General features: G+C 70.6%; 52 protein-coding genes and 1 pseudogene (1 of these 53 only partly in view). 27 read left to right on the forward strand and 26 right to left on the reverse strand.

What is annotated here, in order from left to right; genetic code table 11:
- The 10 genes and pseudogenes from AB0H88_RS42020 to AB0H88_RS42065 all read left to right on the forward strand — a co-directional run.
- Window positions 1-729: lectin (locus AB0H88_RS42020; protein ID WP_357654197.1), on the forward strand; the 729-nt coding region annotated here is incomplete at its 5' end.
- Between the two features lie 107 nt (window positions 730-836).
- A complete protein-coding gene (locus AB0H88_RS42025; protein WP_357654198.1) occupies window positions 837-2,297 on the forward strand; it encodes an endo-1,4-beta-xylanase in 1,461 nt (486 codons plus the stop codon).
- A gap of 143 nt (window positions 2,298-2,440) precedes the next feature.
- Window positions 2,441-2,596 (forward strand): annotated as a pseudogene (locus tag AB0H88_RS42030) (sugar phosphate isomerase/epimerase); the annotation flags it as partial.
- Window positions 2,597-2,625: 29 nt separating this feature from the next.
- Window positions 2,626-3,831 carry an inositol-3-phosphate synthase gene (locus tag AB0H88_RS42035; protein WP_357654199.1) on the forward strand — a complete coding sequence of 402 codons (1,206 nt, stop codon included), beginning with the start codon at window positions 2,626-2,628 and terminating at the stop codon, window positions 3,829-3,831.
- A gap of 5 nt (window positions 3,832-3,836) precedes the next feature.
- Window positions 3,837-4,742, forward strand: coding sequence for an SCO3242 family prenyltransferase (locus AB0H88_RS42040; RefSeq protein WP_357654200.1), 906 nt, complete (start codon window positions 3,837-3,839; stop codon window positions 4,740-4,742).
- A complete protein-coding gene (locus AB0H88_RS42045) occupies window positions 4,739-5,653 on the forward strand; it encodes a sugar phosphate isomerase/epimerase family protein (RefSeq protein WP_357654201.1) in 915 nt (304 codons plus the stop codon). The genes AB0H88_RS42040 and AB0H88_RS42045 overlap by 4 nt, the downstream gene beginning before the upstream one ends.
- Complete coding sequence (locus AB0H88_RS42050; RefSeq protein WP_357654202.1) at window positions 5,653-6,261, forward strand: EboA domain-containing protein; 609 nt, start codon at window positions 5,653-5,655, stop codon at window positions 6,259-6,261. The genes AB0H88_RS42045 and AB0H88_RS42050 overlap by 1 nt, the downstream gene beginning before the upstream one ends.
- On the forward strand, window positions 6,261-7,112 hold the full coding sequence (locus AB0H88_RS42055; RefSeq protein ID WP_357654203.1) for a TatD family hydrolase: 852 nt from the start codon (window positions 6,261-6,263) through the stop codon (window positions 7,110-7,112). Before AB0H88_RS42050 ends, AB0H88_RS42055 begins: the two co-directional genes overlap by 1 nt.
- Window positions 7,112-8,233 carry a metabolite traffic protein EboE gene (eboE, locus tag AB0H88_RS42060; RefSeq protein ID WP_357654204.1) on the forward strand — a complete coding sequence of 374 codons (1,122 nt, stop codon included), beginning with the start codon at window positions 7,112-7,114 and terminating at the stop codon, window positions 8,231-8,233. Before AB0H88_RS42055 ends, eboE begins: the two co-directional genes overlap by 1 nt.
- The gene (locus AB0H88_RS42065; RefSeq protein ID WP_357654205.1) at window positions 8,230-9,630 is read left to right on the forward strand and encodes a nucleotide pyrophosphatase/phosphodiesterase family protein; all 1,401 of its coding nucleotides are present in this window, start codon (window positions 8,230-8,232) and stop codon (window positions 9,628-9,630) included. Before eboE ends, AB0H88_RS42065 begins: the two co-directional genes overlap by 4 nt.
- Before the next feature lie 125 nt (window positions 9,631-9,755).
- On the opposite strand, the gene AB0H88_RS42070 is transcribed toward AB0H88_RS42065, so the two are convergent.
- The 6 genes from AB0H88_RS42070 to AB0H88_RS42095 all read right to left on the reverse strand — a co-directional run bounded on the left by AB0H88_RS42070 (window position 9,756) and on the right by AB0H88_RS42095 (window position 16,463).
- Window positions 9,756-11,291: an AMP-binding protein gene (locus tag AB0H88_RS42070; RefSeq protein ID WP_357654206.1), complete on the reverse strand. Its 1,536-nt coding sequence runs from the start codon at window positions 11,289-11,291 to the stop codon at window positions 9,756-9,758.
- 136 nt (window positions 11,292-11,427) lie between these two features.
- On the reverse strand, window positions 11,428-12,252 hold the full coding sequence (locus tag AB0H88_RS42075; protein WP_357654207.1) for a MetQ/NlpA family ABC transporter substrate-binding protein: 825 nt from the start codon (window positions 12,250-12,252) through the stop codon (window positions 11,428-11,430).
- Window positions 12,253-12,261: 9 nt separating this feature from the next.
- Window positions 12,262-12,918, reverse strand: a complete 657-nt coding sequence (locus AB0H88_RS42080) for a methionine ABC transporter permease (protein WP_225291457.1) — start codon at window positions 12,916-12,918, stop codon at window positions 12,262-12,264.
- Window positions 12,919-12,955: 37 nt separating this feature from the next.
- Window positions 12,956-13,900 (reverse strand): ATP-binding cassette domain-containing protein, encoded by a 945-nt coding sequence (locus AB0H88_RS42085; RefSeq protein ID WP_357654208.1) that lies wholly within the window; start codon window positions 13,898-13,900, stop codon window positions 12,956-12,958.
- Window positions 13,901-14,179: 279 nt separating this feature from the next.
- Window positions 14,180-15,475 carry an alpha-amylase family glycosyl hydrolase gene (locus AB0H88_RS42090; protein ID WP_357654209.1) on the reverse strand — a complete coding sequence of 432 codons (1,296 nt, stop codon included), beginning with the start codon at window positions 15,473-15,475 and terminating at the stop codon, window positions 14,180-14,182.
- Entirely contained in the window at window positions 15,459-16,463 is a 1,005-nt protein-coding gene (locus tag AB0H88_RS42095; RefSeq protein ID WP_357654210.1) for an FUSC family protein, read from the reverse strand. The genes AB0H88_RS42090 and AB0H88_RS42095 overlap by 17 nt, the downstream gene beginning before the upstream one ends.
- 110 nt (window positions 16,464-16,573) lie before the next feature.
- Between AB0H88_RS42095 and AB0H88_RS42100 the strand changes: the two genes are divergently transcribed.
- The gene (locus tag AB0H88_RS42100) at window positions 16,574-17,020 is read left to right on the forward strand and encodes a MarR family transcriptional regulator (RefSeq protein ID WP_357654211.1); all 447 of its coding nucleotides are present in this window, start codon (window positions 16,574-16,576) and stop codon (window positions 17,018-17,020) included.
- Here AB0H88_RS42100 and AB0H88_RS42105 read toward each other — a convergent pair.
- A complete protein-coding gene (locus tag AB0H88_RS42105) occupies window positions 17,017-17,862 on the reverse strand; it encodes a helix-turn-helix domain-containing protein (RefSeq protein WP_357654212.1) in 846 nt (281 codons plus the stop codon). The genes AB0H88_RS42100 and AB0H88_RS42105 overlap by 4 nt on opposite strands.
- Here AB0H88_RS42105 and AB0H88_RS42110 point away from each other — a divergent pair.
- The gene (locus AB0H88_RS42110) at window positions 17,861-18,403 is read left to right on the forward strand and encodes a TIGR03086 family metal-binding protein (RefSeq protein ID WP_357654213.1); all 543 of its coding nucleotides are present in this window, start codon (window positions 17,861-17,863) and stop codon (window positions 18,401-18,403) included. The genes AB0H88_RS42105 and AB0H88_RS42110 overlap by 2 nt on opposite strands.
- A gap of 27 nt (window positions 18,404-18,430) precedes the next feature.
- Here AB0H88_RS42110 and AB0H88_RS42115 read toward each other — a convergent pair whose 3' ends face one another.
- Together AB0H88_RS42115 and lon are read right to left on the reverse strand one after the other, a co-directional pair.
- Window positions 18,431-19,579 (reverse strand): Fic family protein, encoded by a 1,149-nt coding sequence (locus tag AB0H88_RS42115; protein ID WP_357654214.1) that lies wholly within the window; start codon window positions 19,577-19,579, stop codon window positions 18,431-18,433.
- A 108-nt stretch (window positions 19,580-19,687) separates the two neighbouring features.
- Window positions 19,688-22,048: an endopeptidase La gene (gene lon, locus AB0H88_RS42120; protein WP_357654215.1), complete on the reverse strand. Its 2,361-nt coding sequence runs from the start codon at window positions 22,046-22,048 to the stop codon at window positions 19,688-19,690.
- Window positions 22,049-22,217: 169 nt separating this feature from the next.
- Between lon and AB0H88_RS42125 the strand changes: the two genes are divergently transcribed.
- From AB0H88_RS42125 to AB0H88_RS42135, 3 genes are all read left to right on the forward strand, one after another.
- A complete protein-coding gene (locus AB0H88_RS42125; RefSeq protein ID WP_357654216.1) occupies window positions 22,218-23,531 on the forward strand; it encodes a sensor histidine kinase in 1,314 nt (437 codons plus the stop codon).
- Window positions 23,528-24,184 carry a response regulator transcription factor gene (locus tag AB0H88_RS42130; protein ID WP_357654217.1) on the forward strand — a complete coding sequence of 219 codons (657 nt, stop codon included), beginning with the start codon at window positions 23,528-23,530 and terminating at the stop codon, window positions 24,182-24,184. Before AB0H88_RS42125 ends, AB0H88_RS42130 begins: the two co-directional genes overlap by 4 nt.
- A gap of 90 nt (window positions 24,185-24,274) precedes the next feature.
- On the forward strand, window positions 24,275-25,636 hold the full coding sequence (locus AB0H88_RS42135; RefSeq protein ID WP_357654218.1) for a phenylacetate--CoA ligase family protein: 1,362 nt from the start codon (window positions 24,275-24,277) through the stop codon (window positions 25,634-25,636).
- Between the two features lie 471 nt (window positions 25,637-26,107).
- On the opposite strand, the gene AB0H88_RS42140 is transcribed toward AB0H88_RS42135, so the two are convergent.
- On the reverse strand, window positions 26,108-26,962 hold the full coding sequence (locus AB0H88_RS42140; RefSeq protein WP_357654219.1) for an SDR family NAD(P)-dependent oxidoreductase: 855 nt from the start codon (window positions 26,960-26,962) through the stop codon (window positions 26,108-26,110).
- Between the two features lie 211 nt (window positions 26,963-27,173).
- On the opposite strand from AB0H88_RS42140, the gene AB0H88_RS42145 reads away from it, so the two are divergent.
- From AB0H88_RS42145 to AB0H88_RS42165, 5 genes are all read left to right on the forward strand, one after another.
- Window positions 27,174-27,800 (forward strand): TetR/AcrR family transcriptional regulator, encoded by a 627-nt coding sequence (locus AB0H88_RS42145; protein ID WP_357654220.1) that lies wholly within the window; start codon window positions 27,174-27,176, stop codon window positions 27,798-27,800.
- A 230-nt stretch (window positions 27,801-28,030) separates the two neighbouring features.
- On the forward strand, window positions 28,031-28,993 hold the full coding sequence (locus tag AB0H88_RS42150) for an alpha/beta hydrolase (protein ID WP_357654221.1): 963 nt from the start codon (window positions 28,031-28,033) through the stop codon (window positions 28,991-28,993).
- Between the two features lie 103 nt (window positions 28,994-29,096).
- Entirely contained in the window at window positions 29,097-29,738 is a 642-nt protein-coding gene (locus AB0H88_RS42155) for a biliverdin-producing heme oxygenase (RefSeq protein ID WP_357654222.1), read from the forward strand.
- A 236-nt stretch (window positions 29,739-29,974) separates the two neighbouring features.
- Window positions 29,975-30,580: a TetR/AcrR family transcriptional regulator gene (locus AB0H88_RS42160; protein ID WP_357654223.1), complete on the forward strand. Its 606-nt coding sequence runs from the start codon at window positions 29,975-29,977 to the stop codon at window positions 30,578-30,580.
- Between the two features lie 147 nt (window positions 30,581-30,727).
- A complete protein-coding gene (locus tag AB0H88_RS42165; protein WP_357654224.1) occupies window positions 30,728-32,128 on the forward strand; it encodes an MFS transporter in 1,401 nt (466 codons plus the stop codon).
- Here AB0H88_RS42165 and AB0H88_RS42170 read toward each other — a convergent pair.
- Complete coding sequence (locus tag AB0H88_RS42170; RefSeq protein ID WP_357654225.1) at window positions 32,118-33,347, reverse strand: cytochrome P450; 1,230 nt, start codon at window positions 33,345-33,347, stop codon at window positions 32,118-32,120. The two genes, AB0H88_RS42165 and AB0H88_RS42170, sit on opposite strands and share 11 nt — an antisense overlap.
- Before the next feature lie 67 nt (window positions 33,348-33,414).
- On the opposite strand from AB0H88_RS42170, the gene AB0H88_RS42175 reads away from it, so the two are divergent.
- On the forward strand, window positions 33,415-34,809 hold the full coding sequence (locus AB0H88_RS42175; RefSeq protein WP_357654226.1) for an FG-GAP and VCBS repeat-containing protein: 1,395 nt from the start codon (window positions 33,415-33,417) through the stop codon (window positions 34,807-34,809).
- Window positions 34,810-34,871: 62 nt separating this feature from the next.
- On the opposite strand, the gene AB0H88_RS42180 is transcribed toward AB0H88_RS42175, so the two are convergent.
- From AB0H88_RS42180 to AB0H88_RS42205, 6 genes are read right to left on the reverse strand one after another with little or no spacing between them, the layout of a single operon-like run.
- A complete protein-coding gene (locus AB0H88_RS42180; RefSeq protein ID WP_357654227.1) occupies window positions 34,872-36,398 on the reverse strand; it encodes a HAMP domain-containing sensor histidine kinase in 1,527 nt (508 codons plus the stop codon).
- Between the two features lie 12 nt (window positions 36,399-36,410).
- Window positions 36,411-37,103, reverse strand: coding sequence for a response regulator transcription factor (locus AB0H88_RS42185; protein WP_225291483.1), 693 nt, complete (start codon window positions 37,101-37,103; stop codon window positions 36,411-36,413).
- Window positions 37,100-37,642 (reverse strand): hypothetical protein, encoded by a 543-nt coding sequence (locus tag AB0H88_RS42190; protein WP_357654228.1) that lies wholly within the window; start codon window positions 37,640-37,642, stop codon window positions 37,100-37,102. Before AB0H88_RS42190 ends, AB0H88_RS42185 begins: the two co-directional genes overlap by 4 nt.
- A gap of 22 nt (window positions 37,643-37,664) precedes the next feature.
- On the reverse strand, window positions 37,665-38,942 hold the full coding sequence (locus AB0H88_RS42195; protein WP_357654229.1) for an ABC transporter permease: 1,278 nt from the start codon (window positions 38,940-38,942) through the stop codon (window positions 37,665-37,667).
- Window positions 38,939-39,670, reverse strand: a complete 732-nt coding sequence (locus tag AB0H88_RS42200) for an ABC transporter ATP-binding protein (RefSeq protein ID WP_357654230.1) — start codon at window positions 39,668-39,670, stop codon at window positions 38,939-38,941. The genes AB0H88_RS42195 and AB0H88_RS42200 overlap by 4 nt, the downstream gene beginning before the upstream one ends.
- Window positions 39,667-40,779, reverse strand: a complete 1,113-nt coding sequence (locus tag AB0H88_RS42205) for a biotin/lipoyl-binding protein (protein WP_357654231.1) — start codon at window positions 40,777-40,779, stop codon at window positions 39,667-39,669. Before AB0H88_RS42205 ends, AB0H88_RS42200 begins: the two co-directional genes overlap by 4 nt.
- Before the next feature lie 177 nt (window positions 40,780-40,956).
- Here AB0H88_RS42205 and AB0H88_RS42210 point away from each other — a divergent pair, with 177 nt between their 5' ends.
- Window positions 40,957-42,561 (forward strand): efflux RND transporter periplasmic adaptor subunit, encoded by a 1,605-nt coding sequence (locus tag AB0H88_RS42210; protein ID WP_357654232.1) that lies wholly within the window; start codon window positions 40,957-40,959, stop codon window positions 42,559-42,561.
- A 185-nt stretch (window positions 42,562-42,746) separates the two neighbouring features.
- Here AB0H88_RS42210 and AB0H88_RS42215 read toward each other — a convergent pair whose 3' ends face one another.
- From AB0H88_RS42215 to AB0H88_RS42235, 5 genes are all read right to left on the reverse strand, one after another.
- Window positions 42,747-44,273, reverse strand: coding sequence for an alkaline phosphatase D family protein (locus AB0H88_RS42215; protein WP_357654233.1), 1,527 nt, complete (start codon window positions 44,271-44,273; stop codon window positions 42,747-42,749).
- 65 nt (window positions 44,274-44,338) lie between these two features.
- Window positions 44,339-46,051, reverse strand: coding sequence for a hypothetical protein (locus AB0H88_RS42220; RefSeq protein WP_357654234.1), 1,713 nt, complete (start codon window positions 46,049-46,051; stop codon window positions 44,339-44,341).
- Window positions 46,044-47,825 carry an HSP90 family protein gene (locus tag AB0H88_RS42225; RefSeq protein WP_357654235.1) on the reverse strand — a complete coding sequence of 594 codons (1,782 nt, stop codon included), beginning with the start codon at window positions 47,823-47,825 and terminating at the stop codon, window positions 46,044-46,046. Before AB0H88_RS42225 ends, AB0H88_RS42220 begins: the two co-directional genes overlap by 8 nt.
- Before the next feature lie 100 nt (window positions 47,826-47,925).
- On the reverse strand, window positions 47,926-48,507 hold the full coding sequence (locus AB0H88_RS42230; RefSeq protein ID WP_357654236.1) for an HAD family phosphatase: 582 nt from the start codon (window positions 48,505-48,507) through the stop codon (window positions 47,926-47,928).
- Window positions 48,504-49,322: a hypothetical protein gene (locus AB0H88_RS42235; protein ID WP_357654237.1), complete on the reverse strand. Its 819-nt coding sequence runs from the start codon at window positions 49,320-49,322 to the stop codon at window positions 48,504-48,506. The genes AB0H88_RS42230 and AB0H88_RS42235 overlap by 4 nt, the downstream gene beginning before the upstream one ends.
- 225 nt (window positions 49,323-49,547) lie before the next feature.
- Between AB0H88_RS42235 and arfB the strand changes: the two genes are divergently transcribed.
- Window positions 49,548-49,955: an alternative ribosome rescue aminoacyl-tRNA hydrolase ArfB gene (gene arfB / locus AB0H88_RS42240; RefSeq protein WP_357654409.1), complete on the forward strand. Its 408-nt coding sequence runs from the start codon at window positions 49,548-49,550 to the stop codon at window positions 49,953-49,955.
- Window positions 49,956-49,969: 14 nt separating this feature from the next.
- Here the strand turns inward: arfB and AB0H88_RS42245 are convergent, their stop codons facing one another.
- A complete protein-coding gene (locus AB0H88_RS42245; protein WP_357654238.1) occupies window positions 49,970-50,533 on the reverse strand; it encodes an NAD(P)H-dependent oxidoreductase in 564 nt (187 codons plus the stop codon).
- Window positions 50,534-50,650: 117 nt separating this feature from the next.
- Between AB0H88_RS42245 and AB0H88_RS42250 the strand changes: the two genes are divergently transcribed.
- Window positions 50,651-51,619 (forward strand): aldo/keto reductase, encoded by a 969-nt coding sequence (locus AB0H88_RS42250; RefSeq protein WP_357654239.1) that lies wholly within the window; start codon window positions 50,651-50,653, stop codon window positions 51,617-51,619.
- 105 nt (window positions 51,620-51,724) lie between these two features.
- Here the strand turns inward: AB0H88_RS42250 and AB0H88_RS42255 are convergent, their stop codons facing one another.
- A complete protein-coding gene (locus AB0H88_RS42255; RefSeq protein WP_357654241.1) occupies window positions 51,725-52,651 on the reverse strand; it encodes an acyl-ACP desaturase in 927 nt (308 codons plus the stop codon).
- 77 nt (window positions 52,652-52,728) lie between these two features.
- On the opposite strand from AB0H88_RS42255, the gene AB0H88_RS42260 reads away from it, so the two are divergent.
- Entirely contained in the window at window positions 52,729-53,196 is a 468-nt protein-coding gene (locus tag AB0H88_RS42260; protein ID WP_357654243.1) for an NUDIX hydrolase, read from the forward strand.
- On the opposite strand, the gene AB0H88_RS42265 is transcribed toward AB0H88_RS42260, so the two are convergent.
- Window positions 53,159-53,782, reverse strand: a complete 624-nt coding sequence (locus AB0H88_RS42265) for a hypothetical protein (protein WP_357654245.1) — start codon at window positions 53,780-53,782, stop codon at window positions 53,159-53,161. The two genes, AB0H88_RS42260 and AB0H88_RS42265, sit on opposite strands and share 38 nt — an antisense overlap.
- Before the next feature lie 42 nt (window positions 53,783-53,824).
- On the reverse strand, window positions 53,825-54,613 hold the full coding sequence (locus tag AB0H88_RS42270) for an HAD-IIA family hydrolase (RefSeq protein ID WP_357654246.1): 789 nt from the start codon (window positions 54,611-54,613) through the stop codon (window positions 53,825-53,827).
- A 53-nt stretch (window positions 54,614-54,666) separates the two neighbouring features.
- On the opposite strand from AB0H88_RS42270, the gene AB0H88_RS42275 reads away from it, so the two are divergent.
- Together AB0H88_RS42275 and AB0H88_RS42280 are read left to right on the forward strand one after the other, a co-directional pair.
- Entirely contained in the window at window positions 54,667-55,857 is a 1,191-nt protein-coding gene (locus AB0H88_RS42275; RefSeq protein WP_357654247.1) for a M20 family metallopeptidase, read from the forward strand.
- Window positions 55,858-55,872: 15 nt separating this feature from the next.
- A protein-coding gene (locus tag AB0H88_RS42280; protein WP_357654248.1) for a zinc-binding alcohol dehydrogenase family protein crosses the window boundary here: on the forward strand, window positions 55,873-56,013 show its 5' portion. The gene runs 822 nt beyond the window's last position; only the first 141 of its 963 coding nucleotides appear in the window; its start codon is at window positions 55,873-55,875; its stop codon lies beyond the right edge, outside the window.

Here is a 56,013-nt window from a genome sequence, read left to right on the forward strand (position 1 = left end):
GGCCTCAGAGACCCGGTGCTCAACATCTCCACGGGCCGCTCGCTGCGTGACAGGTTCGTCAGGAACAACGGCTGCACTCCCCAGAACCCGCCGGAGCCGGCGCAGGGCAGCCTGACCCACATCGTCACCTACTATTCGGGCTGCCGGGCCGGGTACCCGGTCGCATGGGCGGCGTTCGACGCCGGCCACACCCCCAATCCGGTGGATGGAAAGCCGGGCGACTACGAACCCGGCGAGAACTCCTGGACCAGGCCAGTGGTGTGGAACTTCTTCGCGCAGTTCGGAAGCAGCGACCCGAATCCGACGCCGACCCCTACGGTCACCCCTACGGGTAATCCGCCGGCGACGAGCGCGCTGAAGGGTGTGGGGTCGGGACGGTGCCTGGACGTCAGCGGCGCCTCGCAGACCAACGGCGCACAAGCGCAGATCTGGGACTGCAACGGCCAGTCCAACCAGCAGTGGACCGCCACCAGCGCCGGTGAGCTGCGGGTGTACGGCGGCAAGTGCCTGGACGTCAACGGCGCCGGCACCGCCGACGGCACCGCCGTGATCATCTGGGACTGCAACGGCCAGAACAACCAGAAGTGGCGCCTCAACGGCGACGGCACCATCACCGCCGTCGGCGCCGGTAAATGCCTGGACGTCAGCGCCTCGGGCACCGCCAACGGCACCAAAGTCCAGATCTGGACCTGCCACGGCGGCACCAACCAGAAGTGGACCCAATCATGATCGTGTGATGGGCACGAGACGCCACGTACGACACGGTTCGACGACGGATCGGGACGTGAATCCGCAGCCTTCCTCATTCCTGTTAACATCTCCTTGGAGGCTCAGCGATGGCTGAACATTCCTTATCTCCCTCCGGATCCCGGCGGCCACTCCGGGGCGTCCCGCGGGTCCTGGTCGTCGGTGCTCTCGGCGTACTCAGCCTGGTGACGGCGGTGGCCGCGTCCATTCCCGCCGACGCCGCCGCCGCCACCCTCGGGGCCGCCGCAGCTCAGAGCGGCCGGTACTTCGGCGCCGCGATCGCCGCCGGGCACCTGAACGACTCGACGTACGTGGCAACCTGGGACCGGGAGTTCAACGCGGTCACCCCGGAGAACGAGATGAAGTGGGACGCCACCGAGCCCTCCCGCGGCTCGTTCACCTTCGGGTCGGCCGACCAGATCGTCAGCCACGCCCAGGGCAAGGGCATGCGCATTCGCGGGCACACGCTGGTGTGGCACAACCAGCTGCCGGGCTGGGTGCAGGGGCTGTCGTCCGCGAACGACGTGCGCACCGCGATGGTCAACCACATCAACGGGGTGATGGGCCACTACAAGGGCAAGATCTACGCCTGGGACGTGGTCAACGAGGCCTTCGCCGACGGCGGCGCGGTCGGCACGCTGCGCAGCTCGGTCTTCCAGCAGCGGCTCGGCAACGGCTTCATCGAGGAGGCCTTCCGCGCCGCGCGGGCGGCCGACCCGGACGCCAAGCTCTGCTACAACGACTACAACATCGACGACGCCAACGCCGCCAAGACCCGCGGCGTCTACAACATGGTCATGGACTTCAAGGCCCGCGGCGTGCCGATCGACTGCGTGGGCCTGCAGTCGCACTTCGGGGCGGTGCCGTCGAACTACCAGCAGAACATCGCGCAGTTCGCCGCCCTCGGGGTGGACGTGCAGATCACCGAGCTGGACATCGGCGGCTCCGGATCGGTCCAGGCCGACGCCTACCGGCGGGTCACGCAGGCGTGCATGGCGGTGCCTCGCTGCACGGGCGCCACCGTGTGGGGCGTCACCGACAAGTACTCTTGGCGCTCCGGTGACACCCCGCTGCTGTTCGACGGCAACTTCTCCAAGAAGCCGGCCTACGACGCGGTCCTGAGCGTGCTCAACGGCGGGACCTCTGACCCGCCGCCCTCGGGAAGCACGAGTGCGCTGAAGGGTGTGGGGTCGGGGCGGTGCCTGGACGTCAGCGGCGCCTCGCAGACCAACGGCGCGCAGACGCAGATCTGGGACTGCAACGGCCAGTCCAACCAGCAGTGGACCGCCACCAGCGCCGGTGAACTGCGGACGTCCGGCGGCAAGTGCCTGGACGTCAACGGCGCCGGCACCGCCGACGGCACCGCCGTGATCATCTGGGACTGCAACGGCCAGAACAACCAGAAGTGGCGCCTCAACGCCGACGGCACCATCACGGCGGTCGGGGCGAACAAGTGCCTGGACGTGTCCGGTGCCGGCACCGCCAACGGCACCAAGGCGCAGATCTGGACGTGCAACGGCCAGAACAACCAGAAGTGGACCCGCGTCTGACCCACTCGGCAGCCCTCGCCGGGCGACCGGCCCGCCCGGTGAGGCTTCCGCAGGGCTACCGCGCGGGCGGCTGATCGCCGGGCCGGCCGGCTCCGCATCGTCACGTTACCGAACACGAATACCGACGCAAGGAGGATCGGGCGATGACGCGACTGATCACGTTGTTCACCGGCCGGTGGGCGGACCTGCCGTTCGAGGAGGTGTACCGCCTCTCCGGCCATCTCGCCGGCCAGGCGGTCCGCGACCACTCCATCGACGACAGGCACGAGGCGATCCTGCCCGCCAGGATCTGGGGCGATCCCCGGCAGCCGACCCCTGGGAGCCTCACGTGACAACGGGAGTATGGCTGGTCGGGGGCCGCGGCTCGGTCGCGGTGACCGGCGTCGTGGGGGCGCTGGCGATCCGGGCCGGGCTGGCCGAGCCGATCGGCTGTGTCACCGAACTGCCCCAGCTCGCCGGAGCGCCCCTGCCCGCTCTGGCCGAGCTGGCCTTCGGCGGCCATGACGTCGCCTCAGTGTCGCTGGTGAAGAAGGCGCAGGAGCTGGCCGACGCGGGTGTGCTCCCGGCCGGACCAGTGCGGGCGCTGGAGGAGGAGCTGGCAGCGGTCGAGCGGGAGGTACGGCCGCTGCCCTCGGCGCGCGACCAGGCCGAGGCGGCGGCGCTGATGGCGGCCGACCTGGTGGCCTTCCGTGAGCGTCACCGTCTGCGGCGGGTCGTCGTCATCAACGTCGCGACGACCGAACCGGCGCCCGCGCCGCACCCCGCGCACGCCGACCTGGACGCGCTGGAGGAGGCGCTGCGAGAGCCGCTCCACGCGGCCTGGCAGGAGCCGCGGCCGGGCGGCGGCCGGGCGGTGCTGCCGCCCAGCTCGCTGGTCGCCTACGCCGCGTTCCGCGCGGGCTGCCCGTACGTCGACTTCACCCCCTCCACCGGCGCCCGGCTGCCCGCGCTCCACCAGCTGGCGGTGCGGCAGGGCGTGCCCTACGGCGGGCACGACGGCAAGACCGGAGAGACACTGGTGAAGTCGGTGCTGGCACCCATGTTCGCCATGCGCAACCTGCGGGTGCGGACCTGGTCGGGAACCAACCTGCTCGGCGGCGGTGACGGCGCCAACCTGGCGCAGCCGGGCCCGAACGCCGCCAAGGCCGCCAGCAAGGGCAAGGTGCTGCGCGAGACGCTCGGCTATGTTCCCCAGGGCGAGATCCACATCGACTACCTGGAGGATGCCGGCGACTTCAAGACGGCCTGGGATCTGGTGACGTTCGAGGGCTTCCTGGGGCGACGCATGCGTATGGACTTCACCTGGCACGGATGCGACTCGGCGCTGGCCGCACCACTCGTGCTCGACCTGGCCCGGCTGGCCGCCGCCGCACATGAGCGCGGCCGCTCCGGCGCCCTGACCGAGCTGGCCTTCTTCTTCAAGGACCCGCTCGAACCAGCCCCCCACGCCCTGGCCGACCAGTGGCGCCTGCTGTGCGACTTCGCCGACGGCCTGCGCACCGGACCCGGGCCGGTCGCCGGTGGGCCACGGTGAGCGCCGTGATCCGTCAGGCCGGGCGAGCCCTGCGATCAAAGCGCTCGGCGGTACGGGATCTCGTCGAGCTGGTGCGGATGCCGGCGGCGCTGTCGGTGCCCGGCGATGTGATCGCCGGTGCCGCGGCAGCCGGCGTGCTCGACCGCCGTACGGCCGGGCTGGCCTGCGCGTCGGTCTGCCTGTACTGGGCGGGCATGGCCGCCAACGACTGGGCCGACCGCCACGTGGACGCCCTCGAACGCCCGGGGCGCCCGATCCCGTCCGGCCGCGTCTCCCCCGGCGCGGCGCTGGCCGTCGCCGCCGGGCTCACCGCCGGGGGCGTGTCGGCGGCGGCTCTGATCGCGGGGCCGCGAGCGGGTGCGCTCGCGATGGTGCTGGCGGCGGCGGTGTGGGTCTACGACATCACGGCCAAGAACACCGCGGCCGGTCCGGCGGCGATGGCCCTGTGCCGGGTGCTCGACGTGCTGCTCGGCGCCGCCCCGCGCGAGCGGGCGGCCGGAGCGCTTCCCACGGCCCTGTCCGCCGCTCTGCCCGCCGCCCTGACGGTGGGCGCCCACACCTACCTGCTCACCCTGCTGTCCCGGCGCGAGGTGTCGGGCGCCGGCCCGCACCTGCCTGCCGGGACGCTGGCCGCCACCCTCGCCCTGGCCGCGACCGTCTGCCGTCGCCAGGGGTGGACGCAGAACACGCTCGCCGCCTGGTACGCCGCGCACTTCGGCCTCGCCCAGGCCCGCGCCGCCGCCGACCCCTCCGCGCCCAGCATCGGGGCGGCCGTCGGCAGCGGGATAACCGCGCTGCCCGCGCTGCAGGGCGCGCTGATCGCACACGCCGGCGCGCGGGGCGCCGGTCTGGCCGTGGCCGCGGCCGCGCCGGTGGGCAGGATCCTCGCCACGAAGGTTTCACCGACATGACCGGCACACGCACCAGCGGCACAGTCGCCCCGAGCGCCGCCACCGGGACGGCTGGTGCGACCGCGCCGCGAAAGCTGCGGTTCGGGTATGGCACCAACGGGTTCGCCGACCACCGGCTCGAGGACGCGCTGGACGTCATCGCCGCGCTCGGGTACGACGGGGTGGCCCTGACCCTCGACCACGACCACCTGGATCCCTACGCGCCCGGACTGGCCCGGCGGGTCGCGGCCGTGGCGGCCCGGCTGCGCGATCTGGAACTCGGGGTGGTCGTCGAGACCGGAGCCCGCTACCTGCTCGACCCCTGGCACAAGCACGCCCCGACGCTGCTGCACGACGACGACCACCTGCGGCTGGACTTCCTGCGACGGGCCGCCGCCATCGCCGCCGACCTCGGCGCCGAAGCCCTCTCGCTGTGGGCCGGGGTACGGCCCGCCTCCGTCCCGGATCACCTGGCCTGGGAGCGGCTCGTGGACGGCTGCGCGCACCTGCTGGACGCGGCGACGGTGCCGCTCGGCTTCGAGCCGGAACCCGGGATGCTGGTGGCGACCATCGCGGACTGGCGAGAGCTGCGCGACGCTCTCGGCCGCCCCGGGGGGTTCGGGCTCACCCTCGACATCGGGCACTGCCGCTGCCTGGAACCGGACCCCGTGCCCGACTGCGTGGAGTCCGTCGCCGAGCACCTGGTGAACGTGCAGATCGACGACATGCGCCGGGGTGTGCACGAGCACCTGGAGTTCGGCACGGGCGAGATCGACTTCCCCCCTGTCCTGGCCACCCTCGCCGCCTGCGGCTACACCGGGCTGGTGGCGGTCGAACTGCCTCGGCACTCGCACGCGGCGCCTGACGTCGCCGCCCGCTCGATCGCGTTCCTCCGTTCCGCGGAACGCGCCGCTGTAGAAGGGAGCCGGTGATGGACGCTCAGGAACTGCTGGCCGTCCTCGATCAGGACTGGGTCATGGAGGCGTGCGCGGAGGTGAGGCGGCGGCCGGAGGCGGTCGGGCGGCGGTTCACCTCCGCCGGGCGCCACGTGGGCCGTGCGCCGCTGGCCGGGGCGCCGGGCTGGCGGGCCGACGAGGCGGCCCGGGCGTCGCTGCTGGCCGCGCTGCCCCCGGAGGATCTCTCAGCACGGCTCTTCGTCCTGTACGCCGAGGGAACCACCGAGGAGAAGCTGGCCGTGCTCAAGGCGCTGCCGCTGCTGCCGGTCGGGGCGGAGGTCGTTCCGCTGCTGGAGGACGCGATCCGCACCAACGACGCCCGGCTCCTGACCGCCGCGCTCGGCCCGGCCGCCCGGCACCTGGACCAGGCCACCTGGCGGCAGGCTGTGCTGAAGTGCGTGTTCACCGGCGTGCCGCTCGACGGCGTGGACGATCTCGGCGAGCGGGCCGACGCGGAACTGGCCGCCATGTTCGCCGGGTTCGCCGCCGAACGCGCCGCTGCCGGCCGTACCATGCCCGCCGACGCCGCCGCCCTTCTCGACCGCCTGGCAACAGGACACCTGCACCGGCAGGGGGAGGTCTGATGCGCATCTTCGACCCGCACATCCACATGACATCGCGCACCACCGACGACTACCGGAGGATGGCGGCGGCGGGCGTCCGCGCCGTCGTCGAGCCTGCCTTCTGGCTGGGTCAGCCGCGCACCCATCCCGGCTCGTTCGTCGACTACTTCGACTCCTTGCTCGGCTGGGAGCCGTACCGGGCCGGATCGTTCGGCATCCGCCACCACGCCGCGATCGCGCTGAACCCCAAGGAGGCCAACGATCCCCGCTGCCGGCCGGTGCTCGGCCTGCTCCCCCGTTACCTGGACAAAGACGGCGTGGTCGCGGTCGGCGAGATCGGCTACGACTCGATGACGCCCGAAGAAGACGACGCGTTCGCCCAGCAACTTGCCCTCGCCGTCGAGCACGGCCTGCCGGCCCTGGTGCACACCCCGCACCGGGCCAAGGCCCAGGGCACCCGGCGAACCCTGGACGTGGTGGCCGCCTCCGGCATCCCGCCGGGCCGGGTCCTCGTCGACCACCTCAACGAGCTCACCGTCGGCCCGGTGTGGGAGTCCGGCTGCTGGATGGGGTTCTCCCTCTACCCTGAGACCAAGATGTCGCCGCCCCGGATGGTCGAGATCCTGCGCCGGCACGGGCTGGAGCGGATGCTGGTCAACTCCGCGGCCGACTGGGGCAACTCCGACCCGCTGCTCACAGTGGAGACCGCGCGAGCCATGTTGGCGGCGGGCTTCGACGAGGACGACGTCGACAAGGTGATGTGGCGCAACCCCGTGGAGTTCTTCGGCCAGTCCGGCCGGCTCGACCTGTCCGAGGCCGACCAGGCGGAGCCGGCGTTCCAGGGCAACTCGATCCTGCGCGGAGGAAGCTGATGCGGCTGCGCGACTCGGCCGGGCGCGTCCTGCATCTCGGCTACTGCACCAACGTCCACCCCGCCGAAGACCTCCCCGGCATCGTCGCGCAACTGGACGAGTTCGCCGTGCCCGTCCGCGAACGGCTGGACGCGCCCGTGCTCGGGCTGGGCCTGTGGCTGGCCGCGCCCATGGCGGCCGGGCTCGCCGCCGACCCCGCGGGTCGCCGGCGGCTGCGCCGCGAGCTGGACGCCCGGGGCCTGGAGGTCGTGACGCTCAACGGCTTCCCCTACCGGTCGTTCCAGGACCCGGTCGTCAAGCACGCCGTCTACCAGCCTGATTGGACCACCCGGGAGCGGCTGTCGTACACGCTCGACCTGGCCCTCGTTCTGGCCGACCTGCTGCCCGACGACGCCGTACGCGGCTCGATCTCGACACTGCCGCTGGCTTGGCGCGTGCCCTGGAACGCCGGCATGGCCGAGCGGGCCGCCCGGAGGCTCGACGAGCTGGCCAAGCGGCTGGCCGGAATCGAGGCGGCGACGGGCCGCGTCATCAGGGTGGGCTTCGAGCCGGAGCCTGGCTGCGTCGTCGAGACGATGGCCCAGGCCGCGGCCCACTTCGCCGGAGTGGACACCGACCGGCTCGGGATCTGCCTCGACCTGGCCCACCTGGCGTGTGCCTGGGAACGGCCGGCCGACGCCCTCCGCACGCTACGGGAGGCGGGCCTGCCGCTGGTGAAGGTCCAGCTGTCGGCCGCCCTGGAGACCGCCGAGCCCGCGGCGCTGCGGGAGTACGCCGAGCCGCGCTTCCTGCACCAGACCCGCAACCCCGACGGCGGGGCCGCCGACGACCTCGGCCAAGCGCTGGCGGCCGACCTCCCGGCGCCTTGGCGGGTGCACTACCACGTGCCCCTGCACCTGCGGCCCGAGCCGCCGCTGTCGGCCACGACGGACCTCCTCCGCGAGGCCCTGGCCGAGCTGGTCACCCACGGAGCGTGCGACCACTACGACGTGGAAACCTACACCTGGAACGTGCTGCCGCCGGCGCACCGTCCCCGCACCTCGCAGGAGCTCGCGGCGGGGATAGCCGCCGAACTGTCCTTCGCCCGCGACCAACTCCACCGTCTGGGAGCCCGGTCATGACCTCACCACGGGGAAGCGCGCGCAGGACCTCGCACCTCGTCCTCGACGTGGTCGGGCTCACCCCCCGCCTGCTGGCCCACATGCCCCGCCTGCGGGCCGTGGCCGACATGGGCTTCCAGGCCCGGCTCGACACCGTCCTGCCGGCCGTCACCTGCCCCGTCCAGTCGACGTTCCTGACCGGACTGCCTCCCTCCGCGCACGGCATCGTAGGCAATGGCTGGTACTTCCGCGAACTGGGCGAGGTGCTGCTGTGGCGTCAGCACAACGCCCTCGTCCAGGGCGAGAAACTGTGGCAGACCGCCCGCCGGCACAAGCCCGGCTTCACCGTGGCCAACATCTGCTGGTGGTATGCCATGGGTGCCGACGTCGACTGGACCGTCACCCCGCGGCCGATCTACCACGCCGACGGCCGCAAGGAACCCGACTGCTACACCCATCCGCCGCGACTTCACGACGAGCTGACCGCGCGCCTCGGCCCCTTCCCGCTGTTCTCCTACTGGGGGCCGGGGGCGGGCATCGCCTCCTCGGCCTGGATCTGCGCGGCCACCCGGCACATCATGACGACCCGCGACCCCGACCTGACCCTCGCCTACGTGCCGCACCTCGACTACGACCTTCAGCGGTACGGGCCCGCAGACCCCCGTACGGCCGCAGCGGCGGCCGAGCTGGACCGAGTGCTGGCGCCCCTGCTGGACACCGCCCTCGACCGGGGCGCGACGGTGACCGTGCTGTCGGAGTACGGCATTACCGATGTGTCCCGGCCGGTCGACGTCAACCGGCTGCTGCGCGCGGAGGGACTGCTCCATGTCCACACGCAGGCCGGCATGGAGTATCTGGACCCGTGGACCTCCCGCGCCTTCGCCGTGGCCGATCACCAGGTGGCCCACGTCTACGTACGGGACCCGGCGGACGTGCCGGCCGTGGCGAAGCTCTGCGCCGCCCTGCCCGGCGTGGCGGAGGTGCTCGGCGAGGAGGGCAAGACGGCCCATGGCCTCGGTCACCCGCGCTCGGGCGAGCTGGTGCTGCTGGCCGATCCCCACGCCTGGTTCACCTATTACTACTGGCTCGACGACGCCTGGGCTCCGGACTTCGCCCGCCTGGTGGAGATCCACCGCAAGCCCGGCTACGATCCGGCCGAGCTGTTCTTCGACCCGGCCGACCCGGGACGGGCCAGGCGGCGGGCGGCCCTGGCCCTCCTCAGGAAGAAGACCGGCATGCGCTACCTCATGGACGTCGTCGGCCTCAGCGCCGGCGCGGACGCCGTCCGCGGCTCCCACGGTCTGCTCCCCCGCGATCCGGAGGACGGGCCCATGCTGTTGTGCTCCGACCGTTCCGCTGCCCGAGACCGCCTCGCGGCGACGGAGGTGAAGGACTTCCTCCTCGGCCGTACGCCGTAGGCTCTGGCCATCGCCGCAAGGACTCACTGGCATCGCGGCCATCGAGAGCGGGTCCCATCTGCTGAGAGAACCTCGTCTGCAAAGGCGTTCCAGATCTTTATTCGGGACGGATCCGCTCGGCCGGTCTACGCGCCAGTGGGCCAGTACTCATCCTTCAGCAACCGCTTGTAGAGCTTGCCCGTGGGGTGGCGCGGGAGCTCCGCGCGGAAGTCCACCGACTTGGGACACTTGTAGTGGGCCAGGCGCGCCCGGCAGTACTCGATCAGCTCCGCCTCCAGCCCCGGCCCCGCCTCGGCCATCGACGCCGGCTGCACCACGGCCTTGACCTGCTCGCCCATCTCCTCGTCCGGCACGCCGAAGACGGCCACGTCGGCGACCTTCGGGTGGAGGCACAGGATGTTCTCCGCCTCCTGCGGGTAGATGTTCACGCCGCCCGAGATGATCATGTACGAGCGGCGGTCCGTGAGGTAGAGGAAGCCGTCGGCGTCCAGGTAGCCGATGTCGCCGAGCGTGGTCCAGCCCCTCCCCTGGGGGTCCTGGACGGAGCGGGTCTTGTCCGGGTCGCCGTGGTATTCGAAGCGGGTGGAGCTCTCGAAGTAGATCGTGCCGTGTTCGCCGGCCGGCAGTTCGTCGCCGTCCTCGTCGCAGACGCGCACGGTGCCGAGCAGCGAGCGGCCGACGGTGCCCCGGTGCTCCAGCCAGTCCTGCGAGCCGGTGTAGAGGAAGCCGTTGCCCTCGGTGCCCGCGTAGTACTCGTGGATGATCGGGCCCCACCAGGCGATCATCTGCTCCTTGACGGGGACGGGGCAGGGGGCGGCGGCGTGGATGGCGCACTGCAGGGACGACAGGTCATACTTTTCCCGGATCTCGGCGGGCAGTTTGAGCATCTTGATGAACATGGTCGGGACGAGCTGCGAATGCGTCACCCCGTACGTCTCGACCAGTTCCAGATAGCGTTCGGGATCGAAGCGCTCCATCACCACGATCGTCGCGCCGAGCCGCTGGAAGCTCAGGCAGTAGCGCAGCGGCGCCGCGTGGTAGAGCGGCGCGGGCGACAGATAGACGCTGTCGGCCGTCGGCGCGAACAGGCCCTGGATGAGCTGGAGCAGCACGTTCGGCTCCGTCAGCGGCGTACGCGGCAGCGCGGGCTTGACGCCCTTGGGCCTGCCCGTGGTGCCGGAGGAGTAGAGCATGTCGGAGCCCTGGCACTCGTCGGCGATCGGCGTGGCCGGCTGACCCGCCACCGCCTCCTCGTAGGAGTCGTAGCCCTCGGCGGCGCCGTCCAGCATGAGGCGCAGCTCGACGCCGGGCGTCACGGCGGTGATCGAGATGGCGACCTCCGCCAGGCTCGCGTCCGAGATGAACACCCGGGCGCCGCAGTTGTTCACGATGTAGGCGAGCTCGTCGGTGCCCAGCCGGGAGCTGATCGCCGTGTAGTACAGGCCCGACCGCTGCGCCGCCCAGGCGATGGCCAGGAAGAGCGGATGGTTGGGGAGCATGAAGGCGACGTGGTCACCCGGCCGCAGCCCGGCGGCGCGGAACAGGTGGGCCAGCCGGTTCGACTCCTCGTCCAGCTGCCGGTAGGTGACGACCTGGCCGGAGCCGGCCATGATCACAGCGGGCTTGTCGGGGGTGACGGCTGCGATGGCTCCCGGGTACATGACCGAACACTATTCGGGAACGTACGCGCAATGCCAGCGGTCCCGGAAGCGACATCAAAAGCCCGCGGACGCGGCGGAGCCGCGATCTCAGCGTCGAGATCGCGGCTCCGCGTGATCTTTCCGGATTTATCGGTTATTATCCGGCAGCGATCACGGCGCCGGCGTACTTCTGCTTGATGAAATCCTTGACCTTCGGGTCCTGAAGGAGCTTGCCCAAGGTCACGATATTCGCGTCCTTTTCATGCCCGGCAGCCACGACCAGCCCATTGGCGTACGGGTTTCCCTCGGCCTTCTCCAGCACCAGGGCTTGCGAAGCGGGCTTGAGGCCGGCCTCGATGGCGTAGTTGCCGTTGATGACCGCGGCGTCGACGTCGTCGAGAGAGCGGGGCAGCTGCGCGGCCTCCAGCGGCTTGAACACCAGCTTCTTCGGGTTGTCGGTCACGTCACGCTCGGTCGCCGCGGTGCCGGCGCCGTCCTTGAGCTTGACCACGCCGTTGTCGGCGAGCAGCTTGAGCGCGCGGCCCAGGTTCGTGGCGTCGTTGGGCACGGCCACGGTGCCACCCTGCGGCAGGGCGGCGAGCGCGGTCACCTTCTTGGAGTACAGCCCCAGCGGCTCCAGGTGCACCGGCGTGACGAAGCTCAGCTTGGTGCCCTTGGAGGCGTTGAAGTCGTCCAGGTAGGGCTTGTGCTGGAAGAAGTTCGCGTCCAGCTGGCCCTCACTGAGCTGTACGTTCGGCTGCACATAGTCCGTGAACTCCACGATGTCCAGCTTCAGACCAGCCGCGGGGGCCAGGTTCTGCTTGACGAAGTTCAGGATCTCCGCGTGCGGAACCGGGCTGGCGCCCACCCTCAGCACGGTGTCGGCGGACTCGGCGGTCTTGCCGGTGGCTCCCTGCGACGTTCCGCATGCGGCGAGCAACAAGGCCAGGGCAATAGCACCCACAATGTTCCGGAATTTCATTATTTTTCCTTACTTATGCGATAGCCGACGGGCGACCAGGTCGCCCAGGCTCTGAATCAGCTGCACCAGCACGACGAGCAGCACGACAGTGACGATCATGAGCAGGGTCTCGAACCGCTGGTACCCGTACCTGACGGCCAGGTCCCCCAGCCCGCCCCCGCCGATGGTCCCGGCCATGGCCGAGTAACCGATGAGCGCGACGACGGTGACGGTCACCGCGGCGACGAGGCCGGGTAGCGCCTCGGGCAGCAGCACCTTCCGTACGATCGTCGTACGACCGGCGCCCATGGCCTGGGCCGCCTGCACCACGTCGGCGCCCACCTCGCGCAGCGCCGTCTCCACCAGCCGGGCGAAGAACGGCACCGCCCCCACCGTGAGCGGCACGACCACGGCCGCGGTGCCGATGGTGGTGCCCACGACGAGCCGGGTGAAGGGGATGATGGCGATCATCAGCACGATGAACGGCAACGACCGCCCCACGTTCACCACGACGCCCAGCACCGACTTCAACGCCGGCGCCGGCCGCAGCCCCCCTCGATCGAACACCACGAGCGCCACTCCCAGCGGCAGCCCGAACAGCACGGTGAACAGGGTCGACCAGCCGACCATCTGCGCGGTCTGCCCGGCCGCCTCCCAGAGCAACGGCCCCATCTCATCCCAGGTCATACCGGCTCCTCCATGCTGTGCCGCACAAAAACAATGGTCACGACACCAGCACCCCCCGCGAGCGCAGGAAGGCCAGCGCGCCGTCCTCCTCGCCCCCCGAGAAGGACACCCGCAGGCGGCCGACGGCACCACCCGCGAGGTCCTCGATCGAGCCGCCCAGGATGTTCACGTCCACGTCGAACTTGCGCACCACCTCCGACACCACCGCCTGCCGCGGGTCGCCGGTGAAGGTGAGCGTGACCGAGCCCGCGGGCGCCGGTTCGGGCAGCGGGAAGATCTCGCGCGTCAGACGCGATCCCGGCGTCCTGATCAGATCGGCGATCGTGCCCGACTCCTCGACGCGGCCCTCCGACATGATGGCGACCGAGTCGCAGACGCTCTTGACGACGTTCATCTCGTGGGTGATCAGCAGGATCGTCAGGCCGAGCTCGGTGTTGAGCCGCTTGAGCAGAGCCAGGATCGACTGCGTGGTGGCCGGGTCGAGCGCCGAGGTGGCCTCGTCCGACAGCAGGACCGAGGGGTTGCCCGCGAGCGCTCTGGCGATGCCGACACGCTGCTTCTGCCCGCCTGAGAGTTGGTTCGGGCGGTCGCCACCCCGGCCGCCGAGGCCGACCAGGTCGAGGAGCTCGGCCACGCGGCGCTCCCGTTCGGCTCTGGGCACGCCCATGACCTCCAGCGGAAAGGCGATGTTTCCGGCGACGGTGCGCGAGGAGAGCAGCGCGAAGTGCTGGTGGATCATGCCGATGCGCTGCCTGGCGCGGTTGAGTTCGCCGCTGCGCAGCGCGGTCAGGTCCTGTCCGGCGACGGTGACGGTGCCCGCGGTGGGGCGTTCGAGCAGGTTGACGCAGCGCAGGAGGGTGCTCTTGCCCGCGCCGCTCTGGCCGAGCACGCCGTAGATCTCGCCTTCGCGTACGTGCAGGCTGACCCCGTCGAGAGCGACGGTGTTCCCGTACACCTTGCGCAGGCCGGACGCCTGAATCACGAAAAATCCCCACCACTAAGAGCGGCAGCACGCCGCTGGAATCGACATCACCATCGTTGGAGGGCCCGCAGGCGGGCGGTCTAACGGGTGCCGGGGTGGAAAGGCAGGTGACTCAGCCTGCGCAGCACGAAACTGGGAGTAAGCAGCATGGGTGACCTTCGAGGAGGGACGGCTGGTTAGCGGACCTGGCAGCCCATGGCGGACATTCGCCCCATACAGCAACATCCGACGCCGCTGCGGGCGCTCTGGTCTGTCACGTATGCCTCGTTCACGCCGTTGTTAACGGCCTGACCGCTTCCCGCTATTCCCTGCTCCTTCGGTGACTTGCGTCACGACGCTCCAGCCGTGCGCCGGGACGACGGACGGATCAGCCACGCCGTGCCGGGGCTCGGCCGGGTCGGCGTGGCCGATCGGGAAGTGGTGCGGCTGGTCACCGAGGTTCAGCAGCGTGACGATCTCCGTCCCGTCGCCACCGCCGTCGCGGGGCCGGGAGCGGAGGGCCACGGCCGTGTTGGTCAGGTGCTCGGCGGTGGTACGGGCTCTGACCAGCCACGGGTGGCGCCTGCGCAGGCCGATGAGCCGCTGGTGCAGCCGGTAGACCTCGATCCCGTCCGGGGCGAGGCCGCCGGGCTCCGCCGGGAACTCCGGCCTGATCGCGTCGTCACCACCCATCCGTTCCTCCTTCAACCCCTGGAACGCCTGCTCGTCCCCGTAATAGACGCTCGGCAGGCCGCCGACGGTGAAGAGCACGGCCAGGGCGTGGCCGAGGTGCAGGGGGTTCTCCAGCCGGGTGGCGAGCCTGGTGACGTCGTGGTTCCCGACGAAGGTGAGGGGGACGAAGGTGTCCAGCAACCCGTCGTGGCGGTCGAGGGCCCAGGCCAGCTCGAAGAGGTTCCGGTCGTTCAGTGAACTCCAGATGGCCTTCCACAGCTCGTACTGGGTGACGGAGTCGAGCCCCGACTCGGTGACATATCCGGCGTAGTCGCCATGGATCACCTCGCCGCCGAACCACGCCTCCGGGTGCCGCGCCCGCACCTCGGGCAGCACCTCCCGCCAGAACGACGCCGGCACGGCATAGGCCGCGTCGAGCCGCCAGCCCGCCGCGCCGCGATCGAGCCAGTGGTTCAGTACGGCGGCGACGTGGTCGCGCACGGCCGGTTCGGCGTGGTCGAGCGCGACGAGCCCCGGATGCCCCTCGAACACCTCGTAGCCGTCGGGTCCCTTCCTGAACCATCGCTCGTCCGCCTGGAACGACCGGCCGACGTGGTTGAACACGCCGTCGAGGATGATCCGGAGCCCGCGCCGCCGTGCCTGGGCGACGAGGGAGTCGAAGTCGGCGTCGTCACCGAGGCGGGGGTCGATCCTGAAGTGGTCGACAGTGTCGTACCCGTGGGTCTCGGCGGCGAAGATCGGCCCGAGCTGCAGCCCCGAACAGCCCAGCTCCACGACATAGTCCAGCCAAGCCTCCAGGTGGCGCAGCCGGTGCCGCACCTCTGCCTGGGCGGTGGCCGGCGCTCCGGTAAAGCCGAGCGGGTAGACCTGCCACCAGATCGCATGGTCAGTCCACGATGGCACGTACGCTCCTCTCTCGGCGTACTGTCCAGGGTAGATAGCCGATCCCCAGGGCCAGCACGCAGCCTGTGGCCGTGTCCGCCAGCCGGTACCCGATCGTGGCGGGGGCCACTCTTCCGCCGCCCTCCATGAGCAGCAGGACGAGCGGCGTCATGACGGTCGCGTACAGGGTGTACTGGCGATCCTTGAGCACCGGCCTGACCGCGGCCAGTCCCGAGACCAGCAGCACGAACAGCCACGACGGCGGCACCCACAGCAGCACGGCGGACCCGGCCAGCACTCCGGCGGCGGTGCCCGCTGCCCGCTCGATCGCGCGCCGCAGCGCGCCGTCCAGCCGCCGCCTGACCACGATCACGACGGTCACGGCGATCCAGGAGGCGTTCGGCTGCGGCCACACGACGCCGATGACCTCGGCCGCGGCCAGGCAGGTGGTCAGGCGGATGGGGTACTGCCAGCCGCGCACGGTCCCGAGCGTCCGCCACCAGCGCTTCAGAAGCGCTCTGCTCGTGGGCGCGTTCTCCTCCTGGGCTGGTCGTCGCGTTCGGGCGCCCAGAGTGGTGACCAGCGCCGTGACCAGCAGGCCCCAGATCGCCCCTTCGGCGAGCAGTACGGCGGCGGCGACGGGCGCGGCGTCCTGGGCCAGGCCGGTCGTGATGACCATGAAGACGATGAAGCGGGTGGTGTGCTCGGCCATGGGACGGCTCATCCCGCCCGCCACCGCCGCCACGGCCGCGACGAGCACGACGGTCACCGCCGTGATCCACCCATGCCCACCGGCGACGGCACCAACGAGTCCCGCCCCGGCGGCGGCCACCAGTGCGCACCCTCCGCGCACCACCGCCCGGCCTCCGCTCATGGAAACCCCGCTCACGGCGAGGGCGCCGATGGCGGCCAGAGCGCCAAGGGCGGGATATCCGGCGGCGACACCCCATGCGACCGGGCCGCCGAGCCCCAGCGCGGCAGCGAGCATGCGTCGCGTCTCGATCCCCACGTCGGCACCTCCCGACGCGGGAGCCTAGCATCATCTATACGCACTGCGTAGTAAATATCCTGTGAACACCAAGCACATGCGGACATTTAGTAAGTGCTAGCGTAATAATCATGGACGACGAGGAACTACGAGCCACGGCCGTGTCACTCCGCCGCGCAGCCGTCGGCCTGGCGCGGCGCCTGCGCGAGGAACGCCCAGCGCACGGCCTGGGCGCCCTGGCCCTCTCTCTGCTCGGCCACCTGCACCGGCGCGGCGCCATGACCGCCGGAGAGCTGGCCTCGGCCGAACACCTGCAACCGCAGTCCGTCACCCGCGTCCTCGCCACACTGGAGGAGCAGGGCCTGATCCGCCGCTCCCGCGACGAGGACGACCGCCGCCGGCACCACATCGTCCTGACCGAACGCGGCACCGCGATGCTCACCGAACAGGCCGGCACCACGGACGTGTGGCTGGCCCAGGCGATGGCACAGCGGCTCACCCCGGCGGAGTGCCGCATCCTGGCCGTGGCCGCCGACCTGCTCGACCAGCTGCACGCGGGCCCGCGACAGGAGTCTTAGCGGGCGTGCGGATCAGGGGCCTGGCCTCTGAGCCGGGCGTAGGCCGCGGGTGGCATGCCGACCGCGGCGGTGAAGTCGCGGGTCAGGTGCGCCTGGTCGGTGTAGCCGAGTTCGGTGGCCAGCGTGGCGAGATCGAGGCCCTGGTAGACCCGTTCCGCGGCCTCGTGCAGCCGGAAACGGCGGATCACCCACTTGGGGCCGATACCGACATAGTCCCGGAACAACCGCTGCAGCGAGCGCACCGACCGACCCGAGCTGGCGGCCAGCTCATCGACCCTGGTCATGGACACGTCGTCCGCCACCATCGCCACCAGCGCCGCGACCTCCTCGGCCAGCGGGTCCGGTTCCGGCCCCATACTCAGCAGGAACGTCTCGGTGAGCGCTATGGCGGCCAGGGGGTCGGGCTCTGCCAGGACCCGCTCGACCAAGCTCGCGCCCGCCGCGCCGTACATCTCGCCGATCTCCACGAAGCGGCCGGTCAGCTCGGAAACCGGCCCGCCGAGGAACGGCCGGAAGCCGCCGGGGCGAAAGCGGGTGCCGAGCACCCGGCCGCTGCCCCGCATCGTGTAGGAGAACCCGCCCTTGATCACGCCCGCGATCCGGTGGAAATCCTGGGTGATGGTCATGTTCACGGTGGGATGGGAGACGATGCGCTGTTCGTACGGCTCGGCGAGGTCGGTCCAGGTGACGACCCAGAAGTGCTCCACGTAAGCCGAAATTTCGGGCGATGGCGCCTGGCGGGTGAAATTGAAGGCGTTGAGTCCCGCGTACGGGTCGACCCAGCCGCGCTGTCGCGTTTCTACAAGCCGCGCCTGCGGTAGGCGGGGCACCATGGCTGCCATGGACGACATGATGCCGCTGATGAGGCGCGCCTCCGAACGCACCTCGGGGTTGGTGGGCGCGGTGCGACAGGAACAGCTCGGGTCACCGACACCATGCGCGAAGTTCGACATCAAAGAGCTGATCAACCATTTGGAGTGGGTCGCGGAGATGTTCGAGTCGCTGGCGCTCAAGGGGCCGCGCCTCGAGCAGGGACCTTACGCGGGCGACTTCCCCGAGCGAGCCGAGCGCACGCTCGCCGCCTGGTCGCGGCGCGAGGCATGGGAGGGGACCAGCCCCGACATGGGCCTGCCGATGACCGCGCTGGCCCACATGTACCTCATCGACCTGGTGGTGCACGGCTGGGACCTGGCCAGGGCCACCGGTCAGCAGTACGAGCCGGAGCCCGAGGCCGTCTCGCGGGCGGTGGAGTTCACCGACCGGATGGTGGAGATGGGCAGGCAGCGCGGCGTCTTCGGGCCGCCGGTGGCGGTGCCGGACGACGCCCCGGCCTTCGACCGCCTGCTCGGCCTCATCGGCCGGGATCCGGCCTGGACCCCGTGATCCGCGGTTGGCCGGGGCGGCGCCACGCTACGCGTTCGCGTCGGTCATCCGGCGGTAGGGGTCGCGCAGCGGGGTGACGCGTTCGGCGAAGTCGGCCTTGATCCTGGCCATGCGCGGCCCGGGGGCGTAGAAGCGGCCCTTGGTCTCGCCGTACGGCTGGAGCCAGCCCTTGGCGGCGAGGTCGCGCAGGTCGCGGGCGGCCTGGCCCTGACTGAGCCCTTCGTCGGCCTGGTAGCGGCTCCTGCGCAGGCGCCTGTTGACGAACACCTCATAGAGGGCGGAGACGGTCCGGCTGTTGAGGCCATCTGTGTCGATCTGCTCCTCCAGCAGCATCCAGATCTCCCCTGCCTCGCCGAGCCGCTGGAGGACCCGCTGGGCCTGCATGTGATGCGCCTTCAAGCAGAAGCGCACCCACGGCAACGTGCCCCCGTGAGGGCCCCATCGCCGCCCGCCGACCTGGCCGAGCACGTCGTAGTAGTCGATGGTGGTGCGCTGCTGGCCGAGCCACTCCTCGATGGAGGAGAACTCCGGCAGCGTGATCTGGTCCCGGCCCAGCACGAGCGTCTGCAGCGCACGGGACATCCGGCCGTTGCCGTCCCGCCAGGGGTGGATCTTGACCAGGTTGAAGTGGGCCATGGCCGCCCGGACATAGCTGGGGCATTCCTGGTCACCGTCATTGAGCCACGCGACCAACTCGTCCATCGCCCCCGGGACGAGGTCGGCGTCGGGGCCTTCGTAGACCACCTCGCCCGACTCGGAATCCCGGATGTAGATCCCGCCCGGCCGTATCACGCCTGGTGTCTTGTTGCGGTGGTGGCCGATCATCATGAAGTTGAGCGCGTTGAGCACACCCACGTCGTATCGGAACACCGGCGCCCGCGACAACGCCTGGATATAGGTCAGCGCCTGCTGGTATCCCGCGATCTCCCGGGTCACCGACGCCGACGTCTCCAGCGGCTCCTCCCCCGCCATGATCGACTCGATGTCCTCGACACTGGCCCGGTAGCCCTCGATCGAGTTGGAGCCCTGAATCGCCCGCGCCCGCAACTGCCTACGCAGTTGCCCGTCCCAGCGATGCGTCTCGGCCAGGCGATATTTCAGCTCGCGCCGCATGTCCTCGATCTCCGCGAGCACCCCCTTGTCGGCGGCCTCCAGCGCGGGCGTGTCGTACAACATGAACCCAGGAAAGCATGAGCGAATCATTCAGTCAAACGAACGGATAATTCGCCCAAAAAGCCAAAAGCCCCGCCGTACCTGAGTACGACGGGGCAGATGGGTGATGGGTCAGGCCGCGACCGTGGAGACGACCTGAGCCGGGGTCAGGGCGATGTCGAGGACCTCGCGCACGTCGCTGACCGGGTGGATCGTCAGCTCGTTGCGCACCTCCTCGGGCACGTCGTCCAGGTCCGGCTCGTTGCGGGCCGGAATGAGGACCGTGGTGATGCCCGCCCGGTGCGCCGCCAGCAGCTTCTGCTTGACGCCGCCGATCGGCAGCACCCGGCCGGTGAGGGAGATCTCACCGGTCATGGCCACGTCACCGCGTACCGTACGACCGGACAGGAGCGAGGCCAGCGCGGTCGTCAGCGTCACGCCCGCCGAGGGGCCGTCCTTGGGCACGGCGCCCGCGGGGAAGTGGACGTGGACCGAGCGGTCCTTGAACGCGGTGACCGGCAGCTCCAGCTCCGCGCCGTGCGAGCGCAGGTAGGAGAGCGCGATCCTCGCCGACTCCTTCATCACGTCGCCGAGCTGGCCGGTGAGCGTGAGCCCGGTCTCGCCGGTCTCCGGCTCGGCCAGCGACGCCTCGACGTAAAGGACGTCGCCGCCCGCGCCGGTGACCGCCAGGCCGGTCGCCACACCGGGCACCGAGGTGCGCTGGGTGGCCTCCGGCAGCGACGACTCCGGCACGAACCTGGGGCGGCCGATGTAGCCGACCAGGTCGTCCTCGCCGACCGTGACGGGCAGCTCGTTGTTGGCCGCGACCTTGCGCAGGATGCGGGCGACCGAGCGCTCCAGGGACCGTACGCCGGCCTCCCGGGTGTATTCGGCGGCCAGCCTGCGCAGCGCCGCGTCCTCGACGCCCACCTCGTCGGCGGTCAGGCCGGCGAGGTCGAGCTGGCGGGGCAGCAGGTGGTCACGGGCGATCGCGACCTTCTCGTCCTCGGTGTAGCCGTCGAGCGTGACGACCTCCATGCGGTCGAGCAGCGGCCCGGGGATGGCCTCCAGGACGTTGGCCGTCGCCAGGAACAGCACGTCGGACAGGTCCAGCTCGACCTCGAGGTAGTGGTCGCGGAACGTGTGGTTCTGCGCCGGGTCGAGCACTTCGAGCAGGGCCGCCGTCGGGTCACCGCGGTAGTCGGCGCCGACCTTGTCGACCTCGTCGAGCAGGACGACCGGGTTCATCGACCCGGCCTCGCGGATGGCGCGGACGATGCGGCCGGGCAGCGCGCCGACGTAGGTGCGCCGGTGGCCGCGGATCTCCGCCTCGTCACGGACGCCGCCGAGCGCGACGCGGACGAACTTGCGGCCCATCGCCCGCGCGACGGACTCACCCAGCGAGGTCTTGCCCACTCCGGGAGGCCCGGCGAGCGCGAGTACGGCGCCGCTGCGACGGCCGCCCACCACGCCGAAGCCCTTGTCCTGGCGGCGCTTGCGCACGGCCAGGTGCTCGATGACGCGGTCCTTCACGTCGGCGAGGCCGGTGTGATCGGCGTCCAGCACCGCACGGGCGCCGGTGATGTCGTAGTTGTCCTCGGTCCGCTCGTTCCAGGGCAGGTCGAGAACGGTGTCGAGCCAGGTACGGATCCAGCCGGTCTCGGGAGACTGGTCGGACGTACGCTCCAGCTTGTCGACCTCCTTGAGCGCTGCCTCGCGCACCTTCTCCGGCAGGTCGGCGGCCTCGACGCGGGCCCGGTAGTCCTCTTCCTCGGTCTCGGTGGAGTCGCCGTTGAGCTCCTTGAGCTCCTTGCGGACCGCGGCGAGCTGCTGGCGCAGCAGGAACTCACGCTGCTGCTTGTCCATGCCCTCCTGGACGTCCTTGCGGATCGTCTCGGCGACGTCGAGCTCGGCCAGGTGCTCGCGCGACCACTCGACCAGCCTGGCCAGCCGCTCGGCCGGATCGGCCGCCTCCAGCAGCTCGACCTTCTGGGCCGTCGTCAGCCAAGGGGTGTAGCCGGAGCTGTCGGCCAGGACCGACGGGTCGTCGATCTGGTTGACCTGGTCGACCACCTGCCAGGCGCCGCGCTTCTGCAAAATCGTGGTGGCCAGGGCCTTGTACTCCTTGGCCAGCTCCTGGGCGCGCTCACCGGCGGCGACGGCGTCGATCGTGATGGCCTCCACCCAAAGGGCGGCGCCGGGGCCGGTCGTGCCGGTGCCGACGCGCACGCGGTCGACGCCACGCACCACGGCGGCCGGCTCGCCGCCGGGTAGCCTCCCGACCTGCTCGACAACGGCCTGCACGCCGACAGCGCCGTAACGGCCGTCGATCCGGGGAACGAGAAGGACCTGTGGCTTGTTACCACCGGATGCCTGCGCCGCGTCTATGGCAGCCCGCACCTCGGAGTCGGACAGGTCCAGCGGAACCACCATGCCCGGCAGGACGACCTCGTCGTCCAGCGGCAGGACCGGGAGGATCAAGCTCTCACTCATACGAACTCCAAAGGGTTGAGTTATATGGACTCAAGTCATTAGAGCCCCTCATTGTTCCCAGCCTTGCCGATGTTCGCTCACGGCGATCGTAATTATGTAAGCCACCCCTACCTGAGGATGACGACCCAGGGTTGATGCCCGCCCGTCCACGCCCCCGTAGGGTGGTCGCGTGTTCTCGGCAGTCGTGCGTCCCTTCGCGCTGGCGCTGTATCTGGGCGACGCGGACCCGCCGCCGCCCCGGTCGCAGCGACTGCGCCTCCGGCTGCCCCTCGTCGGCGTCGTCGATCTGATTCCGATCGCCGGCATCGTCCTGGCCCTGATCCTTTACGGCACCACCCTGTCGCAGCTGATGGACTGGAACAGCACCAGCACCCGGCGGATGTCCGAGCCGCTGCTCTATTTCACCGCCGCGGCCATCTCCCTGCCGGTGACGATGCGCGACCGATGGCCGCTGGCGGCCTGGCGGGCGACCATGGTCATGCTGCCGGTCGTCCTCTGGGTGATCCGGGGGGTCGGCACGAGCGATCCGCCCTACATGCTCGGGCTGGCGGTGATGTACCCGTTGGTGACCTATTCGGTCGCCGTGCGCTGCGACCGCCGGATCACCGTCGCCGTGTGGGTGATCAGCTTCCTGACCGGGTGGATCATCGACCCCAACTCGCTCTACCTCGTCGCGATCATAGTGACGGTCGCCGCACTGTTCGGCTACAACGTGCGCGTCCGCCGCAACGCCACGGCCAGGCTCGCGGAGGAGGAGCGGCGCTCGCGGCTGGCCGAAGGCGCGCAGGCCGTGCTCGAAGAGCGCGCCAGGATCGCGCGGGAGCTGCACGACGTGGTCGCCCATCACATGTCGGTGATCGCCATCCAGGCCGAGGCGGTGCCGCTCAAGGCGGCCGGCGATCCCGTGCGGCTGGAGGCGGGCCTGGCCGAGATCCGCGGCCTGTCCCTGGAGGCCATCGCCGAGCTGCGCCAGGTGCTCGGCGTGCTGCGCGACCAGGACGGCCGCACCGACACCGCGCCGCAGCCCGGCCTCGACCGGCTGGACGAGCTCGTGTCCAACGCCCGCGCCGCCGGTCTCACCGTGGGGGTCGAGCTGCCGGATCTGCCGCATGGGGAGCTGCCGCCCGCCGTCGGGCTTTCCGCGTACCGGATCGTGCAGGAGTCGCTGAGCAACGCGATGCGCCACGCGCCCGGCGCCACGGTCGCGATCGTCGTGACACGCGACGACGACACGTTAGGGCTCCGCATCGCTGACGACGGCGGCTCCTCGCCAGGCGGGGCGCACGGTGGCGGCTCCTCGCCGCGTGGTGCGGACCGTGACGGCTCCCCGCCACGTGGTGCGGGCGGAGCCGGGCAGGGGCTGATCGGCATGCGAGAGAGGGCGGCGCTGCTCGGCGGCACCTTGGAAGCGGAACCGGTCGGAGACGGCGGTTTCCAGGTGGTTGCCACGTTACCGATCGCCGGGGCGGAGGAGACGGCGTGATCCGGGTGCTGATCGCGGACGACCAGGGGATGGTGCGCACCGGGTTCACGGTGTTCCTGAGCGCGCAGGCCGACATCGAGGTGGTGGGTGAGGCGGCCAACGGCGAGGAGGCGGTGCGGCGGGCGGCCGAGCTGCGGCCCGACGTGGTGCTCATGGACGTACGCATGCCGGTCATGGACGGGCTGACGGCGACCAGGCGGCTCCTGTCGTCGGGCGACGGCCCGAAGGTCCTCATTCTGACCACCTTCGACCTCGACGACTACGTCTACGAGGCGCTGCGGGCGGGGGCGAGCGGGTTCCTGCTCAAGGACGCCTCGGCTGTCCAGCTGGCCGAGGCCGTGCGGGTCGTCGCGGCGGGCGACGCCCTCATCGCCCCGGCGGTCACCAAGCGGCTGATCCACGAGTTCGCCCGGCTGGGCGCGCCCCGGGCGCCGACGGTCCGGCGACTGGCGGAGCTGACGGAGCGCGAGACGGAGGTGCTCGCGCTGGTGGCGCAGGCGATGTCCAACCAGGAGATCGCGGAGAAGCTGGTGGTGGCGGAGCAGACGGTCAAGACGCATGTGGGGCGGGTGCTGATGAAACTGGGGCTGCGCGACAGGGCACAGGCGATCGTCTACGCGTACGAGACGGGACTGGTACGCCCGGGCGACTGACGCGTTCGGGTGACTCCATCAGGGGCAGGCAGGCAGGGGCGGGCGAGTGACCGCGTGCGCGAACGGAAGGCAGGATCTACCGTCTGAGAAATGGACCCGCTTGCGCTTTTCCATCAGGTGTCCGCGTCGGTGCCCGCCTATGGGGAGTTCCTCGCCGAGCACGGTGTCAGTCCGGACCAGGTGTCGAGCATGGCCGACTTCGCGCGGTTGCCCCTGCTCACCAAGGACGGCTACCTCAACCGCCACCCACTCACCCGGCTCTGCCGCGACGGCGTGATCGGCGACATGATCGCGGTCTCGTCCGGTTCGACGGGCACGCCGTCGTTCTGGCCGCGTTCCGTGTCCGACGAGCGGGTGATCGCCGCGCGGTTCGAGGAGGTGTTCCGGGACTCCTTCGAGGCCCGGGAGCGCAGGACGCTGGCCGTGGTCTGCTTCGCGCTCGGCACCTGGGTGGGCGGGCTGTTCACCGTGGCCTGCTGCCGCCACCTGGCCGAGCGCGGCTACCCGATCACTGTGGTCGCTCCAGGCAGCGACAAGCGGGAGATCCTTCGCATACTCCCGCAACTGGCTCCGCACTTCGACCAGGTCGTCCTGCTCGGCTATCCACCCTTCCTCAAGGACGTCATCGACGCGGGACTGCCCTGGGCCAGGTGGAACGTCAAGCTCGTCACGGCCGGTGAGGTGTTCAGCGAGGAATGGCGCACGCTGGTGGCGGGCAGAGCGGGCATCGCCGACCCGGTGCGCGGCATCGCCTCCCTGTACGGCACGGCCGACGCGGGCGTGCTGGGCAACGAGACGCCGCTTTCGGTGGAGATCCGCCGGTTCCTGGCCGGACGCCCTGGGGCGGCGAGGGAGCTGTTCGGCGAGTCGCGGCTGCCGACGCTCGTCCAGTACGACCCGGAGGTCCGCTTCTTCGAAGAGCACGAGGGCACGCTGGTGTTCTCGGGTGACAATGGCATCCCCCTGGTCCGCTATCACATCGCCGACGAAGGCGGGATCGTGCCGTTCGAACGGATGTCGCGTTTCGTACGGCACCACGGCTTCGAGCCTTCGGCGAGCGGCCCGCCCCGGCCCTTCGTCTACGTTTTCGGGCGCAGCCACTTCACCGTGTCCTACTACGGGGCGAACGTGTTCCCTGAGAACATCTCCGTCGGGCTGCAGCAGCCGAAGGTCAGCTCGCTGGTGACCGGAAAGTTCGTCATGGAGGCGGTGGAGGACGACCGGCGCGACCGGCACCTGACGGTGACGGTGGAACTCATGCCCGGCGAGAAGCCGTCGGAGGAGACGGCCAGACTGGTAGGCGAGTCGATCCTCGAACAGTTGCTCCGGCTCAACAGCGAGTTCGCGGCCTATGTGCCGATGGCCCAGCAGGCACCGTTCATCCGGCTACGCGAACTGGGCGACCCCGAGTACTTCCCACCCGGCGCCAAACACCGCTACACCCGGGCGTGATGACCATCCCGGCAAGATGATCCAGACCGGCCGATCATGTCCACCGAACTGAATGCCGGGACCCGGAGGCGATAGCTTCGATCGGGTCGTGAGCTTGCCGTCGGCCAGGTGGTCGCTGTTGACGTGCACGCCGTGCGCGCGGAACAGAGGTTGACGGTGATCTTCTCGCCGCCGGTGAAGGTGATGGCGCCAGGCCGGTGCCCAAGCCCACCTCGATGCCCAGGGTCGAGGTGGCCGCGCAGATCCTCCACCACCTCCGGCTCGAACCCTCCGACACCGGAGTTACCAGCGCTGACATCGCCCGGAAATCTCTGGCCCGAAAGCTGTACGGCTGGCGCCAGCCGTACAGCTCACGCACTCGCGACCACGAACCGGGGAGGTGCCCGTTCAGGCACCCCTACCGAGCGCCGAACCTCGGCCGGGGGCGTGCATCGGGCCGAGAAGAACGACGCGGCTCAGATCTGGAAAGGCTCAAACCGCGGCCTGCTGGTCGGCCTTGCCGTGCGCCTCCATCGAAAGGTCCTGCCAGTCGTCCCACATCTTGAGCCGGTCGGCGTAGGCCTGCTGGATCATCGGGTGGAAGCCCTGGCCGAAGAGAATCCGCAGCGGTGGGTTGTCGGAGTCCACCAGCTTGAGCAACGCCCGGGCCGCCGCGGCCGGGTCGCCGGCGGGCAGCTTGCCGGCCATCGCGCCGAGGCGCTGGCGGAGGCCGTCGTAGGCCGGGTCGGGCTCGGCCACGTGACCGTTGTTGAGCGGGTCGGGGTTCTTGCCGGAGCGGGTGGCGAAGCCGCCGGGCTCGATGATGGTCACCTTGACACCGAAGCCGGCGACCTCGCCGGCGAGGGCCTCGTTCAAGCCCTCCAGGGCCCACTTGGAGGCGTGGTAGGCGCCGCCGAGCGGCATGGCGATGAGGCCGGCGGCTGAGGACAGCTGGATGATGTGTCCCGAGCGCTGCTCGCGCAGGTAGGGCAGCGCGGCCTGGACCACCCGCACCGCGCCGAACAGATTGGTCTCCAGCTGGTCGCGCAGCTGCTGCTCGGTCAGCTCCTCGACCGCGCCGACCTGGGCGTAGCCGGCGTTGTTCACGATGACGTCCAGGCGGCCGAAGTGCTCGGCGGCCCGCGTCACGCTCTCGAAGACGGCGGCCTTGTCGGTCACGTCCATCGCAAGCGGGAGCACCGCGTCGCCATAGGCGGCGACCAGGTCGTCAAGGCTCTCGGCCTTCCGGGCGGCCGCGGCCACCTTGTCGCCACGAGACAACGCTGCCTCGACGAAGCTGCGGCCCAGGCCGCGGGACGAACCAGTGACGAACCAGACCTTGCTCATGATGACCTTCCATTCTTCCGTTGCCGGCTGCCGGACACGAGACGCCGACGACCTGATCCCTGTGACAGGTACGGCTCTGTGATCTGCGCCATAAAAGTCTCCAGGTGTGCAGTCATTGCACTCTCGTGCAAGGACTGCACCAAGATATACTCATGCCGCGAACGGTCGTCAAGCCGGCCGCAGACCGACCCGAGGAATGACAGGAGGCACGATGACGAGTGACGAACCAGCCCGCCGCGGCGGACGCGAGGCGCAGCGCCGCCGCACCCGCAAAGCGATCGTCGACGCGGCGGCCCGCCTGAGCGCCGTCGGAGCAACGCCGTCCATCGACGAGATCGCGGCCGCCGCCGACGTGTCACGCCGCACGATCTACATGCACTTCCCGACCCTCGACCACCTGCTGATCGACGCGACGGCAGGCGCGCTCAACGAGCCCCCGGTCGAGGCGGCACTGGCCGACCCCGCAGTTGCCAACGATCCTGTAGCCCGCGTAGACGCCCTCATCCGGACACTGCTGGAGTACTCACCGCAATCCCTTCCTCTGGGCCGCCGGCTGATCCGTCTAACCGTCGATCCGGCGCCGACCGACGCTCAGGAGCGATCCACCCCGCGCCGGACTCGCCGCCGGGTGGAATGGCTGGAACAGGCCTGCGAACCACTCCGGAGCACCCTCAGCGAGGAACGGTTCCAGCGCATCATCTCGGCGCTGACCATCGTGGTCGGCTGGGAGGCGCAGATCGCCCTACGCGACGTCCGCGGCCTTGACCCTCAGGCCGAACAGGAGGCCATCACCTGGGCCGCACGTGCCCTGGTAGAGGCAGCGATCAAGGAAGGGTGACCTCCGCCAGGCTGCCCGTACAGCAGCACCTCCCAGTTGTCCCCGTGATGCGCCGAGACCTTCGCGGCTTCCGCTCGCGCACCGGGAGGGCACGGCCCAGATCGCCCGCCACGCCAACGCCCCATCCCCACCAAGCGCTTGCCGACGGCCGTGTCACCCCCAGGTACTACTGGAGAACTCAACCCCAGCGGTGACGCGGTCGACGGCCTCTCGTTCGTATCTTTCCGAGCATGCTCAGAATGCTCACGCTCGCCGGAAGTCTCGCGTTCGGCGCGGTCCTGGCACTGCCCGGCCAGCACAGTGGCCGGCTCGTGAAGGTCTACGGCGACCTGGCCACCGCCGATCGGGTCGCCATCGTGGTGCCCGGGGCCGACACTACGGTGGCCACCTTCGAAGCGAGTACGAAGCGGCCGGGAGGCGCGGCGCGGGCGCTGCTGGCCGAGGCCGCCAAGGTGGGCCACGGGGAGCGACTGGCGGTGATCGCCTGGCTCGGTTATGACGCGCCGCCTACGTGGAGCCTGGGCGCCATCACCGACACGGCGGCCGTCGAGGGGGCGAAGGCGCTGCGCCGTACGGTCATGGAGTTGCACGCGCGGACGTCCGCGCCGATCGCGTTACTGTGCCACAGCTACGGCTCGGTGGTGTGCGCCAAGGCCGGGCCGGACCTTCCCGTCGCGGATGTGGCGCTGTTCGGAAGCCCCGGCATCGACGCATCGTCTGGCTATGCATCGTCTGGCTATGCATCGTCTGGCCGGGCGCCGTCCAGCCACGCAACGTCAAGCCGCTCGCCGTCTGATCGTGCGCTGTCCGATCATCCGCCGTCCGATCATCCGCCGTCCGGCCGGGCGCCGTCCGCCCAGGGCCCGTCCGACGGGGCGGCGTCCGACCATCATTTGTCCGACGCGTCATATCGCCCGCCGTCCGACCACGGAGTGTCCGGCCTGGCGCCGTCTGTCACCAGGGTGTGGGCGGGCGTGGGTGGTAGCGATTGGATCAGGTTCGTGCCGAAGGTGAGGCTTGGGCCGCTCGGCTTCGGGGCCGACGCGCTGAGTCCCGGGTACGGGGCGCGGGTGTTTGAGGTGGGGCCCGGCGGGCACAGTGACTACTTCGCACCAGGCACGCCGTCGCTGCGCAATCTCACGCTGATCGCCCTTGGCCGCCCCGGTGACGTGACGGCTGCGGCACCAGCATGACAGGGTCGGGTTTAATGACAGAGTGTCGTCATCAACTTGACGAGCTCGTCCAGGGTTTGTGACACTTTGTCATGAAAGACCCGGCAACACATTGAGGTGAAGCGTGACGTCGTTCTCCGAGACCTTGAAGAACGCCACTTGGAGCGACCACGAGTCGGCCGAGGATGAGAGCTACCTCAAAGAGCTGATGGGCGGCCGATTGAGCGAGCACGCTTACGGCGAGCTCGTCGCCCAGCACTACTTCGCCTACCTCGCCCTCGACGGCGCCGCCAAGGCCCTGGCCGAACACCCGGTGGCCGGCCGGTTCGTCTTTCCGGAGCTCTATCGGGAGCAGGCGCTGGAGCGTGACCTGAAGACCGTCTACGGTGCCGGCTGGCGCGACCGGATCGTGCCCTCGAAGGCGACCCGGACCCTGGTGGCGCGGATCGAGCAGGTGGCCGACTGGCCGGGCGGCTACATCGCCCACCACTACACCCGCTACATGGGCGACCTGTCGGGCGGGCAGTTCATCCGGATGGAGCTGCAGAAGATCTACGGCTACCAGAAGGGCGGCGGGGTCGACTTCTACCTGTTCGACGAGGTCGGCAGCCTGCCCAGATTCAAGAACGAATATCGCGCCCGCCTCGACGCCCTGCCCTTCGGCGAGCGGGAGCAGCATCGCGTGATCGGTGAAGTCAAGCTGGCCTACCAGCTCAACACCGAGGTGCTCGGCGAGCTGCTCCACGTGGTCAAGGCCGTCGTATAGAGGACACACCGCACAACTGCCAGTGAAAGATGCGAGAGGACACGGGGTGCCGAGCGGGCCCCAGCGTCCGCCGCTGATGACAGCTGATCGCACCACCGTCCGAGGGCTGGTCCGCCGCTGGCAATACCTGATCGCGCCGTCTTCCATAGGCTGGTCCGTCCCACGCCACTCGTGCGCGAAGTCCGGCCTAGAGAAGTCCGCCTATAGCCGGATGGGCACCGGCCTACCATGGAGGCATGCCCCGCATCTCCGCAGCAACCATTGGTGAGCACCGAGCCCAGACGCGCGATCGCATCCTCGAGGCCGTCGCCCGCCTGTCGAGGGTGCAGGGGATCGACGCCATCTCCATGACGGACGTGGCGAACGAGGCCGAGATCACCCGGACCGTCCTCTACAACTACTACCCGGACAAGGCCGCCCTGCTGCTGGCCTTCACCGAACGGGTCACCAGCTACTTCATCGACAGCTACGAGCAGGAGCTGCCCGCCGTCGCCTCCCCCGCCGACCGGCTGCGGGTGTTCGTCCGGCTGCAGCTGACCGGCCTGCTCGCGCACCCGCATCCGGGAGCGGCGGATCTCAGCGCCGCCCTCGGCCCTGACGCCTACCAGCAGCTCGCCGAGCACGTGGCGCCCATGCAGCGCATCCTGGTGGGGATCCTGGAGAGCGGCATCGAGTCGGCCGATTTTCAAGTGGTCGACGTCGAGGCGACGGCCCGAATGATCATCGCGGTGATCGGCGCGGAGCGGGTGCCTCTGATCAGCGGCGCGGTCACCGTCGAGGCGGCGGGGGCATTGGTGACGGGCTTCGTGCTGAGGGCCCTGGGTAGCAGCACCTCTCCATGAACTTCTCCGCGAAGAGGCTGAGGGCTCTTCCTGGGCAGGCGCAGAGTGAGGCTCCGGCGGCCCCTGGGCAGCGCTGAGGGTCCTGGATAGGACTTCTTCAGGGAGGGCTGCCCGCTATGTACCAAAAGGGATGACAAGATTGCCCTCATGCACGACGACCATGTAGCGCTCAAGTCCGCCCGAGGGCGCTGGATCCTGGCGGCGACCGTGCTGGGCTCCGGGATGGCCCTGCTCGACAGCACCGTGGTGAACGTCGCGCTGCCCTTCCTCGGCGACGACCTCGACGCGGACATGGCCGGCCTGCAGTGGACGATCAACGCCTACACGCTCACCCTGGCCGGGCTGATCCTGTTGGGCGGCTCGCTCGGCGACCGCTACGGCAGGCGCAAGGTGTTCCTGATCGGCACGGTCTGGTTCGCGCTGGCCTCGGCGCTGTGCGGGCTCTCGCCGAACGTCGAGTTCCTGGTGGCCGCCCGCGCGCTGCAGGGCGTCGGCGGCGCGCTGCTCACCCCGGGGTCCCTGGCGATCATCCAGGCGTCGTTCGTCAGGGACGACCGGCCGCGCGCGGTCGGCGCCTGGTCGGGACTGGGTGGAGTGGCCGCCGCGATCGGTCCGCTGCTGGGCGGGGTGCTGGTGCAGACGGCGGGCTGGCGGTGGGCGTTCCTGCTCAACCTGCCGGTCGCGGCGCTCGTCGTGCTGGTCACGCGGCGGCACGTGCCCGAGAGCAGGGACGAGCAGGCCGCGGGCCGGTTCGACGTACTGGGCGCGGTGCTGGCGGCGCTGGCCCTGGCCTGCCTCACCTACGGCCTGATCGAGAAGGGCGCGGCGATCCCGCTGGTCGTGGGGGTGGCGCTGGGCGCGGCGTTCGTGGTGCTGGAGAAGCGCAGGTCCCCCGACGCGCTGGTGCCGGTGAGCATCTTCCGTGATCGGGTCTTCACGGCCGTGAACGTCGTGACGCTGATCATGTACGCGGCGATGGGCGTCGTCTTCTTCCTGCTCGTCGTGCAGTTGCAGGTGGTGTCCGGGTTCAAGGCGACCCCGGCCGGGCTGTCGCTGCTGCCGACGACGATCCTGATGCTGCTGCTGTCGGCGCGCGCCGGCGAGATGGCCAAGCGCTACGGCCCGCGCTGGCCCATGACGATCGGCATCCTGGTGGCCGGCCTCGGGTTCCTCTGGATGAGCACGATCGGCTTCGGCGCCTCCTACGTTCTTCAGGTCCTGCCCGCGGTCACGGTGTTCGGGCTCGGTCTGTCGGCGGCGGTGGCGCCGCTGACCGCGACCGTGCTGGCCACCGCCGAAGAGCGCCACGCGGGTACGGCCAGCGGCGTCAACAACGCGGTGGCCCGCACCGGCAGCCTGCTCGCGGTGGCCGCGGTGCCGCCCCTGGTCGGCCTGGTCGGCGACGCCTTCAAGAACCCGCCCGTCTTCAACGCGGGCTTCCACACCGCGATGCTGATCAGCGCCGCGATGATGGTCGTCGCGGCACTGATCACCTTCCTGACGATCAGAAGGAACATCCTGGCCACGGAGGGGCAGGTCAGAAGGTGAACCCCTGACTGCGGACGCTGTTGTCGAAGTTGGACAGCAGCAGCTCCGGCTCGCCGACCGAGCGGATCTCCGGCAACCTGGTCAGCAGCACCCGGAACATCGTCCGCATCTCCTGCCTGGCCAGGTTGGCGCCCAGGCAGAAGTGCGGGCCCGGCCCGCCGAAGCCGACGTGCGGCTTGGTCTCGCGGGTGATGTCGAAGCTGTCGGCATCGGGGAAGACCGTCTCGTCGCGGTTGGCCGAGCCGTAGAAGAGGACCACCTTGTCGCCCTTCTTCAGCTCCAGGCCGCGCAGGGAGTAGTCCTGGGTCAGCGTGCGCCGGAACTGCATGATCGGCGACACGTAGCGGACCATCTCCTCGATCGCGTTGCCGATGCGGCCGTCGAAGTCCTCCATCAGCAATTCGCGCTGCGCGGGGTTGTCGGTGAGCAGCTTGATGCCGTGGGCCATCGTGTTGCGCGCGGTCTCGTTGCCCGCCACCAGGAGCAGGGCGAAGAAGGAGCCGAGCTCGCGGTCGGTGAGCTTCTCGCCGTCGGGGTTGGCGGTGACGAGAAGGGACACCAGGTCGCCTTGTGGATCGGCGGCCCGCTCGTGTCCCAGCTTGATCACCATGCGCTGGAGTGCGAGGAGGGCCAGCATGTTCTGGCCGGCGAGCTGAACGCTGCGGACCAGGCTGGGGCGTACGCCGGTGTAGGCGGTGGAGACGTCGACGTGTTCGTGGACCTTCGCCCGTAGGTCGTCGGGGATGCCCATCATGTCGCAGATGACGTGGATAGGGAGCCGGGCCGCGACCTGGCCGACGAAGTCGCGCGGGCCCTGCTCGATGACGTCGTCGACGATCCGCCGGCACGCGGCCTCGATGTCGTCCTGCAGGCCGGAGAGCATGCGCGGGCTGAACGAGCGGGTGACGATGCGACGCAACCGGGCATGGCGCGGGTCGTCCATGTTGACCATCGACTCGCCGAACACCTGCTTGACCCAGCCGGGCGGCTCCGGGTTGGTGACGGCGGGCTCGCTGGAGAAGACCTTGGCGTCGCGGCTGGCCTCGACCACGTCCGCGTGCCTGACCAGGGCGTAGAAGCCGCTGCCGGACCGGAGGAAGGGCACCTTCTTCTCCGGGAAGAACACTGGATGCTCTAATTGCCGGAGTCTGGCGAACGCCTCATGCCGGGTCTTGGGGGACTGGCGCCAGAAACCCAGATCCGCGAGGTCGATGTCCACCCGCCTATCCTGGCACGTTCCCGTGGCGTTAAGACCTGGTTCGGTCGGGGCGGAAATACCTACCAGTATGAACGCACTGCTAGCCGCCTGCCTGGTTCTTCCCCTCGTTTCGGGTACGAGCCACGCCGCGGCTCCGTCGTGTGGCGGATCCCCTTCCGACTTCGACGACGACGGCCGTCCCGATCTGGCGGTGGCCGCCCCCTACGACAACCGGCGGGCCGGCTCCGTGACGGTGGTCTACGGCAGCGGGCGCAAGGAGAAGCTGACCCAGGAGGGCGCCGAGCCGGGTGACTCGTTCGGCTCGGCTCTCGCGGTCGGCGACTTCAACGCGGACGGATGCGCCGACCTCGCGGTGGGCGTGTCAGAGGAGTTCGTGGGCGAGCGCGTGCCGGGGGCCGACGGCAACGGCGTCGTCGAGCTGTTCCACGGCTCGCCCACGGGCCTGCGGCGGGGCAAGGAGCTGGCGCCGGCGAAGCCGTCGAGCGACCGGTTCGGGGCCTCGCTGGCCGCCGGTGACTTCGACGGCGACGGACGCGACGAGCTCGCGGTGGGCGCCCCTGGCCACCGTACGGGCGGGGGCGTCACGATCTACTGGATGAAGGGCCGCAAGCCGTACCAGATCACTCAGAAGACCTCCTGGGTACGGCAGGCGGCGAACGTGACGGACCAGTGGGGCGCGGCCCTGGCGACCGGCGACTTCAACGGTGACGGGCGGGCCGAGCTGGCCGTGGGCGCGCCCGCCGACAGCGTCACCCAGGACGGTCAGGGCTCCGTCACCGTCATCGACGTGCGGGGCCGGCGGGCCGGGCTCCTGACCCAGAGCAGCCCCGGGATCAAGGGCTCGGCGGAGAAGTGGGACGCGTTCGGGGCGGCGCTGACGACCGGCGACTTCGACGCCGACGGGCACGACGACCTGGCCGTCGGCGTACCCGGCGAAGGACTGAGCGCCAACCAGCGGGCGATGGACTACGGCGACGGGGCCGTGCACGTCCTGTACGGGAGCGGGAGCGCGCTGCTGCGCGGCGCCCGGTCGGAGATGTGGACGCAGCGGCTGCTCAAGGGCACGCCCCGGTACTACGACCGGTTCGGCGCCGCGCTGGCGGCCGGGGACTTCAACGGCGACGGCGACGACGAGCTGGCCGTCGGCGTACCCGGAGAAAAGGGGGTGCAGGTGCTGGCCGGGGCCAGGAAGGGCGGGCTGACGAAGGACGGCGACCTGCTCATCAAGGGCAAGGGGCGCGACTTCGGCGCGTCCCTGGCCGCGCTGCCCGCGCTCGGCGGGCGCTACCGGCAGCTCACCAAAGAGCGTCCGCTGTACGGGCTGGTGGTGGCGGCGCCGGACCAGGGCAAGGTGCTGTACGTGCCCGGCTCGCGCCAGACGGGCCCGAGTCCCGGCCTGCTCCCGGGGAAGGTCCGCGCGCTGAGCAGCGGCCCCGGCCTGTACGGCTACGCGTTCGGCTGAGGCGGAGGCTGAGGCTGAGACTGAGGCTGAGACTGAGGCTGAGGCGGAGCTCCAGCCTCAGGCTAGGACTCGTGCCGTTGAGCCCCAGCCTGCCCGCTCGTCTGACGCTGAGGCCGGGTGGCCGGGGACGAGGGGGCGAGCGGGAGCGTGACGCGGAAGGTGGCGCCCTTGCCCGGCACGCTCGACGCGGAAACGCTGCCGCCGTGCGCCTCGACGAGGGTGGCCGCGATCGACAGCCCCAGCCCGGCACCGCCGGAGCTGCGCGCCGGATCGGCCCGGTAGAACCGCTCGAACACCCGCTCGGCCACCTCCGGCGAGAACCCCGGCCCCTCGTCGGCCACCTCGACGACGGCCTGCCCGTCACGCGCGCCGACCCCGACGGTGAAGGCCGTGCCCGGCGGTGTGTGGCTGAGCGCGTTGCCGACCAGGTTGCCCAGCACCTGCCCGAGCCGCGGTTCGTCACCGGTCACGAACACCGCCCCCTCGCTCCCGTACAGCATGACCAGCTCGATCTTCCGGTCCGGAGCGAGCGTCTGGGCGTCGATCACCGCGGTGGCCGCGAGGCTGAGCACGTCGACGGGCTGTTCGCCGAGCTCGCGGCGCTGGTCGAGCCGGGCCAGCAGCAGCATGTCCTCCACCAGCAGGCCCATCCGCGCGGCCTGGCCCTCGATCCGGCTCAGCAGCCGGGTCGCCTCCGCCAGGTCCTTGTCCGCCCCGAGCCGGAACAGTTCGGCGAACCCCCTGATCGAGGTGAGCGGGGTCCGCAGCTCGTGCGAGGCGTCGGCCATGAACCTGCGGGTCAGCTCCTCCGAGCGCCGCGCCGACCGGGCCGACTCGCGCGCCGACTCGGCCGCCGCCTCACGCTCGCGCACGGCCACCTCGATGCGGGCGAGCATGCCGTTCAGGGCCCGGCCGAGCTTGCCGACCTCGGTGGTGGCCGACCAGAGCGGCACCCGGCGGGACAGGTCGCCGTCCGCGATGTGGCGGGCGGTCCGCTCGATCTCCCCCAAAGGGCGCAGGCTTCGCCGTACGAGCCAATAACAGGCGAAGCCGAGCACCACGAGGGTCCCGCCGCCGCCGACCGCCACGATGAGCAGCAGCTGGGAGACCGTGTCGTCCAGGTCGCCCAGGCTGATCGCGATGATCCTGCTGTCGCCGTCGCGGCCCGGCATGGCCACGGCCCGCCAGTAGGGTCCCTGCGGGTCCTGCGAGTCGACGGTGAAGGGCTGCCCGGCCATGAGCGCGACGTCGGCGCTGGTAAGCCTCGGCAGCCTGGGGGTGTGCGTCTCGGTCGACTCGGTCATGGTCCGGATCTTGGCGCCGGTGGAGTCCACCAGCACCGAGTGGAACAGGCCGAAGAAACGCTGCGGGCGTGGGCCCGGCTGTGGCTCAGGAGGCGGCGGAGCGCCCCGCCACGACACGCTGGCGGCACGCAGCTGCTGGTCGACGCGCTCGACGAGATAGCCGCGCAGCAGCCGTACGGCGAACAACCCGGTCAGCGTGATGGCCAGCGTGACCATCAGCAAGGTGGCCGAGACGAGCCGCAGCCACAGCGGCGTCCGCGCGAGATACCTCCTCAGTCCTGCCATGCGGAGCCGGGATCAATCCTTGGGCGGGCGCAGGATGTAGCCGACGCCACGCAGCGTGTGCAGGTATCTCCGCTCGCCGGTGTCGATCTTGCGGCGCAGATAGGAGACGTACGACTCGACGAGCCCGACGTCGGTGCGCCAGTCGCCGTTCCAGACGTGGTCGAGGATCTGCGTCTTGGACAGCACCCGTCCCGCGTTGAGCATGAAGTAGAGCAGGAGCCGGTATTCGGTGGGCGACAGGCGCACCTGGACGCCGTCGCGCCACACCTCGTGCGTCTCCTCGTCCAGCTCCAGGTCGGCGATGCGCAGCCGGTTCGGTGGCGGGGCGCCCCGCCGGGTCCGGCGCAGCACCGCGCGGATGCGGGCGATGACCTCCTCCAGGCTGAACGGCTTGGTCACGTAGTCCTCGCCGAGCCCGAGCCCGGCGAGCCGGTCCTCCGGCGTGTCCTTGGCCGTCACGAACAGCACCGGGACCCGGCGGCCGCGGGAGCGCAGCCTGCCCGCGACCGCCAGGCCGTCCAGGTCGGGCAGCATGACGTCCAGCATGACCAGGTCGGGCGTGCTCTGCTCGGCGACCCGCAGGGCCTCCTTGCCGTCGGCCGCCGTGAGCACCTCGAACCCGGCCATCCGCAGGCTGGCGGAGAACAGCTCCCTGATGTTGGGCTCGTCGTCCACCACCAGCAGCCTGGCCTCCGGCTCGGTCATCTGCCGACTCCCCCCTGGCTGATCGAGGTGGCGGCCACCGAGCCGTCCCCGCCCTTCTCGCCGCGGACCACGACGTTGGTGCCGGCTCGCAGGTCGGCCAGCTTGCCCGGCTTGGTCACCTGGACCGTGGTCGCCTCGGTGGTGGTGACCGTGACCGTGGAGCCGTCCATGGTCTTGACGTAGATCTTGCCACCTTCGACCTTCTCGACCGTGCCCACGGTGCCGCCGCCCGCCCCGCCCATCCTCTGACCGTAGCCGCCCGGCATCTGCTGCCGGCCACCTGGCTGCTGACCGTACCCGCCCGGCTGCCTGCCCTGCTGGCCGTACCCACCGGGCAGCTGCCGGCCGCCCGGCTGCATGGCGGCGGCCGTGGCGGGCGCGCCCAGCGCCTTCTGCGCCTGGATGCCGATCACCACCCCGGCCACCAGCACCACGCCCGCGATCAGAGCGAGCGTCACCTTCGACAGCGGCTTCCGCGGCTGGACGGCCAGCTCGCTGTCCAGATCTTCCGGATACGGCGAGCCGTCGAGTTTGGCCATTTCTGTCTCCTTCGGGGGTCCGTCACTCATGGCGCAGGGCCTGGATCGGCCTCAACTTGGCCGCCCTGTTGGCGGGATAGCTGCCGAAGAACAAGCCGATGCCGACGGAGACGCCCAGCGCGAGCGCGACCGACGACGGTACGAGCACCGGCTGGATGCCCGCGACGGTGAAGCGGGTGCCCAGGAACGCCACCAGCACCCCGGAGAGCCCGCCGACCAGGCTGAGCAGCGTGGCCTCCATCAGGAACTGGCCCAGGATCGCGCTCCTGGGCGCGCCGATGGCCTTGCGGATGCCGATCTCCCTGGTCCGCTCCGTGACGGTCACCAGCATGATGTTGGTGATGCCGATGCCGCCGACCAGCAGCGAGATCGCCGCGACCGCGCCGAGCAGCACGGTGAACGTGCCGGTCGCCGCGCTGACGGTCTCCTGAAGGGTGGCCTGGTTGAGGATCCGGAAGTCGGCCGAGGCGGTGCCGGTGATGCCGTGCCGCTGGTTGAGGATGGCCGTGACCTCCGACTGCGCCGACTCCGTCGCCGTCGAGCCGCCGGCCTGCACGACGATGGAGCTGAGCGAGCCGAACCCGGTCAGGCTCTGCTGTACGGCCGGCAGCGGCGCGATGGCCACGTCGTCGGCGTCCTGACCGCCCGTCGATCCGGTCTCCTTCAGCACGCCGACCACCGTGAACGGCACCCCGGAGACCGTCACCTGCTTGCCGATCGGGTCGAGGGCGCCGAACAGCTCCTCGACCACGGTCTGCCCGAGCACCACGACCTTTCGGGCGGCCAGCACGTCGTCGTTGAAGAAGTACGTGCCCTTGGTGACCGGCTTGTTCGTGGCCTCGAAGTAGCTCGGGTAGGTGCCGACGAGCTGAGCGATGGAGTGGCTGGCCGCCCCATAGGTGGTGGCGGCCGAGGAGGCGGTCACGACCGGCGAGACCGACTTGACCGACGGGGCCACCGTCTTGTCGGTCAGGGCCTTGGCGTCGGCGAGGCTGAGCTCCCTGGCCTGGGTACGCGGGCCGGTGTTCTGCTGCGCGCCGCCGGGCGCCCCGCCACCGCCGCCCCGCCCGAACCCGCCGCCGCCTCCGCCACCGCCCGCGAAGGACTGGGAGATCGTCAGCGTGTTGGCGCCGAGCCGCTGGATGTTCTTCGTGATGCTCTGCGAGGAGCCCTCACCGACGGCGACGAGCATGATGACCGCGGCGACGCCGATGAGGATGCCGAGCGTGGTCAGCGAGCTGCGCATCTTGTTGGCCAGCAGCCCGCGCAGGGCGAAGCGCAGGACCTCGAACTGGTTCATCGGGCGACCTCCGCCATCCGCGGCGGCGGCCCGTCGATCGGGCCCTGCCGGACGTCTTCCACGATCTCGCCGTCCACCAGCCTGATGACCCGCTTGGCGTGCGCCGCCACGTCGTTCTCGTGCGTGATGAGCACGATCGTGCGGCCCGACTCGCTGAGCCTGTCCATGATCTCCAGTACGTCCTGCGTGGAGGCGGTGTCGAGGTTGCCGGTCGGCTCGTCGGCCAGCAGCAGGGCGGGGACGGTGATGAGCGCCCTGGCCACGGCCACGCGTTGCTGCTGGCCGCCGGAGAGCTGGTTGGGCTCGTGGTGGACGCGGTCCGACAGGCCGACCTGCTCCAGCGCGGCCAGCGCGCGCCTGCGCCGCTCAGCCTGGCCGATGCCGCCGTAGACCAGCGGCAGCTCGACGTTGGCCAGCGCGCTCATGCGCGGGATCAGGTTGAAGGACTGGAAGACGAAGCCGACCCGGCGGTTGCGCAGCTTGGCGAGCTGGTGTTCGTCGAGCTGCCCGACGTCGGCACCGTCGATCAGGTAGCGGCCGGTGGTGGGCACGTCCAGGCAGCCGAGGATGTTCATCAGCGTCGACTTGCCGGAGCCGGAGGCGCCCATGATGGCGAGGTAGTCTCCCTGCTCGACGTCGAGGTTCACCCCGCGCAGCGCCCGTACTCTGGCCTCGCCCTCGCCGTACTCCTTGACCAGGTTCTGCACGCGTAGGACGGGAGTGGTCATCGCCCGCCTCCCGGCACGCCGCCGCCACCGGGGAAGCCGCCGCCGAAGCCGCCCTGCCGCTGGTTGTTGCCGGTGCCCGTGGTCGTGGTGGCCGGCGGGACGATCTGGTCGCCTTCGGAGAGGCCCGACTTGATCTCGGTCAGCGAGGCGCCCTGTACGCCCACCTCGACCGGGGTTCGGACCTGCTGGCCGTTCTTGAGCAGGGTGACCGTGTTCTGCCCGCCGCTGGTGGAGATCGCGGTGGAAGGTACGGAGATGACGTTCTCCGCCTCGCCGGTCACCACCTCCACGGTGGTGGTCTGTCCGAGTCGCACCTGTTTGGGGACCTTGGTGAAGGAGATCGTCACCGGATACTGCACGACGTTGTTGCTGGTGGCGGCGACCGGCTCGATCTGGGTGACCTTGCCGGTGGCGGTGACGCCCGGCAGCGCGTCGAAGGTGACGGTGGCCGCCTGGCCGACCTTGAGCTTGCTGACGTCCGACTCGGTGAAGGTACCGACCAGCTGGAGCTTGCCGGTGTCGGCCAGGTCGATGAACCCGGACCCCGATCCGCTGCCCGACTGGCTGCCGCTCTGCCCGCTCTGGCCGGTGCTCTGCGTGGCGGAGGTGCCGGAGGACGTACCGGATCCGTTGGAGGAACCGCCGACGGCGCCGTTGACGGCCGTGACCGTGCCGCCGAACGGCGCTCGCAGCACCGTCGCCGCGGCCGTCCGCTGGGCCTCGCGGTAGGCGTTGCGCGCCTTGATGTAGGCGGCGTAGAGCTGGGCGGTCGAGGTCCCGTCGTCGACGGCGCTGTTGTACGTGGCGCGGGCGGCCGACAGGCTCTCCTGCGCGGCCGCGTCGTCGAGCCTGGCCAGGATGTCGTCCTTGCGAACCTTGTCACCGGCCTTGACGTAGACGTGCTCGACCGTGCCGCTCGTGCCGAACGTGAGCGCTCTGCTCTTGGAGCTCTCCACCGCCCCCGAGGCGGACACCGAGGCGGTCACGGTGCCGCGTCCGGCGGTCACCGTGCGGGTGGTCGTCTCGCTCGCCACCTGGCCCGTGCCGAGCTGGGCGTACGCGAACGCGACCCCGCCCAGCAGGAGCACGCTCAGGGCTCCGTTGGTCATCAGCGCTCTGCGCCTTGTCGACACCTTCACAGGCGGTGACCCTTGCACACCAGTCTGCGCTGCAGATGCGAGCTAGCTGAAGGTTCGCTGACAAAAGCGGAGCATACGGAGACACACAGACAACTCTGAGCCCGCTCGCAGCCTCGTACCCACCTGTTCACGCCATGATGGGCCTTCATGAGATCGACTATCCCGCCGAAGGCGCTCAAACTCGGCGGGCTCGCCCTGGCCGTCCTGGTGGCCGGCTCCGGCCTGGTGCTGGCACTCCGTGACGATTCGGAGCCCGCCGCCCAGGTACGGCTGGCCGCGGCCAAGCGGGGCGTCGTCACCGCCTCCGTCACGGCCGCGGGCAACACCGTGGACGGCTCGCGGCGTGACCTGGGCTTCGGCGGCTCCGGAACGGTGACCAAGGTCTACGTCAAGGTCGGCGCCAAGGTCAAGAAGGGGCAGGTGCTGGCCCGGGTGGACAGCCGGGCGGCCCGCGAGGGCTACACGGCCGCCACCGCCGACCTGGCCGCCGCCGAGGAGGCCCTCGAGACCGCCTCGACCGCCGCCACCAGCACGGCCTCGTGCGCGCCGAGCAGCGGCGGCACGTCCGCCTCCGTCGCGGGCGCGGTCGCCGCCAAGGGCGCCTTCGGGCCGTCTGCGGTTCCCGTCGTGGACACCGGCGCCTCCGGACCTTCAACGGGCACCGGCAGGGGTGCCTTCGGGCCTTCCGCCGCGCCCGTCGTGGACACCGGCCCCACCACGACGCTCACTCCGGGTACGACGCCGACCCCCCGGCCCACCTGGACGCCGACGCCGGAGCCCACGCCGAGCGGCCCCGAGCCGCAGCCCACCGTCACGGTCACCGTCACGGCCACGGCGACCGTCACCGCGACCGTCACGGCCACGCCGGACGGCGGCCGGCCGTCAGCCTCGCCGACCGGCACCTCCACCGGCAAGCCGTCCGCCAAGCCCACTGGGAAACCCACGGGCAAGGCCACCGGGAAACCCACAGGTAAGGCCACCGGGAGGCCCACGGGCAAGCCGTCGCCCGGTGCCTCGGGCCGGCCGACCGGGAAGGCCACGCCCGGAACCCGCCAGTCCCAGGGCGGCAGCCCCTGCGCCGGTACGAACGGCAAGGGCGGCATCAGCGAGGACCAGGCCAGCGCGAACGTGGACCGCGCCCAGGCCGCCCTCGAGCAGGCCACCGACGCGGTGCGCGGCACCCGGATCGTGGCCCCCGCCGCCGGCACGGTTCTGTCGGTGGCCGGATCGGTCGGCGACACGGCGGGCACCAGTACGTTCATCAGCCTCGGCGACCTGAACGAGCTCCAGGTCGACGCGCTGGTCACCGAATCCGACGTGAACAAGCTCAAGCTCGGCCAGCAGGCTAGCATCACCCTGGCCACGCGGGGCGCGCAGAAGTACCCGGGCACGGTCACCCGCATCGCGCCGACCGCCACCGTGAGCAACCAGCTCGTCCGCTACTCGGTGACGCTCGCCTTCGACCGGCCGCCGCGCGGGCTGATGCTCGGGCAGACCGCCTCGGTGTCGGTGACGACGGGCACGGCCAATGACGGGATCTACGTACCGGCCGAGGCGGTGAAGAGCCGGGCCGACGGCACCAGCGTGGTCACCGTACGCTCGGGCGGGCGCGACGCGGCACGGGCGGTGCGTACGGGGGTGCGCGGCGACCAGTACGTGGAGATCACCTCGGGCCTGAGCGAGAGCGACCAGGTGGTCATGGCGGACAGCACCACGGGCGAGTTCCCGGACGACAGCTGGCCGGAGAGCTGACGACCCACCGGCCGGGCCACATGGGGTGGCTCGGCCGCGTTTCCGTTGAGCGAACCCTCAGCCCTTTGACAGCGAACGTTCAGGCTCGGACCCGGGGGCCTCAGGCTCGGGTCCGGAGGGCTCGGGTCCAGAGGGCTCAGGTCCGGGCGGGCTCGGGTCCGGGCGGGCTCGGGTCCGGGCGGGGCTCAGGCTCGGGGTCCGGCGGTGGCCGGGATGGTGAGGCTGTGGGCGGTCTTGGCCGGGGCGCCCTTGCGGGAGATGTAATCCAACGTCCGGAAATCCACCGAAATATCATCACGAGTGACCTTGGCCATGAGATAGCCCCGCCGCTGGTCGATGTAGGAGATGTGCGGGTTCTCCTGCAGCGACTCGGCGATCCACGTCCGGTCCCGGTACCCGTCCCCGTCGCTGGCGATCGACGACGTCACCAGCTCCTTGGCCACCACGGGCGAGTCGGGGTCGTCGAAGTCGGTCTTGAGGTCGGCCTGGTGGTGCATGTGGGCGTCGCCGGTCAGCACGACCGGGTTCGAGGTGCCGGACAGCGAGCCCAGCAGCCGGGTCCGCTCGGCGGCGTACCCGTCCCACGCGTCGAGGTTGACCTCGCGGCCCGGCCCCACCTTGTAGTCGCGCTGCGCCATCAGGATCTGCTGCCCGAGGAGGTTCCACCGGGTGCCGGAGCCGCGCAGGCCGTCCTCCAGCCAGCGCCACTGGTCGGCGCCCAGCAGCGTACGCCCGGCCGCCAGCCGCTCGTCGCACCCCGCGCGTACCCCGTCCAGGCACGCCTGGTCGTCACGGAACTGCCGCGTGTCGAGCAGGTGGAAGCGGGCCAGCGACCCCCAGGAGACGCGCCGGTTCACCCGCAGCACCGCGCCCTGCAGGCTCGCCCGGCGCAGCGGCATGTTCTCGTAGTACGCCCTGAAGGCGTCCGCCCGGCGCCGGGGGAAGCCGGGGGCGCCGGTGCTGGAGACGGAGCCGGCCCAGTTGTTCTCCACCTCGTGGTCGTCGAAGGCCACCAGCCATGGCGCCACGGCGTGCGCCCGCTGGAGGTCGTGGTCGCTCTTGTACTGGGCGTGCCGCAGCCGGTAGTCGGCCAGCGTCTCGCACTTGCCCGGCGTGTGCGTGCGTACCCGGCCGGCCAGCGCGGTGTAGCCGCTGGGGCCGTACTCGTACATGTAGTCGCCCAGGAACACCACCAGCTCGGGCTCCTGCTCGGCCAGCCTCTGGTAGGCGGTGTAGTAGCCGTGCTCGTAGTGCGCGCACGCGGCCACCGCGAACGTGAGCGGCTGCTCACCCGTGGGCGTGGTCCTGGTCCGGGCGGCGGGCGAGAGCCTGCCCTCGCTCTTGAACCGGTAGAAGTACTCGCGCCCCGGCTCCAGGCCCGCGACCTCGACGTGGACGCTGTGAGCGGCGCCCGGCCGTGCCTCGGCCGTACCGGATTTGACGATCTTCGAGAAGCGCTCGTCGGTGGAGACCTGCCAGTCGACGTCCACACCGCGGGAGGGCATGCCGCCGCGGCCGTCGCCGGCTAGGGGGTTCGGGGCGAGGCGGGTCCAGAGGACGAAGCCGTCGGTGGACGGATCTCCGGAGGCCACGCCGAGGGTGAAGGGGTCCGTTTTGAGGGTTCTGGTCTGCTGGAGAGAGGCTGCTGCTGCCTGCTGGGATGGCGCGAGGAGCGTCACTGCCGCCGCGGCGAGGAAGGATCTGCGGTCCACGGTCCAGGTATGTCCACCTCGACTGACAGGGTTGTGACAGTGGAGTCAAGGCTGGATGAACAGCGTCAGTCCTCCTGCTCCGTCTCTTCCCGCAGTCCTTCCAGAAGCTCGCGGGCTCGCACGGCGGCTATCTGATCGTCGAGGGCCAAATAGGCGTCGAGGGCTTCCTGGCAACGTTCTGCCGCTGCCTCGTAGCACTTGGCCCGCTCGAGGGCGACGGCCTCGTCGTAGCCGAGCCCGGCCAGCTCCCAGGCCGCCTCCCGCCGCTGCCCCGCGTCCGGCTGCCCGGTGCCCGGCTCCCCCACGTCCGGCTGTCCCATGTCCGACGCCGCGGTCAGGACCGCTCTGGCCTGGGCGTACGCCTCGCTGATCTCGGCGAGGTCGTCGCCGGCGAAGTAGACGCACTTCGCGCGCAGCCTCATGGCGCAGCCTGCGGCGAGGAGCTCGCCGGCGTCCCGGTAGAGGTCGGCCGCCGCCGCGTACGCCTGTGCCGCCTCCACGTCCAGATCGACGTCGGCCAGCTCCTTGGCCACCTCCATGGCCGCGGCCGGGTCGCCCGCCTCGCGCAGGGCGGCCAGCCCGGCTTCGTGTTCGCCCAGCTCGAACAGCGTGCGGGCCCGGGTCTCGCGGACCCCCGTAAGGCTGTCGGTGTCCGCGGGGTCGATCCGACCGGCCGGCTCGCCGCGGCGGGCGGGCGAGAGGAGGGGGAGGTGGGCGACCAGCGGCTCGGCCGCCAGCGTGGCCGCCACGCGACGCGTGTGGACGTCGTCGCCGTTTCGGACGTCGAAGCGGGCCGCGATCTCCCGCGCCCCGGCCGCCAGTTCCGCGTGCAGCTCCGGCACCGGCACGTCGCGGCCGGCCCGCCGTACGGTGAGCTCGTCGTGGCCCGTCTCCATCAGGCGGCGCAGGACCAGCGCGGCGCCGGTCATGAACGAGCCGGCCTGCGCCGGCGACGGCGGCCGCTCCAGCAGCGGCAGCTCCCGCTCCAGGATCTCCAGCCCGCGCGTCTCGTTCCCGGTCAGCGCGCAGAATTCCAGGTGGTCGCCGATGTCGTCCAGATATCCAATCTGTCCCTGCACGATCCGGTACGCCCGGCGGTGCCCCTCCGCGGCCTCGTCCAGATGCCCGGTCTTGAGGTACGGCGTGAGCAGGGTGCACAGGATGCTCTGCGGCTGCACTCCGCAGGAGAACTGGCCCGCGACGACGGGCCCGGCGACGGCCACGGCCTCCTCGTACCGGCCCAGCGACGCCAGCACGTACGCCCTGCCGCCGAGGTCGCAGGCGCGGCAGTCGGACAGGTCGTCGCGCGGCGCGGTCTCCCAGCGATGCAGCCACTCCTCGACGGCCGGCTCGTCGCCGAGGTGGAGCGCGACGCGGCAGCGCTGCGCGTACACGGCCTGGGGCGTCCCGGCCTCGCGGTAGCGGCGCTCCATGTCGTCCAGCGCGTCGAGCGCCCGCCGCAGCGGGATCTCCGGGAACCTGCGCATGTCGCTCATGATCCACTTGAACTGCCAGAGCACTCTGCGCGCCTGCCACTCGGTGAACCGGCCGGGCTCGGCGTCGTAGGCGGCCACGGTCCGGGAGAAGGTGGCGAACGACTTCGCGGGCTCACCGCCGTACTGATAGGCCTGGGTGAGCGCGAGCCGTGCCGCGATCGCCGGCTCCGGCTCGCGCAGCGCCTCGGCCTCGCGCAGCGCCCGCTCGGCCAGGACGGTCCTGGCCTCCCCGTACGGCAGGCGCGCCGCCTCCGCCAGCAGCGTCTCGACCTGGTCAGTCATGCGTGCCCCCTTGCACGGCCCAGTCGAGCAGGCCGAGGAACGAGCGGTTGAGCGCCGCGGTGTCGGCGGGCCGCAGCGGGTGGTGCCCGTGGAGCAGCGCCATGCCGTACAACGCCTCGACGGCGGTGGCGGCCAGGGTCAGGTCCGGCAGCCCGGTGACGCGGCGGACCAGCGGGTTGCGGTGATTGAGCACCAGCCTGGGCCGGTCCACCGCCAGCGTGCGCTCCATCGCGCCGAGTACGTCGGCCCAGAGCTCGTCCCCCACGTCGCGGGCCTCGCGCAGCTCCGCGTGGTGCTGGGCCGCGCGGCTGGTCAGGTAGAGGGCGGGCAGCGAGGCCGGGTCGAAGTCGCGCAGCACCACCTCGCAGCCGAGCGGGTCGAGCACCCGCCCGGCGGCGCCGAGGAAGGGGCGGGCGCGCAGTTCCGCCTCCGGGTCCGGCGGGCTCAGGTGGGTGGCCAGCTCGGCGGGGTCGAGGCGGGCCAGCCCGGCGTCCGGGTCGATGCGGGTGAGGCGGGGCAGGATCTCGCCGTCGTAGACGTAGCCGCCGTTGACCAGGCCGACGCCCTGCGCGCCGGAAACGGCCGCGAGCTGGCGGAACTCGTCGACACTGGTGGTGTAGCGGCCGTTCGGGTGCCTCGTCCTGAACTGGGCGAGCGTCATCCGCCCGGCGCTGGTCTCATACTCCAGCCATCGATCGACCAGCCTGAGCATCTCGTCGTCGTGCAGGGCCAGGGCCTTGACACCCAGGTGGTGCAGACCCAGGAAGGCGCGCAGGCCGTCGGGGTCGGTCTCGGCCAGCCGGACCAGCCAGGCGCGCAGCTGGCGGCCGAGCTCCAGACGGGTGTGTTCGAGGAGGTCGTCCTCGTAGAGCGCCTCGCGGCTGGCGGTGGGCCGCAGTTCGGCCGCGTCGACGACGCCGCGGGCGAAGAACGCCCAGTCGGGCAGCAGGCCGTCGGCGCTCTCGGTGAGGAGCATGCGCTTGAGGTAGACGCGGTGGCCGCCGCGGACGGCCGGGTTCGCCGGAGTGGGCAGGATGTAGGCCACACCGGTGAGCCCGGCTTCGGGGACGTGGAGGTCGACGACGTCGAGCGGCGTGAAACCGAACAGCTCAGCGCCATGCTTTTGCAGGAAATTTCGTCTTATCGCGGGGGACGCGTGCTTTACCTGCCAGGGCGGGGCGTCGAGGGTGGTGCGGCGGCCGTTCACGGTGACGTCGATCGGCAGGAGCGAGCCGTACAGCTCCGCCAGCTCGGTGATCGTCCGCTCCGTCACCCACTCGGCGGCGTCCGGCCGCGCCGCGAGGGTGACCGTGGTGCCCGGCTCGTCCCGCTCCTCCCCCGCCGGCGTCACCTCGTAGCGGCCGTCGGAGCGTCCGGTCCAGAGCACGGTCGGGCCGCCCCTCGCCGACCTGGTCCGCACGCTGATCTCGTCGGCCACCAGGAAGCCGGACAGCAGGCCGATGCCGAACTGGCCGAGGAACTCGTGCCGGGCGAAGCCCAGCTCGTCGCGCTTGGAGGAGCGGCCGATGGTGGCCAGGAGCACGTGGACCTCGTCCTCGGTGAGGCCGATGCCGGTGTCGTGCACGCTGAGCCGCCCATCGGCCACCTCGATGGTCACCGTGGCGGGCGCCTGCGGGTCGGCCGCCCGGCGTGCGGTGATCGCGTCGGCCGCGTTCTGGAGGAGCTCGCGGACGTACACGCGAGGGCTCGAGTACAGGTGGCGGCTGAGCAGGTCGACCACACCGCGCAGATCGACGTTAAAGGCGCTTTCCATTTGAAACACCATAAATCACATAAGAGATAATCCGCCGCTCGATTAACGCGCCTCACGCCTTGAGCACCTCACGCCCTGAGCACCTCACCCCCTGAGCACCTCACCCCCTGAGCGCCTCCCGCAGCGCCTCGGCGGAGGTGAAGCGTACGCCGGTCATGCCCGCGCGCTCGGCCCCCGCCACGTTCTCCGCCCGGTCGTCGATGAACACGATCTCGGCCGGGTCGGCGTCGAGGTCGGCCGCCATCCGGTCGAAGATCTCCCGGTCCGGCTTCACCAGGCCCATCCTGCCGCTGTAGAAGCGGTGCTTGATGTTCGCGATCCAGGGCAGCCCGTCCAGGCCGTCGGCCAGGCAGACGGGCGCGTTGGACAGCAGGGCCACGTTGCCGCCGTCGTCCAGGAGATCGTTCAGGATGGCGACCGTCCCCTCGTCCGGGTAGGCCCAGCTGGCCACGTCCATCGCGACCAGCCGGGCGATCTCGGCGATGGTGGCCGGCCGGCCGAGCACCGCCGACCAGTAGGCGGCCGGAGACAGCGCCGCCCGGTCGAACTCCAGGCGGTGCTCCCAGTAGCCCCGCTTGAACGCCTCGGGATCGGCGTTCACCGCCTGGGCCATCTCGTCGGCGTCGGACTCGGACTGGGGCAGGGACAGTACGTTGCCGTAGTCGAAGACAATCCACGTCATGGCAGGAATGGTCGCAGATGCGGGTCGAGCGCCGGGCAACCCAGGTATTTCTCGGCCGTGTGGAAGTCGATCCAGTCGAGATTGACGCGTTCCTCCACGTCCACGCCGGTGAAGCTGTCGCACAGATCGGGCGGAATGGCCGCGATGTCGTCTTTGTCGGCGATGTTCACCCAGCGCTTGACGCCGGCGGGCCGGCTGCCGAGGCCGTTGATCGGGGCGGGCAGGAGGCGCTCGAAGACCACGTTGCGCATGCCCAGCGGGCTGCCGAGGGTGATCAGCAGGTCGACCTCGAGGTCGGGGTTGGCCCAGAGCGTCTCGTAGGCCACGACGCTGCCCAGCGAATGGGCGATCACCACCCGGGGGCTGTGCTTCCTGATCGTGTCGCGGACGGCCTCCTGGCATCTCTCGCGCCGGGCCGGGTCGGTCAGGTAGGCCGCCACCTCCGGCGCGAACAGCGACGCGAACGCCACCGACCTGCTGTCGAGCCGGGCCAGCAGCCACCCGGTGAACAACTTGAGCGCTCCGGTGAAGCGCTCGCCCAGGCCCATGTTCCTGGCCCAGCCGACGAGCACCTGCTGGGCGGAGCCCTGCATGCCCGCGAACGCCTGCGGGCCCTCCGTGGGCCGGCCGTCGTGCAGCAGGTGGGAGAAGTAGGCCACCTCGCTGAAGTACGCCTGGCTCTCTCCTCCGAGGGCCGCCTGCAGATAGCGGTCCCACTTGAGGCGCATCGCCTCCGCCGCCCCGGTCGCGGAGTTGCCTGCCGCCACGTAGTAGTTGTACTTGCCGATCCCGTGCACGCCGACGATGCCCGCCACAGCGCCCTCCCAGTTTCCCCGTGATTCCAGGCGATGGTGACACACCTCACTTGCGGATCGTTTGCGACCGCCCACCAGCCGTCGCCTGCACCACGGAATCGGCCTCCCCCACAGATCGTTCATTCCATAGTCGCAGCGGCGTCTGTTATTGAAAATCCCATTGCTTTGGGCATATGTCGCTCAGGTACGGTGACATTCCACCGTGAGGAACAGGAGCACCCCGCCATGCCCGGCCCGCTGGTCGTCAACGACTCGGTCGTCATCCCGGACGCCGAGCTCGTCTGGCGTTTCTCCCGCTCTTCAGGCCCGGGCGGCCAGGGCGTCAACACCACGGACAGCCGGGTCGAGCTCGTCTTCGACGTGTCCGCCACCACGGCGCTGCCGCCGGAGCTCAAGGCTCGCGCCCTCGACCGGCTCGGCTCCCCCACGATCACCATCGCCGCTTCTGAATACCGCTCCCAGCTGCGCAACCGCGAGGCCGCCGAACAGCGCCTGGCCCAGCGCATCCGCGAGGCCATCGCGCCCCCGCCCAAGCGCCGCCGCGCCACCAAGCCCAGCCGGGGCTCGGTCGAGCGCCGCATCGCCACCAAGAAGCTCCGCTCCGACGTCAAACGCATGCGCCGCAGCCCCTGACCCTTCAGCCAGGATTATGCAGAAGGGCCCGCCAGGACGAGGCGGGGCGTGAACACGGGCCGCGTCCTGTGCGGTACGGGGCAGAGCTGGCCGATCACTTCACGTACCTGGTCGCGCAGGTAGAGCGCCGTCAGACGGCCCTGGTCGTCGAAGTGCGGGCAGGTGGGCGAGAGCACCAACTCCGTGCCCATCACGACCGCGCCCGCGCCGGTGAGCTCCTTGAACAGCTCGGCCTGCGCCCACATGGCTCCGCAGGCGCGCACGCTGGCGCTCATCACGGCGACGTGCTTGCCCGCCAGGCGCCCGCCGCTCGACATCCAGCGCAGCGCGTGGCTCAGCTCAGCCGGGAGCAGGCTGTGCTCGGGCGCGGTGATCAGCACCGCGTCGGACTCGTCCAGCTTGCGGAGCAGGCCCCCGACCTGCTCCGGTACGGGACCGAGTGAGTGGGGCGGAACCGTGCCGAGCCCCCGCCAGCACTCCAGGCGCGCCCCCCGGGGCAGCTCCCCCTCCATCGCCTCCAGCAGCCTGGTGATGAACGATCCCGCCTGGAGGCTCGCGGCGATCCCGAAGATTCTCACCCTTCACTCCCAGGGATGTTGATGTGTGGCCCGTAGTCCTGAACCTTCCCGATGTCGCGGATGTCCAAGACCATCTCTGAGTCAAGAGGGGGCACGGGCTTACCGGATGATGGGCCCATGGACTACGTACGGGTGGGAATGTCGGGCCTGAAGGTGTCGCGGATCGGCCTGGGCATGATGAGCTACGGCGACCCGGCGGACTCGCCCTGGTTCCTGCCCGAGGAGGCCGCCGAGCCGATCGTGCGCCGGGCGGTGGACGGCGGGGTGACCTTCTTCGACACCGCCGACATGTATTCCGGCGGCGTCAGCGAGGAGATCACCGGCAGCCTGCTGCGCCGCCTCTTCGACCGCCGCGACGACTACGTACTGGCGACCAAGGTCGGTTACCCCATGGGCAACGGGGTCAACGATCGCGGGTTGTCGCGCAAGCACATCCTGGACTCGATCGACGCGTCGCTGCGGCGGCTCGGCACCGACCACGTCGATCTCTACCAGATCCACCGCTGGGACGATGAGACGCCCATCGAGGAGACCATGCGGGCGCTGGACGACGTGGTCAGGGCGGGCAAGGCCCGCTATATCGGGGCTTCTCTCATGTACGGCTGGCAGCTGGCCAAGGCGCAGCATGTGGCGAAGGCGGCAGGGTTGACCAGGTTCGTGGCGATGCAGACCCGCTACAACCTCGCCTACCGGGAGGAGGAGCGTGAGGTGCTCCCCTACTGTGCCGACCAGGGGCTGGGCGTGCTGCCGTACAGTCCGCTCGCCCGCGGCCTGCTGGCCGGCGGAGAGGGGCGGGCCACCACCAGGGCGGCGCACGAGGACCGTGCGCCCGAGAACGACGGCGTCGTGGCGGCGCTGCGGGCCGTCGCCGGGGAGCGCGGCGTGCCGCCCGCGCGGGTGGCCCTGGCCTGGCTGCTCGGCGAGAAGGCGGGGAACGGCGCCGTCGCCGCGCCGATCGTGGGGGCGACGCGCCCCGGCCACCTCGACGACGCGCTCGCCGCCGTGGACCTCGTCCTCACCCCTGACGAGGTCGCCCGCCTGGAGGCCCCTTACCGGCCGCGCGAGCCGTTCGGCTACGGCTGGTGATCGGCGGACGAGCCTGGCCCGCGAGATCCGGCCACGCAGCGACCGGACGCACTCGACCGGGCCAGGAATCGAGCCGGGCGGCGTAGAAGCGGCCCGGCAACTCGATCATCGCAAGGCGGCGCGGGCCTTGCGCTCGGCCCGGCGCTCGACGAACCTGGCCGCCGTCGCCTCCGTCTTGGCCAGGAACTCGGCCAGTTCCTCCCGGGCCTGCTCGCCGCCCGCGTCGAGGCCGGTCTTGTCGAACACCGCCCACTGCTTCAGCACCGGCATGAGCACGTCGTCCAGGTGCAGGCGCATGTCGTAGATGCCCTCGTGGGCGATGATCATCGCCTTGCGGGTGAAGCCCTCGATGCTGGAGCCGGGCATCTGGAAGGTCTTCACGACGTCGGTGACGGCGCGCATGGTCTGGTTGGGGTCCAGCTCGAAGGCGGCCTTGAGCAGGTTGCGGTAGAAGAGCATGTGCAGGTTCTCGTCGGCGGCGATCCTGGCCAGCAGCCGCTCGCAGCCCTCGTCGCCGGAGGCCCGGCCGGTGTTGCGGTGCGCGATGCGGGTGGCCAGCTCCTGGAAGGAGACGTAGGCGAGCTGCTCCAGCATGGTGCCGTACTCGGTGGTGAAGCCCGCCTCCATGTGCGTCATGCGGGCGCGCTCCAGCGCGACCGGGTCGACCGCGCGCGTCACCGTGAGGTAGTCGCGGATCGCGACGCCGTGCCGGCCCTCCTCGGCGGTCCAGCGCTGCACCCAGGTGCCCCACGCGCCGTCACGGCCGAACGTCGTGGCGATCTCGTGGTGGTAGCTGGGCAGGTTGTCCTCGGTGAGGAGGTTGACGATGAGCGAGACCCGGGCGGCCTCGGGCAGCTTCGAGTCGCTGTCCTGCCAGGCCTCGCCGCCGTAGACGCCGTCGAAGTCGCGGCCTTCGCTCCACGGAATGTACTCGTGCGGGAACCACTCTTTCGCCATCGCGTTGTGGCGGTCCAGCTCCCCGGCGACCACGGGCTCCAGCTCGTGCAGAAGTTGCGTCTGCGTCATCGCCATCAAGATCGTCTCCCTGTAGGTTACGGTACCGTAAGTTAGGCTACCCGAAGGTCGTACCGGCCAAATAGGGTGGTCGTATGCGACCGAGTTTCCGTGGCGTCCTCCTTGACCATGATGAGCGATTAGTGATCTTCCGCCGGACGGTGCCGGGGCACCAGGTCTACTGGTCCGTACCAGGCGGCCATGTCGAGCCCGAGGACGCCACCCTGGAGCACACGCTGCACAGGGAGCTGCTGGAGGAGCTGGGCGCGACGGTCTCGGGCGTGACCCCGTTGACCACGGTCACCTATCCGTGGCAGGGCGAGGTCAAGACTCAGCACGTATATGGCTGCCGCCTGATCGACATAGACCCGGCCCTGCGGCACGGGCCCGAGTTCGAGGACCCCTCGCGCGGGGTCTACGAGGTCGTGCGGCTGCCGCTGCGGGAGGCGGAGATCACCTCCCGGCACGTCGTCCCCGAGGCCGTGGCCGCCTACCTGTCGCGCAACATCAGCGCGCTGCCGCGTCTCATCGGCGGTCCTCGATCTCCCACAGATGGTCGATGACGTGCCAGGCCGTCCGCCGCAGGGCGTAGGCGGGCGGCCAGCCGGTGGTCTGCGGCGGCTGCCAGGGGCGTGACAGCACCTCGGCCAGTTCCTCGCGCATGGCGTCGCGGTCGGCCGGGCTCTTGTACGGCTTGTGCCGTACGTCCACCTTCCGGGCATAGGAACGCTCCGCCTCCGCGACGTGCGCCGCGACCTTCGACAGGTCACGCCCGCCGCCCCGCGGCCCCTTGCGCAGCTCCTCCGGCGACTCGGCGACGACCTCGTCGAACAGCTCCCACGCGGCGCGCAGCAACGCCACGTGGCGGCGCGCGGTGTCGGCGTCGATCGGCTCCTGGTCGAGCTCGGGGATCGCGAACGGCGCGCCGAAGTCGGTCATGTCGGTGCCCGGCTCTCGGGCGACCACCACGGGATCGCCCGGCTCGAACGGCAGCCCGGCCCGCTCGGCGATCAGCCGGTAGCGGGGCGCGTAGTCCACGAGCAGGTCGATGGCCGCCTCCTCGCCCTTGGCCACGCGGCACCAGCCGGGCCACTCCAGCGAGCAGGCGAAGACCTTCTTGGGGCCGACCTCCAGATAGATGCGCGTCATGCGGACCACCTTCCCAGGCTTACCTGTCAACCGGTGTCAGGTTCAGATCAGGTCGATGAGATCCGCCACCGAGTCGACCACCAGCGACGGCCGGTAGGGAAAGCGGTCGATCTGCTCGCGCTGGGTGACGCCGGTGAGCACCAGGATGGTGTAGAGCCCGGCCTCCATCCCGCACACGATGTCGGTGTCCATCCGGTCGCCGATCATCGCGGTGGTCTCGCTGTGGGCCTCGATCTCGTTGAGCGCGCTGCGCATCATCCGCGGGTTGGGCTTGCCGACGAAGTAGGGTTCGACGTTGGTGGCCTTGGTGATCATGGCCGCGACCGCGCCGCAGGCGGGCAGCGAGCCCTCGGTGGACGGGCCGACCGGGTCCGGGTTCGTGGCGATGAAGCGGGCGCCGCCCTCGATGAGGCGGATCGCCCGGGTGATCTGCGTGAAGCTGTAGGTACGGGTCTCGCCGAGCACCACGTAGTCGGGGTCGAGGTCGGTCAGCACGTAGCCGACCTCGTGCAGCGCGGTGGTCAGCCCGGCCTCGCCGATCACGTAGGCGGAGCCGCCCGGCCGCTGGTCGTCGAGGAACTGGGCGGTGGCCAGCGCCGAGGTCCAGATCGACTCGGCGGGCACGTCCAGGCCGGCGGCCGCCAGGCGTACCGACAGGTCGCGCTGGGTGTAGATGGAGTTGTTCGTCAGCACCCGGAATTTCTTGCCGGACTCGCTGAGCCGCTTGATGAACACGTCCGCACCCGGGACGGGTCTGCCCTCGTGTACGAGAACGCCGTCCATGTCGGAAAGCCAGGAGTTGATCCGCTTACGCTGAGTCACGCGGCCCATCGTACCGAGTGTCCCTTATCGACTTCCCGACCAGCACATGAAGAATGTTGTTCATGTCGTTCACCGAATCCGCGCGCGACCTGCGGGACGAGCTCGTCCGGCTGCGTCGGTCACTGCACACCACTCCTGAGATCGGCCTCGCGCTGCCGCGTACCCAGGAGAAGGTCCTGACGGCGCTCGACGGGCTGCCCCTGGAGATCACCACCGGGAAGACGCTCAGCTCGATCACCGCCGTGCTCAGGGGCGGCCGGCCGGGTCCCGCGGTGCTGTTGCGCGGCGACATGGACGCGCTGCCGGTCACCGAGCGCAACGATCTGCCCTACCGCTCGCAGATCGACGGGCAGATGCACGCGTGCGGCCACGACCTGCACACCGCCATGCTCGCCGGGGCCGCGCACCTGCTCAGCGCGCGGCGGGCGGAGCTGGCCGGGGACGTCATCTTCATGTTCCAGCCGGGCGAGGAGGGCCACGAGGGCGCCAAGCACATGATCAAGGAGGGTGTGCTGGACGCGGCGGGCGCGCGGCCGATCGCCGCGTACGGGATGCACGTCGTCTCGTCGATGCTGCCGCCGGGCCTGTTCGCCTCCCGGCCCGGGCCGCTCATGGCCGCGGCCGACGTGTTCGAGGTGACGGTGAAGGGGCGCGGCGGGCACGGCTCCAGCCCGCACCGCGCGCTCGACCCCATTCAGGCGGGCTGCGAGATGGTGACGTCGCTGCAGGCGATGGTGACCAGGACGTTCGACGTGTTCGACCCCGTCGTGGTCACGGTCGGGTCCTTCCACGGAGGCACGACCGACAACGTGATCCCCGATGAGGCGCGCTTCGAGGCGACGGTGCGCACGTTCTCGCCGGGCAACCGGGAGCTGGTGAAGCGGCGACTGGTGGAGGTGGTCGAAGGCGTCGCGGCCGCCCACGGCCTGTCGGTCGAGGCGTCGTTCGGCATGGGCTACCCGGTCACCGTGAACGATCCCACCGAGGCGGATTTCGTCTCCAGGACCGCCGAGGAGCTGTTCGGGCCCGGGCGCTACTTCGTCTCGCCGCAGCCGGTGATGGGCTCGGAGGACTTCTCGTACGTGCTGCAGGCCGTCCCCGGGGCATTCGTCTTCCTGGGGGCGTGCCCGCCCGACCGCGATCCGGCCACCGCGCCGTACAACCACTCCCCCGAGGCGCGGTTCGACGACTCCGTGCTGCCGGACGGCGCCGCCCTGTACGCCTCGCTGGCGCTGTCCCGGCTGGCGTCCTGAGCTGAAGGGGGCCCGATGAAGGCATGGATTCCGGATCCGGACCGGCTGCTGGTCATGGCGGACAAGCCCATGCCGGAGCCGGGCGTCGGAGAGGTGCTGGTCCAGGTCGAGGCGTGCGGTGTCTGCCGGACCGACCTGCACCTCGTCGAAGGTGAC

Origin of the sequence: Nonomuraea sp. NPDC050680 (assembly GCF_040654555.1) — a bacterium.
Lineage (GTDB): Bacteria > Actinomycetota > Actinomycetes > Streptosporangiales > Streptosporangiaceae > Nonomuraea.

Excerpts from the sequence above, each read along its gene's own strand:
- AB0H88_RS42205 (WP_357654231.1), bottom strand. The coding sequence starts at position 40,779 with ATGACCAACGGAGCCCTGAGCGTGCTCCTGCTGGGCGGGGTCGCGTTC.
- AB0H88_RS42250 (WP_357654239.1), top strand. The coding sequence starts at position 50,651 with ATGGACTACGTACGGGTGGGAATGTCGGGCCTGAAGGTGTCGCGGATC.
- AB0H88_RS42150 (WP_357654221.1), top strand. The coding sequence starts at position 28,031 with ATGCTCAGAATGCTCACGCTCGCCGGAAGTCTCGCGTTCGGCGCGGTC.
- AB0H88_RS42210 (WP_357654232.1), top strand. The coding sequence starts at position 40,957 with ATGAGATCGACTATCCCGCCGAAGGCGCTCAAACTCGGCGGGCTCGCC.
- AB0H88_RS42145 (WP_357654220.1), top strand. The coding sequence starts at position 27,174 with ATGACGAGTGACGAACCAGCCCGCCGCGGCGGACGCGAGGCGCAGCGC.
- AB0H88_RS42115 (WP_357654214.1), bottom strand. The coding sequence starts at position 19,579 with ATGTTGTACGACACGCCCGCGCTGGAGGCCGCCGACAAGGGGGTGCTC.
- AB0H88_RS42050 (WP_357654202.1), top strand. The coding sequence starts at position 5,653 with ATGGACGCTCAGGAACTGCTGGCCGTCCTCGATCAGGACTGGGTCATG.
- AB0H88_RS42190 (WP_357654228.1), bottom strand. The coding sequence starts at position 37,642 with ATGGCCAAACTCGACGGCTCGCCGTATCCGGAAGATCTGGACAGCGAG.
- AB0H88_RS42160 (WP_357654223.1), top strand. The coding sequence starts at position 29,975 with ATGCCCCGCATCTCCGCAGCAACCATTGGTGAGCACCGAGCCCAGACG.
- lon (WP_357654215.1), bottom strand. The coding sequence starts at position 22,048 with ATGAGTGAGAGCTTGATCCTCCCGGTCCTGCCGCTGGACGACGAGGTC.
- AB0H88_RS42025 (WP_357654198.1), top strand. The coding sequence starts at position 837 with ATGGCTGAACATTCCTTATCTCCCTCCGGATCCCGGCGGCCACTCCGG.
- AB0H88_RS42270 (WP_357654246.1), bottom strand. The coding sequence starts at position 54,613 with ATGGGCCGCGTGACTCAGCGTAAGCGGATCAACTCCTGGCTTTCCGAC.
- AB0H88_RS42225 (WP_357654235.1), bottom strand. The coding sequence starts at position 47,825 with ATGGAAAGCGCCTTTAACGTCGATCTGCGCGGTGTGGTCGACCTGCTC.
- AB0H88_RS42065 (WP_357654205.1), top strand. The coding sequence starts at position 8,230 with ATGACCTCACCACGGGGAAGCGCGCGCAGGACCTCGCACCTCGTCCTC.
- AB0H88_RS42165 (WP_357654224.1), top strand. The coding sequence starts at position 30,728 with ATGCACGACGACCATGTAGCGCTCAAGTCCGCCCGAGGGCGCTGGATC.
- AB0H88_RS42105 (WP_357654212.1), bottom strand. The coding sequence starts at position 17,862 with ATGGCAGCCATGGTGCCCCGCCTACCGCAGGCGCGGCTTGTAGAAACG.
- AB0H88_RS42260 (WP_357654243.1), top strand. The coding sequence starts at position 52,729 with ATGCGACCGAGTTTCCGTGGCGTCCTCCTTGACCATGATGAGCGATTA.
- AB0H88_RS42220 (WP_357654234.1), bottom strand. The coding sequence starts at position 46,051 with ATGACTGACCAGGTCGAGACGCTGCTGGCGGAGGCGGCGCGCCTGCCG.
- AB0H88_RS42180 (WP_357654227.1), bottom strand. The coding sequence starts at position 36,398 with ATGGCAGGACTGAGGAGGTATCTCGCGCGGACGCCGCTGTGGCTGCGG.
- AB0H88_RS42175 (WP_357654226.1), top strand. The coding sequence starts at position 33,415 with ATGAACGCACTGCTAGCCGCCTGCCTGGTTCTTCCCCTCGTTTCGGGT.
- AB0H88_RS42075 (WP_357654207.1), bottom strand. The coding sequence starts at position 12,252 with ATGAAATTCCGGAACATTGTGGGTGCTATTGCCCTGGCCTTGTTGCTC.
- AB0H88_RS42080 (WP_225291457.1), bottom strand. The coding sequence starts at position 12,918 with ATGACCTGGGATGAGATGGGGCCGTTGCTCTGGGAGGCGGCCGGGCAG.
- AB0H88_RS42045 (WP_357654201.1), top strand. The coding sequence starts at position 4,739 with ATGACCGGCACACGCACCAGCGGCACAGTCGCCCCGAGCGCCGCCACC.
- AB0H88_RS42265 (WP_357654245.1), bottom strand. The coding sequence starts at position 53,782 with ATGACGCGCATCTATCTGGAGGTCGGCCCCAAGAAGGTCTTCGCCTGC.
- AB0H88_RS42140 (WP_357654219.1), bottom strand. The coding sequence starts at position 26,962 with ATGAGCAAGGTCTGGTTCGTCACTGGTTCGTCCCGCGGCCTGGGCCGC.
- AB0H88_RS42070 (WP_357654206.1), bottom strand. The coding sequence starts at position 11,291 with ATGTACCCGGGAGCCATCGCAGCCGTCACCCCCGACAAGCCCGCTGTG.
- eboE (WP_357654204.1), top strand. The coding sequence starts at position 7,112 with ATGCGGCTGCGCGACTCGGCCGGGCGCGTCCTGCATCTCGGCTACTGC.
- AB0H88_RS42100 (WP_357654211.1), top strand. The coding sequence starts at position 16,574 with ATGGACGACGAGGAACTACGAGCCACGGCCGTGTCACTCCGCCGCGCA.
- AB0H88_RS42055 (WP_357654203.1), top strand. The coding sequence starts at position 6,261 with ATGCGCATCTTCGACCCGCACATCCACATGACATCGCGCACCACCGAC.
- AB0H88_RS42275 (WP_357654247.1), top strand. The coding sequence starts at position 54,667 with ATGTCGTTCACCGAATCCGCGCGCGACCTGCGGGACGAGCTCGTCCGG.
- AB0H88_RS42185 (WP_225291483.1), bottom strand. The coding sequence starts at position 37,103 with ATGACCGAGCCGGAGGCCAGGCTGCTGGTGGTGGACGACGAGCCCAAC.
- AB0H88_RS42255 (WP_357654241.1), bottom strand. The coding sequence starts at position 52,651 with ATGGCGATGACGCAGACGCAACTTCTGCACGAGCTGGAGCCCGTGGTC.
- AB0H88_RS42110 (WP_357654213.1), top strand. The coding sequence starts at position 17,861 with ATGGACGACATGATGCCGCTGATGAGGCGCGCCTCCGAACGCACCTCG.
- arfB (WP_357654409.1), top strand. The coding sequence starts at position 49,548 with ATGCCCGGCCCGCTGGTCGTCAACGACTCGGTCGTCATCCCGGACGCC.
- AB0H88_RS42135 (WP_357654218.1), top strand. The coding sequence starts at position 24,275 with ATGGACCCGCTTGCGCTTTTCCATCAGGTGTCCGCGTCGGTGCCCGCC.
- AB0H88_RS42200 (WP_357654230.1), bottom strand. The coding sequence starts at position 39,670 with ATGACCACTCCCGTCCTACGCGTGCAGAACCTGGTCAAGGAGTACGGC.
- AB0H88_RS42195 (WP_357654229.1), bottom strand. The coding sequence starts at position 38,942 with ATGAACCAGTTCGAGGTCCTGCGCTTCGCCCTGCGCGGGCTGCTGGCC.
- AB0H88_RS42230 (WP_357654236.1), bottom strand. The coding sequence starts at position 48,507 with ATGACGTGGATTGTCTTCGACTACGGCAACGTACTGTCCCTGCCCCAG.